Source organism: Psychrobacillus faecigallinarum, assembly GCF_014836595.1.
Taxonomy (GTDB): domain Bacteria; phylum Bacillota; class Bacilli; order Bacillales_A; family Planococcaceae; genus Psychrobacillus; species Psychrobacillus faecigallinarum.
The window spans coordinates 1-55,618 of record NZ_JACSQO010000015.1 but is presented as its reverse complement, the minus strand read 5'-3'; the positions used below and the strand labels follow the sequence as shown (position 1 = coordinate 55,618).

The 55,618-nt window shown below is 37.5% G+C and carries 59 protein-coding genes and 2 tRNA genes; 54 read left to right on the top strand and 7 right to left on the bottom strand.

Annotation, left to right across the window (positions count from 1 at the left end):
• Positions 1-518 precede the first annotated feature (518 nt).
• The 10 genes from H9650_RS19495 (at position 519) to rsmI (ending at position 7,702) form a co-directional block, all read left to right on the top strand.
• Positions 519-1,940 (top strand): aminotransferase class I/II-fold pyridoxal phosphate-dependent enzyme, encoded by a 1,422-nt coding sequence (locus H9650_RS19495; RefSeq protein ID WP_144541571.1) that lies wholly within the window; start codon positions 519-521, stop codon positions 1,938-1,940.
• 2 nt (positions 1,941-1,942) lie between these two features.
• The gene (gene tmk / locus H9650_RS19490; protein ID WP_151111874.1) at positions 1,943-2,584 is read left to right on the top strand and encodes a dTMP kinase; all 642 of its coding nucleotides are present in this window, start codon (positions 1,943-1,945) and stop codon (positions 2,582-2,584) included.
• 49 nt (positions 2,585-2,633) lie between these two features.
• A complete protein-coding gene (locus H9650_RS19485) occupies positions 2,634-2,963 on the top strand; it encodes a cyclic-di-AMP receptor (RefSeq protein ID WP_142643831.1) in 330 nt (109 codons plus the stop codon).
• A gap of 24 nt (positions 2,964-2,987) precedes the next feature.
• Complete coding sequence (locus H9650_RS19480) at positions 2,988-3,428, top strand: YaaR family protein (protein WP_144541567.1); 441 nt, start codon at positions 2,988-2,990, stop codon at positions 3,426-3,428.
• A gap of 139 nt (positions 3,429-3,567) precedes the next feature.
• Positions 3,568-4,578, top strand: a complete 1,011-nt coding sequence (gene holB, locus H9650_RS19475; RefSeq protein WP_144541583.1) for a DNA polymerase III subunit delta' — start codon at positions 3,568-3,570, stop codon at positions 4,576-4,578.
• Complete coding sequence (locus H9650_RS19470; RefSeq protein ID WP_144541565.1) at positions 4,571-5,401, top strand: PSP1 domain-containing protein; 831 nt, start codon at positions 4,571-4,573, stop codon at positions 5,399-5,401. Before holB ends, H9650_RS19470 begins: the two co-directional genes overlap by 8 nt.
• Positions 5,402-5,410: 9 nt before the next feature.
• Positions 5,411-5,767: a DNA replication initiation control protein YabA gene (gene yabA / locus H9650_RS19465; RefSeq protein ID WP_144541563.1), complete on the top strand. Its 357-nt coding sequence runs from the start codon at positions 5,411-5,413 to the stop codon at positions 5,765-5,767.
• 64 nt (positions 5,768-5,831) lie between these two features.
• A complete protein-coding gene (locus H9650_RS19460; RefSeq protein WP_144541561.1) occupies positions 5,832-6,578 on the top strand; it encodes a tRNA1(Val) (adenine(37)-N6)-methyltransferase in 747 nt (248 codons plus the stop codon).
• Positions 6,565-6,822 carry a GIY-YIG nuclease family protein gene (locus H9650_RS19455; RefSeq protein WP_144541559.1) on the top strand — a complete coding sequence of 86 codons (258 nt, stop codon included), beginning with the start codon at positions 6,565-6,567 and terminating at the stop codon, positions 6,820-6,822. The genes H9650_RS19460 and H9650_RS19455 overlap by 14 nt, the downstream gene beginning before the upstream one ends.
• Positions 6,823-6,826: 4 nt before the next feature.
• A complete protein-coding gene (rsmI, locus tag H9650_RS19450) occupies positions 6,827-7,702 on the top strand; it encodes a 16S rRNA (cytidine(1402)-2'-O)-methyltransferase (protein ID WP_144541557.1) in 876 nt (291 codons plus the stop codon).
• A gap of 45 nt (positions 7,703-7,747) precedes the next feature.
• On the opposite strand, the gene H9650_RS19445 is transcribed toward rsmI, so the two are convergent.
• Positions 7,748-8,023 (bottom strand): AbrB/MazE/SpoVT family DNA-binding domain-containing protein, encoded by a 276-nt coding sequence (locus tag H9650_RS19445; protein WP_144541581.1) that lies wholly within the window; start codon positions 8,021-8,023, stop codon positions 7,748-7,750.
• 333 nt (positions 8,024-8,356) lie between these two features.
• Between H9650_RS19445 and metG the strand changes: the two genes are divergently transcribed.
• Complete coding sequence (metG, locus tag H9650_RS19440; RefSeq protein ID WP_191697932.1) at positions 8,357-10,318, top strand: methionine--tRNA ligase; 1,962 nt, start codon at positions 8,357-8,359, stop codon at positions 10,316-10,318.
• Between the two features lie 409 nt (positions 10,319-10,727).
• Here the strand turns inward: metG and H9650_RS19435 are convergent, their stop codons facing one another.
• The 3 genes from H9650_RS19435 to H9650_RS19425 all read right to left on the bottom strand — a co-directional run bounded on the left by H9650_RS19435 (position 10,728) and on the right by H9650_RS19425 (position 12,136).
• Positions 10,728-10,943 carry a spore coat protein gene (locus tag H9650_RS19435; RefSeq protein ID WP_225216180.1) on the bottom strand — a complete coding sequence of 72 codons (216 nt, stop codon included), beginning with the start codon at positions 10,941-10,943 and terminating at the stop codon, positions 10,728-10,730.
• Positions 10,944-11,173: 230 nt separating this feature from the next.
• Positions 11,174-11,596, bottom strand: a complete 423-nt coding sequence (locus H9650_RS19430; protein ID WP_144541553.1) for a spore coat protein — start codon at positions 11,594-11,596, stop codon at positions 11,174-11,176.
• A 30-nt stretch (positions 11,597-11,626) separates the two neighbouring features.
• A complete protein-coding gene (locus H9650_RS19425; RefSeq protein ID WP_144541551.1) occupies positions 11,627-12,136 on the bottom strand; it encodes a spore coat protein in 510 nt (169 codons plus the stop codon).
• Between the two features lie 758 nt (positions 12,137-12,894).
• On the opposite strand from H9650_RS19425, the gene H9650_RS19420 reads away from it, so the two are divergent.
• The 26 genes from H9650_RS19420 (at position 12,895) to H9650_RS19295 (ending at position 35,476) form a co-directional block, all read left to right on the top strand.
• The gene (locus H9650_RS19420; protein ID WP_144541549.1) at positions 12,895-13,665 is read left to right on the top strand and encodes a TatD family hydrolase; all 771 of its coding nucleotides are present in this window, start codon (positions 12,895-12,897) and stop codon (positions 13,663-13,665) included.
• Positions 13,666-13,785: 120 nt separating this feature from the next.
• Complete coding sequence (locus tag H9650_RS19415) at positions 13,786-15,003, top strand: G5 and 3D domain-containing protein (protein ID WP_144541547.1); 1,218 nt, start codon at positions 13,786-13,788, stop codon at positions 15,001-15,003.
• A 173-nt stretch (positions 15,004-15,176) separates the two neighbouring features.
• Positions 15,177-15,743 carry a ribonuclease M5 gene (gene rnmV, locus H9650_RS19410; protein WP_154311967.1) on the top strand — a complete coding sequence of 189 codons (567 nt, stop codon included), beginning with the start codon at positions 15,177-15,179 and terminating at the stop codon, positions 15,741-15,743.
• Positions 15,740-16,621 carry a 16S rRNA (adenine(1518)-N(6)/adenine(1519)-N(6))-dimethyltransferase RsmA gene (rsmA, locus tag H9650_RS19405; RefSeq protein WP_154311966.1) on the top strand — a complete coding sequence of 294 codons (882 nt, stop codon included), beginning with the start codon at positions 15,740-15,742 and terminating at the stop codon, positions 16,619-16,621. Before rnmV ends, rsmA begins: the two co-directional genes overlap by 4 nt.
• A 154-nt stretch (positions 16,622-16,775) precedes the next feature.
• A complete protein-coding gene (gene veg / locus H9650_RS19400) occupies positions 16,776-17,039 on the top strand; it encodes a biofilm formation stimulator Veg (protein ID WP_144541541.1) in 264 nt (87 codons plus the stop codon).
• Between the two features lie 134 nt (positions 17,040-17,173).
• Entirely contained in the window at positions 17,174-17,350 is a 177-nt protein-coding gene (locus H9650_RS19395; RefSeq protein WP_144541539.1) for a small, acid-soluble spore protein, alpha/beta type, read from the top strand.
• Positions 17,351-17,502: 152 nt separating this feature from the next.
• Positions 17,503-18,369, top strand: a complete 867-nt coding sequence (gene ispE / locus H9650_RS19390) for a 4-(cytidine 5'-diphospho)-2-C-methyl-D-erythritol kinase (protein ID WP_154311965.1) — start codon at positions 17,503-17,505, stop codon at positions 18,367-18,369.
• A gap of 55 nt (positions 18,370-18,424) precedes the next feature.
• A complete protein-coding gene (purR, locus tag H9650_RS19385; RefSeq protein WP_144541536.1) occupies positions 18,425-19,255 on the top strand; it encodes a pur operon repressor in 831 nt (276 codons plus the stop codon).
• Entirely contained in the window at positions 19,255-19,626 is a 372-nt protein-coding gene (locus tag H9650_RS19380) for a RidA family protein (protein ID WP_144541577.1), read from the top strand. Before purR ends, H9650_RS19380 begins: the two co-directional genes overlap by 1 nt.
• A gap of 191 nt (positions 19,627-19,817) precedes the next feature.
• Positions 19,818-20,114 (top strand): septation regulator SpoVG, encoded by a 297-nt coding sequence (gene spoVG, locus H9650_RS19375; protein ID WP_144541534.1) that lies wholly within the window; start codon positions 19,818-19,820, stop codon positions 20,112-20,114.
• A gap of 422 nt (positions 20,115-20,536) precedes the next feature.
• On the top strand, positions 20,537-21,907 hold the full coding sequence (gene glmU, locus H9650_RS19370) for a bifunctional UDP-N-acetylglucosamine diphosphorylase/glucosamine-1-phosphate N-acetyltransferase GlmU (RefSeq protein ID WP_191697931.1): 1,371 nt from the start codon (positions 20,537-20,539) through the stop codon (positions 21,905-21,907).
• Between the two features lie 22 nt (positions 21,908-21,929).
• Positions 21,930-22,889 carry a ribose-phosphate diphosphokinase gene (locus H9650_RS19365; RefSeq protein WP_144541530.1) on the top strand — a complete coding sequence of 320 codons (960 nt, stop codon included), beginning with the start codon at positions 21,930-21,932 and terminating at the stop codon, positions 22,887-22,889.
• An 88-nt stretch (positions 22,890-22,977) separates the two neighbouring features.
• Positions 22,978-23,580, top strand: coding sequence for a 50S ribosomal protein L25/general stress protein Ctc (locus tag H9650_RS19360; protein WP_144541528.1), 603 nt, complete (start codon positions 22,978-22,980; stop codon positions 23,578-23,580).
• Between the two features lie 169 nt (positions 23,581-23,749).
• On the top strand, positions 23,750-24,313 hold the full coding sequence (gene pth, locus H9650_RS19355; RefSeq protein ID WP_144541526.1) for an aminoacyl-tRNA hydrolase: 564 nt from the start codon (positions 23,750-23,752) through the stop codon (positions 24,311-24,313).
• 46 nt (positions 24,314-24,359) lie between these two features.
• On the top strand, positions 24,360-24,590 hold the full coding sequence (locus tag H9650_RS19350; protein WP_144541524.1) for an anti-sigma-F factor Fin: 231 nt from the start codon (positions 24,360-24,362) through the stop codon (positions 24,588-24,590).
• Between the two features lie 93 nt (positions 24,591-24,683).
• On the top strand, positions 24,684-28,211 hold the full coding sequence (gene mfd / locus H9650_RS19345) for a transcription-repair coupling factor (protein ID WP_191697930.1): 3,528 nt from the start codon (positions 24,684-24,686) through the stop codon (positions 28,209-28,211).
• An 88-nt stretch (positions 28,212-28,299) separates the two neighbouring features.
• Positions 28,300-28,836 carry a stage V sporulation protein T gene (gene spoVT, locus H9650_RS19340; RefSeq protein ID WP_144541520.1) on the top strand — a complete coding sequence of 179 codons (537 nt, stop codon included), beginning with the start codon at positions 28,300-28,302 and terminating at the stop codon, positions 28,834-28,836.
• Positions 28,837-28,919: 83 nt separating this feature from the next.
• Positions 28,920-30,530, top strand: a complete 1,611-nt coding sequence (locus tag H9650_RS19335; protein WP_191697929.1) for a putative polysaccharide biosynthesis protein — start codon at positions 28,920-28,922, stop codon at positions 30,528-30,530.
• A 12-nt stretch (positions 30,531-30,542) separates the two neighbouring features.
• Complete coding sequence (locus H9650_RS19330) at positions 30,543-32,000, top strand: bifunctional methyltransferase/pyrophosphohydrolase YabN (protein WP_191697928.1); 1,458 nt, start codon at positions 30,543-30,545, stop codon at positions 31,998-32,000.
• A 7-nt stretch (positions 32,001-32,007) separates the two neighbouring features.
• On the top strand, positions 32,008-32,298 hold the full coding sequence (locus H9650_RS19325) for an RNA-binding S4 domain-containing protein (protein WP_144541514.1): 291 nt from the start codon (positions 32,008-32,010) through the stop codon (positions 32,296-32,298).
• A gap of 210 nt (positions 32,299-32,508) precedes the next feature.
• Positions 32,509-32,811 carry a sporulation protein YabP gene (gene yabP, locus H9650_RS19320; RefSeq protein ID WP_144541512.1) on the top strand — a complete coding sequence of 101 codons (303 nt, stop codon included), beginning with the start codon at positions 32,509-32,511 and terminating at the stop codon, positions 32,809-32,811.
• Positions 32,808-33,314, top strand: coding sequence for a spore cortex biosynthesis protein YabQ (gene yabQ / locus H9650_RS19315; protein ID WP_191697927.1), 507 nt, complete (start codon positions 32,808-32,810; stop codon positions 33,312-33,314). The genes yabP and yabQ overlap by 4 nt, the downstream gene beginning before the upstream one ends.
• Before the next feature lie 11 nt (positions 33,315-33,325).
• Positions 33,326-33,724, top strand: a complete 399-nt coding sequence (locus tag H9650_RS19310) for an FtsB family cell division protein (protein ID WP_229653979.1) — start codon at positions 33,326-33,328, stop codon at positions 33,722-33,724.
• A gap of 140 nt (positions 33,725-33,864) precedes the next feature.
• Positions 33,865-34,296 carry a S1 domain-containing RNA-binding protein gene (locus H9650_RS19305; RefSeq protein ID WP_144541508.1) on the top strand — a complete coding sequence of 144 codons (432 nt, stop codon included), beginning with the start codon at positions 33,865-33,867 and terminating at the stop codon, positions 34,294-34,296.
• 239 nt (positions 34,297-34,535) lie between these two features.
• Positions 34,536-34,994, top strand: a complete 459-nt coding sequence (locus tag H9650_RS19300) for a DinB family protein (protein WP_151111847.1) — start codon at positions 34,536-34,538, stop codon at positions 34,992-34,994.
• A 119-nt stretch (positions 34,995-35,113) separates the two neighbouring features.
• Positions 35,114-35,476 carry an NUDIX domain-containing protein gene (locus tag H9650_RS19295; RefSeq protein WP_154311958.1) on the top strand — a complete coding sequence of 121 codons (363 nt, stop codon included), beginning with the start codon at positions 35,114-35,116 and terminating at the stop codon, positions 35,474-35,476.
• A gap of 265 nt (positions 35,477-35,741) precedes the next feature.
• On the opposite strand, the gene H9650_RS19290 is transcribed toward H9650_RS19295, so the two are convergent.
• The 3 genes from H9650_RS19290 to H9650_RS19280 form a co-directional block, all read right to left on the bottom strand.
• On the bottom strand, positions 35,742-36,473 hold the full coding sequence (locus H9650_RS19290) for a nucleotidyltransferase domain-containing protein (RefSeq protein WP_154311957.1): 732 nt from the start codon (positions 36,471-36,473) through the stop codon (positions 35,742-35,744).
• Positions 36,474-36,539: 66 nt separating this feature from the next.
• Positions 36,540-36,611: transfer RNA gene (locus H9650_RS19285), tRNA-Glu, on the bottom strand.
• A 6-nt stretch (positions 36,612-36,617) separates the two neighbouring features.
• Positions 36,618-36,691 (bottom strand) — tRNA-Met (locus tag H9650_RS19280).
• 297 nt (positions 36,692-36,988) lie between these two features.
• Here H9650_RS19280 and H9650_RS19275 point away from each other — a divergent pair.
• The 17 genes from H9650_RS19275 to lysS all read left to right on the top strand — a co-directional run bounded on the left by H9650_RS19275 (position 36,989) and on the right by lysS (position 55,223).
• The gene (locus H9650_RS19275) at positions 36,989-39,361 is read left to right on the top strand and encodes a SpoIIE family protein phosphatase (protein WP_154311956.1); all 2,373 of its coding nucleotides are present in this window, start codon (positions 36,989-36,991) and stop codon (positions 39,359-39,361) included.
• 62 nt (positions 39,362-39,423) lie between these two features.
• Entirely contained in the window at positions 39,424-40,818 is a 1,395-nt protein-coding gene (gene tilS / locus H9650_RS19270) for a tRNA lysidine(34) synthetase TilS (protein ID WP_154311955.1), read from the top strand.
• 12 nt (positions 40,819-40,830) lie between these two features.
• Entirely contained in the window at positions 40,831-41,373 is a 543-nt protein-coding gene (gene hpt, locus H9650_RS19265; RefSeq protein ID WP_144541496.1) for a hypoxanthine phosphoribosyltransferase, read from the top strand.
• Between the two features lie 185 nt (positions 41,374-41,558).
• Positions 41,559-43,592, top strand: coding sequence for an ATP-dependent zinc metalloprotease FtsH (gene ftsH, locus H9650_RS19260; protein ID WP_191697926.1), 2,034 nt, complete (start codon positions 41,559-41,561; stop codon positions 43,590-43,592).
• A 113-nt stretch (positions 43,593-43,705) separates the two neighbouring features.
• The gene (locus H9650_RS19255; protein ID WP_144541491.1) at positions 43,706-44,488 is read left to right on the top strand and encodes a type III pantothenate kinase; all 783 of its coding nucleotides are present in this window, start codon (positions 43,706-43,708) and stop codon (positions 44,486-44,488) included.
• On the top strand, positions 44,489-45,370 hold the full coding sequence (gene hslO / locus H9650_RS19250) for an Hsp33 family molecular chaperone HslO (RefSeq protein WP_151111834.1): 882 nt from the start codon (positions 44,489-44,491) through the stop codon (positions 45,368-45,370).
• A complete protein-coding gene (locus H9650_RS19245) occupies positions 45,354-46,283 on the top strand; it encodes a peptidyl-prolyl cis-trans isomerase (protein WP_191697925.1) in 930 nt (309 codons plus the stop codon). The genes hslO and H9650_RS19245 overlap by 17 nt, the downstream gene beginning before the upstream one ends.
• A 440-nt stretch (positions 46,284-46,723) precedes the next feature.
• Complete coding sequence (cysK, locus tag H9650_RS19240; protein WP_144541485.1) at positions 46,724-47,647, top strand: cysteine synthase A; 924 nt, start codon at positions 46,724-46,726, stop codon at positions 47,645-47,647.
• A gap of 171 nt (positions 47,648-47,818) precedes the next feature.
• Positions 47,819-49,198, top strand: a complete 1,380-nt coding sequence (locus tag H9650_RS19235) for an anthranilate synthase component I family protein (RefSeq protein WP_191697933.1) — start codon at positions 47,819-47,821, stop codon at positions 49,196-49,198.
• Positions 49,195-49,782 (top strand): aminodeoxychorismate/anthranilate synthase component II, encoded by a 588-nt coding sequence (gene pabA / locus H9650_RS19230; protein WP_144541483.1) that lies wholly within the window; start codon positions 49,195-49,197, stop codon positions 49,780-49,782. Before H9650_RS19235 ends, pabA begins: the two co-directional genes overlap by 4 nt.
• The gene (gene pabC, locus H9650_RS19225) at positions 49,783-50,622 is read left to right on the top strand and encodes an aminodeoxychorismate lyase (protein WP_144541481.1); all 840 of its coding nucleotides are present in this window, start codon (positions 49,783-49,785) and stop codon (positions 50,620-50,622) included. It abuts the gene before it with no gap.
• 1 nt (position 50,623) lies between these two features.
• Positions 50,624-51,481 (top strand): dihydropteroate synthase, encoded by an 858-nt coding sequence (gene folP / locus H9650_RS19220; RefSeq protein WP_144541479.1) that lies wholly within the window; start codon positions 50,624-50,626, stop codon positions 51,479-51,481.
• A gap of 3 nt (positions 51,482-51,484) precedes the next feature.
• Positions 51,485-51,850 carry a dihydroneopterin aldolase gene (gene folB / locus H9650_RS19215; RefSeq protein WP_144541476.1) on the top strand — a complete coding sequence of 122 codons (366 nt, stop codon included), beginning with the start codon at positions 51,485-51,487 and terminating at the stop codon, positions 51,848-51,850.
• Positions 51,847-52,365, top strand: coding sequence for a 2-amino-4-hydroxy-6-hydroxymethyldihydropteridine diphosphokinase (gene folK, locus H9650_RS19210; protein ID WP_144541474.1), 519 nt, complete (start codon positions 51,847-51,849; stop codon positions 52,363-52,365). Before folB ends, folK begins: the two co-directional genes overlap by 4 nt.
• The gene (locus H9650_RS19205; protein WP_144541472.1) at positions 52,317-52,538 is read left to right on the top strand and encodes a helix-turn-helix domain-containing protein; all 222 of its coding nucleotides are present in this window, start codon (positions 52,317-52,319) and stop codon (positions 52,536-52,538) included. The genes folK and H9650_RS19205 overlap by 49 nt, the downstream gene beginning before the upstream one ends.
• On the top strand, positions 52,538-53,563 hold the full coding sequence (gene dusB / locus H9650_RS19200; protein ID WP_154311953.1) for a tRNA dihydrouridine synthase DusB: 1,026 nt from the start codon (positions 52,538-52,540) through the stop codon (positions 53,561-53,563). Before H9650_RS19205 ends, dusB begins: the two co-directional genes overlap by 1 nt.
• 169 nt (positions 53,564-53,732) lie before the next feature.
• Positions 53,733-55,223 carry a lysine--tRNA ligase gene (gene lysS / locus H9650_RS19195; protein ID WP_144541468.1) on the top strand — a complete coding sequence of 497 codons (1,491 nt, stop codon included), beginning with the start codon at positions 53,733-53,735 and terminating at the stop codon, positions 55,221-55,223.
• The last annotated feature ends 395 nt before the right edge of the window (positions 55,224-55,618 follow it).

Genomic DNA, 55,618 nt, shown 5'->3' with positions numbered 1-55,618 from the left:
CACTGGAAAAAGTCGTTACCGAGAAATCGGTGACGGCTTTTTTGTTTGTTCTATAAAGAAATTAGAAGTGCCGAAGGCACTAACCATTTTGGAATATATAATTAGAGTAAGTATCTTTAAATACAGCCAGATAGATAAAATAACCAATTCTTTATAGAGTAAATGACACCTTCCTTTTATCTCATATGCATTAGTTAAATCATAAGCATTTCTTACATATGAAGTGTTCTATTACTATTAAATAGAAAATAAGCAAGTAAGACATGAATAAAGAAACAAGGATTATCCTCAAGACTCTTGTGGTCAAAGAGAGGACTCTCGCTCAAAAAAATTCTACTATTATCTTATAATCAAAGATCATTAAAAGTCATTAAAAGAAAATGACACCCTTCAAAAAATTTCCCGGAAAATAAATATATATTATAATATCCATCTTTTTAGGCCAAAAATAGGTTCAAAACATCTACTCCTATTTCATGTATAATAGAAAGATAATAAAATTTCGCGGGGTAAAAAAAATGCATGAAAAACGTCCATTAGTAGAAGCATTAGAAAAATTTCATAATCAAAAAAATATATCCTTTCATGTTCCTGGTCATAAACATGGACTCTTATCTAACCTTCCAGCTCCTATTAAAGGTGCACTGTCCTACGACTTGACCGAATTAAATGGTTTAGATGACTATCATCATCCTGAAGAAGCTATTAAAGAAGCAGAAGAATTACTGGCATCTACTTATGGAGCAAAAAAAAGCTATTTTCTTGTGAATGGAACAACAGTTGGAAACTTAGCGATGCTATATGCTACCTGTCAGTATGGAGAACAAATAATTGTTCAAAGAAACGCCCATAAGTCAATTTTTCATGCAATTGAATTAGTAGGCGTTGAACCAATCTTTGTCTCACCGGAATGGGATGATCGTACAAAAACAGCAACTTATGTATCGGCAGAATCTATTCAGATTGCCATAGAAGAGTTTCCACAGGCAAAAGGTGTAATACTTACTTACCCAAGCTATTATGGAATGGCTTCGGAGGAGATTAAAAAAATTATAGACTACTGCCATGCAAGAAACCTTCCAGTATTAGTGGATGAAGCACATGGTGCCCATTTCCTAGTTTACAAAGGGCTACCACAATCCGCTCTTCAATATGGTGCAGACATAGTTGTTCAATCGGCTCATAAGACATTGCCGGCTATGACGATGGGATCTTTTTTGCATATAAACTCTTCAATTATTGAAGCGCCCCGAGTAAATAAGTATTTAAGGATGCTTCAATCAAGCAGCCCATCCTATCTACTGATGGCTTCACTAGACGATGCTAGGAGCTATGTGCAAAGATACAATGAAATGGATTTCAAGCAGCTACTATATAAAAGAGAGCTATTTAAACAGGCATTACAATCGATTAAACGAGTGGAGATTATAGAGGTAGATGATCCATTGAAACTGTTAATGCGCGTGGGAGATTATTCTGGATTTCAAGTTCAAAAAGCGTTACAAGATCAGCACATTTACATTGAGCTTGCTGATACATATCAGGTTTTAATAATATTACCATTATTGAAAAAAGAGCAAGATTATCCTTTTGCAGAAGTAAGAAAGCGTATAAAAATGGCAGTAGATGAGCTTCAAAAAGAGGAGCCGATAGTTCCTAAGGAAATATCAAAAAGTTCTTTGAAAACAGTATCTACGATTGAAATGAATATAGGTTTGTTAAACTGTAAGCAAGGAGAATGGATTCCCTATGCTCGGTCAATAGGTAGAATTGCAAAAGGAATCATCATTCCATACCCCCCTGGTATTCCATTAGTTATACCAGGGGAAAAAATTACGATCTCTATGTTAACAGAGCTAGAAGATTGGATTGATAAAGGTGCTTTCTTTCAAGGAGAGCATAGGCTTGCAGAAAAGCTAATATATGTAGTGGAGGATTAATAGTGCAGAAAAAAGGGTATTTTATATCAAGTGAAGGTCCTGAAGGTGCAGGGAAAACAACTGTTATGCAATTACTTGGGGAAAGATTAGTGAAAGAGGGCTACGATGTTGTCATGACAAGAGAGCCTGGAGGTATTAAAATCTCCGAGAAAATTCGTAGCATAATTTTAGATAACGAGCATACAATGATGGATAGCCGCACGGAAGCTTTGTTATATGCAGCGGCTAGAAGACAGCATCTAGTGGAAAAAATTCAACCTTCCCTAGAGGCAGGAAAAATTGTTATTTGTGATCGTTTTATCGATAGCTCACTTGCATATCAAGGCTATGCAAGAGGAATTGGAGTAGAGGAGATATTATCTATTAACCAATTTGCAATTGGACAAACGATGCCAGACAAGACGCTTCTATTTGATATTGAGCCGAGTCTTGGACTGAAGCGAATTAATGCTCACAGCACCAGAGAGAAAAATAGATTAGACGTGGAAAGTCTTTATTTCCATCAAAAAGTGAGAGAAGGGTACCTATCATTAGTGGAACAATATCCTGAGAGAATACAAGTGATAGATGCCTCTAAATCATTGGAAGAGGTGTTGGAAGAGGCTTATAAAATGGTAAAAATGGAATTAGGAATTTTTAGGTAATAAATGCTATAATAAAATAAACAGAAAATAAAAGTAGGAGTGAGTAGCGATGAAATTAATAGTAGCTGTAGTGCAGGACCAAGATAGTAATAGATTATCGAATGCGTTAACGAAAGCAAAGTTTCGAGCGACAAAACTTGCTAGTACAGGTGGATTTTTAAGATCTGGGAATACTACATTTTTAATCGGTACAGATGACTCCTTGGTATCTTCTGCGTTAGAACTAATAAGAGATAATTGTCGTGCCCGGGAGCAGATGGTTGCTCCGGTTTCTCCTATGGGAGGAAACGCAGACTCATATATACCGTATCCGGTTGAAGTAGAGGTCGGTGGAGCAACGGTATTCGTACTCCCAATTGAACAATTCCATCATTTTTAATAATGAAGGAAAGGACAGAAAACGTTGAAAATTAATCAAGATTTACGAGTAGGGATAGATAAAATACGTAAAGATTCTATACAGAATAATACGAATTCGGCAAAATTTGGGCAAATGGTAACGAAGCATGACCAAAGAATGCAAACTGAAGCTCTGACAAAACTGTTAGGTGATATTACAACAGCTGGTGATCGTCTAGCTCGGTCAAGAAACCTACGTGATATGGCAAAGTTTAAAATGTTAATTAAAAAGTTTTTGGAAGAAGCAGTAGATTTCGGTATGGGGCTAAAACAGTCTCATACGTGGAATAGATTTGGTGAAGGTAGAAAGCTAAAAATAGTAGAGACAATAGATGAGAAATTAGTAGAGCTAGCGGAAGAAATTCTAAGCCAAGAAAAGAGTTCCATTGAATTGTTGGATAAAATAGGTGAAATTAAAGGCTTACTTATTAATTTGTATACGTAGAAGCTCCCGTGTTTTCGCACAAAGCGAGACACGGGATTTTTTAGAAGATAAGATAGTATATGCTTTTTTGCAATTTATTTATTCGGTGTCTAGCTTCAGGAGCTTACGTTTTTATGAGAAAGGTGGAACAAAATTGAGCATGGTAGAGGAATGGTCAATACAAAACATAGAAAGAATGCAACCAGTAGCTATAAAACATATTCAATCTATTGTAGCTAAAAATCGTATTGGACATGCTTATATAATTGAAGGGGCCAAGGGTACAGGAAAAACAAAGGTCATGCAGTTTTTTGTACAGCTGATGTTTTGCGAGAATTCGACAGGAAATGTTCCATGTGAAACATGTCGAAGCTGTAAAAGGCTAAAATCGCATAATCATTTAAATCTAAGTCAGATAGAGCCAGATGGACAAAATATAAAAAGAAATCAAATAGATGATCTGATACATGAGATGAGTAAAACCTCTTTAGAAAGCGGAAGAAAAGTTTATGTGATACATGAAGCAGACCGATTAAACATTAGTTCCTCTAATACGCTGCTAAAATTTTTAGAGGAGCCACAAAGTGAGATTACAGCAATTTTATTGACAGATAAGATGCATGCATTGCTTCCAACTATACGTTCAAGATGTCAGCATATCGGCTTGGCTACTATGCCTCAATCGATATTAAAGCAGAAGTTAATAGAGGAAGGAATCACAGATTCTATGGCTTCCACTGTAAGTAGAATGACGAATGAGGTAGAAGAAGGTCTAAATTTAGCGAAAGACGAGCAATTTGGACTTGCAAGGAAATCAGTGTTAAAATTGGTGGAAGCAAGTGAAAAAAGTGTTCAAGATGCATTAATGTGTATTCAAGAAGATTTTGGCCCACTTCTAAAAGAAAAGGAACAAGCAGAACAAGTATTAGATTTACTACTATTTGCTTATCGTGATATAGTAGCTATAAAAGCAACTCCACTCGCAGTTTGTACTTATCCAGATATGATTTCTTTTTGGAAACAGGTAGCATTGTATAAGACATACGAGCAATTGTCTAAACAGTTAGAACTAATTTTAGATGCAAAACAGAATTTGCATAGGAATATGAACCGGACACTGATGATGGAGCAGCTAATGCTTAACCTGCAGGAGGGGTATAGTTTTGTATAAAGTTGTAGGAGTCCGCTTTAAAAAAGCGGGTAAAATATATTATTTTGATCCAGTGGATTATGCTTTAGAAAAGGATGATTATGTCATCGTAGAAACTGCTCGCGGGGTAGAGTACGGAAAAGTTGTGGTACCTATTAAGCAAGTAGGAGAAAATGATGTAGTTTTACCTTTAAAACAAGTAGTACGCCCTTCCACAGAAAAGGATCGAATCCAGGTGGAAGAAAATCGTTTAGAATCAGCTCAGGCATTAGCTCTGGGGACTGAAAAGATACTACAAAGAGAATTAGAGATGAAGCTTGTTGATGTTGAATATACATTCGATCGCAACAAAATAATCTTCTATTTTACAGCTGAAGGACGAGTAGATTTTCGTGATTTAGTAAAAGATCTTGCTTCAGTCTTCAGAACACGAATTGAACTTCGACAAATTGGAGTTCGAGATGAAGCTAAAATGTTAGGCGGCATAGGGCCTTGTGGAAGAATGCTCTGCTGTTCAACCTTTCTAGGAGATTTCGAACCAGTGTCTATTAAGATGGCAAAGGATCAAAATCTATCTCTAAATCCATCTAAAATTTCAGGTTTATGCGGCCGCTTAATGTGTTGCTTAAAGTATGAAAATGATGAATACGAGACGGCAAGAGAGCAAATGCCTGACATTGGTGATAGAATTGAGACACCAGATGGATATGGAAAAGTTGTCAGTATGAATATTTTAGAAAGAATTTTACGTATTGAGTTGGGCGATCCTTTACGTGTGTTAGATTATACGTTAGATGAGATTGTAAACTATGCTAAAAACCCAGTTCAGTGGACGGGGCAATGAGGTGAATAGGTGATGGACCGTAATTTTTTGGATACAATTATAGAATTTGAAAAACAATTAGAGTCCACGCAACTCCAGTTTCGCGCGTTGAAAGAGTTTGTAGCGATTATGATAGAAGAACGACAAGCGTTACAAGAAGAAAATAATCATTTAAGACAAAGGCTAGATGAGATACATGAAAAAGAAGCAATGGACGAAAAGATACGAGAAAATCGATTGAACAAAGCTGATATAGGAGAAGGCTATGATAACTTAGCTAGGCTATATCAGGAAGGGTACCATGTATGTCATGTTCACTTTGGAAGTCCTCGTAAGGAGGAAGATTGTTTATTTTGCTTATCTTTTTTAAATAAACAAAATGTCTAATCAATTGACTGATGCCACTCCATAAGGTGGATGTCAGTCTTTTGTTTTTATGGAGGTAGGATTTATGGAACAATGGCTCAAGGATGATGAAAGGCTAGATTATTTATTGGCAGAGGAATTACGAATCATACAAAGCCCTTCTGTTTTCTCCTTTTCCTTGGATGCAGTATTACTGGCTAGATTTACATACGTGCCGATTAAAAGGGGAAAAATAGTTGATTTGTGTACAGGGAATGGTGCAATCCCTCTATTCCTAAGTGCTCGGTCAAAGTCAGAAATAATAGGTATTGAGTTGCAAGAAAGGTTAGCTGATATGGCAACTAGAAGTACCAAATACAACCAACTAACCGATCAAATTCGTATTATACAGGATAATGTTATTGGTATCGCAGGAAAATTAGGTTCAGAGAAATACGATGTGGTTACCTGTAATCCCCCTTACTTTCCTGCTCATGAAGCAAGTGAAAAAAACCTAAAGGAACATTTGGCCATTGCTAGGCATGAAATTCATCTAACCTTGGAAGAGGCTGTGCAATCTGCGAGTGAGCTACTAAAGCAGGGCGGAAAAGCAGCATTTGTACATCGACCAGGTAGATTGTTGGACATTGTTACTGCAATGAGGGCCAATCGGTTAGAACCAAAACGTATTCGCTTTGTGTATCCAAAAAAGGGGAAGGAAGCAAATACATTATTAATAGAAGGAATAAAGGACGGTAAGCCTGATTTGAAGATTCTTCCTCCTCTATATGTGTACGAAGATGATGGAAAGTACACAGATGAAATAAAAGAGATGCTCTATGGAGACAAATAAAATTCATACCTTTTATGTATTACAATGTAGAGACGGTTCCTATTATGCCGGTTATACGAATGATTTAACGAAGCGGATTAAAACTCATAATGAGGGAAAAGGAGCCAAATACACACGAGCAAGAATTCCAGTTCAGTGCGTATATAAGGAAACCTTTGATACAAAGCAAGAGGCTATGCAGGCGGAGTATGCTTTTAAACAGTTAACTAGAAAGCAAAAAATAGCCTATATGAGAGGAGAGTAAGGAAATGAAATCACAAAAATCTACTGAGCACGAACAGAGTAGCTGTTTGTATTTAGTGGCAACGCCAATTGGCAATTTAGAAGATATGACTATGCGGGCTATTCGTATTTTGAAAGAGGTAGATTACATAGCAGCAGAGGACACAAGAAACTCAAAAAAACTGTGCAATTATTTTGAGATATCTACCCCTTTAATGAGTTATCATGACCATAACCAACAAGTTGGCGGAGAAAAAATATTAGAAATACTGAGAGAAGGAAAACAAGTAGCTTTAGTCAGTGATGCTGGTTTACCTTGTATCTCAGATCCAGGAGCAGATATAGCAGCAAAAGCTATAGATGAAGGATTTGCGGTCGTCCCGGTGCCAGGAGCTAACGCTGCATTGAGTGCACTAATAGCTTCAGGTATGTCAACTCAGCCATTCTTTTTTTATGGATTTCTTAGCAGAAATAAAAAGGAACGAAAAAAAGAAATTACATTGCTTCAAAAGAGACAAGAGACGATACTATTGTATGAAGCTCCACATCGCCTGAAGGATACATTAAAAGATATACAAGCGATCATGGAAGGATCACGTCGCATTGTGTTAGCTAGAGAACTTACCAAAAAGTTTGAGGAATTTTTAAGAGGAACAGTAGAGGAAGCATTAGAATGGGCAGAGTCTAATGAAATTCGTGGTGAATTTTGCATTGTGCTAGAAGGCAATGATACAGAAGAAGTACTAGAAGAAGAGGCATGGTGGATTAATTTAAGTATTGAGGAACACGTGGAACATTTAATGAATGAAAAACAATTAAAATCGAAAGAAGCTATTAAAGAGGTGGCTATTCAAAGAGGACTATCTAAAAGAGAAGTTTATCAAAGCTATCACGTAACATAATAAAACATCCGCCATAAGTTATGAACGGATGTTTTAATTAAGTAATTATTTTAAGCTGCTTTGAATTTCTTTGATTAACTGTTCTGCACCTTCTGGGCTAAGAATCAGTTTACCACCAACAAGACGAAGGTTTTCATCTGATACTTCACCAGTAACTGCACAAGTCATATTTGGCATATATTTTTTTAAGATGATTTTATCATCGTCAACATATATTTCAAGCGCATCTTTTTCAGCTATACCTAGTGTACGACGAAGTTCGATAGGAATAACTACGCGTCCTAATTCATCAACTTTACGAACAATACCTGTAGATTTCATTATTAAAGTTTCTCCTCTCAAGAGTGTATATTTTTCGCCAAAATTCGACATTAACCTCTTTTATGTACTTAATCATACCAAGTACTACCATATTGGTCAATAATTATTCTTCTGTTTTCATTAGATTTGATGATAAAAATATGACTACGCTTACATAATATTCCTCTAAAAAAGATGAATTATATCATTCTTAGGAATAATATTGATATTTTTGGAAATAATATGTGGAATAAATATAATTCGACAAAAATGCTTAGATGAATAGATTGAAACCCATAACCCATTTAGATAAAATGAATATTATAGAAGATTCAGCATTGGAGGCAGCAATCATTGAATGCACAAGACAAAACTTTTTATATAACGACACCAATTTACTATCCGAGTGGTAAATTCCATATTGGAACGGCTTATACAACTGTAGCTTCCGATGCAATGGCAAGATATAAACGCTTACGAGGTTATGATGTACGTTTCTTAACAGGTATGGACGAGCATGGACAGAAGATACAGGAAAAAGCCCAGGAAGCTGGAATGGAACCACAAGCTTACGTAGATGAAATTGCGGAAGCTTCTAAGAAAACATGGGCGACTATGAATATATCTTACGATGACTTTATTCAAACTACGGAAAAACGCCATACTCAAGCAGTAGAGAAAATTTTTAAAAAGTTCCTAGATAACGGAGATATTTATAAAGGTGAATATGAGGGTTTATATTGTACTCCTTGTGAATCTTTTTTCACAGAAACTCAATTAGTTGAAGGAAACTGTCCTGATTGTGGTAGACCTGTTCATAAAGTAAAGGAAGAATCCTATTTCTTTAATATGAAGAAGTATGCTGATCGCTTGCTAGATTACTACGAAAATAATGTGGAATTTATCGAGCCAGAGTCTAGAAAAAATGAAATGATTAATAATTTCATCAAGCCAGGCCTAGAGGACCTGTCAGTCTCCAGGACTTCCTTTGATTGGGGAATCCATGTTCCAGGGGATGCGAAGCATGTTATTTACGTATGGGTGGATGCTTTAACTAATTATATTACTTCACTAGGTTATATGTCAGATGATGATTCTCTATTCAAAAAGTACTGGCCTGCAGATGTACATGTAGTAGGGAAGGATATTGTACGTTTCCATACAATCTATTGGCCAATATTCTTAATGGCCTTAGACTTACCTCTACCTAAAAAGGTTTTCGCACATGGGTTTATCATGATGAAGGACGGTAAGATGTCTAAATCTAAAGGAAACGTTGTATACCCAGAGATGCTAGTAGAGAAATATGGCTTAGACGCTACTCGCTATTTCTTACTTCGTGAGCTTCCATTTGGTCAAGATGGTGTATTCTCTCCAGAATCCTTTGTAGAACGTACAAATTTTGACCTTGCAAACGACTTAGGGAATCTATTGAATAGAACAGTTTCTATGATTAATAAGTATTTTGGTGGTCAGATTCCTGTAAACCAAGGCGAACCTACTGAATTTGATAGTACATTACAACAATTTGCTAAAGAAGCAATTGAAAAATATGAATCAAATATGGAGAAAATGCAATTTAGTATTGTATTGGGAGAGCTTTGGTCTCTAGTATCTCGCACTAACAAATATATTGATGAGACACAACCATGGGTGCTTGCAAAGGATGAGGCTACTAAAGCGCAGCTAGCTAGTGTCATGACTAACCTAGCAGAAAGCCTTCGCCAAATAGCTACATTAATTCAACCATTTATGCCTAACAGCCCAAAAGAAATTATGGAGCAGCTGGGATTAACAGAAATGTATCTAGAATGGGATAAGTTAGGGAAATTTAATGTTATTCCTGAAGGTACACAAGTAATAAGTACAGGAGTACCGATTTTCCCTCGCTTAGACGTAGATGAGGAAGTTGCTTATATTCGTGAGAAAATGCGAGGTTCTGTTATGACTTCACAAGAAGAGGTGAAGGAAGAACCAGAAGAAGAGCAAACAGAGGAAATCTCAATTGACGATTTCTTTAAAGTTGATCTACGTGTAGCAACTGTTTTAGAATGTGAAGCAATCCCTAAAGCAGACAAGCTACTTAAATTACAATTAGATTTAGGTTATGAGAAGCGCCAAGTAGTATCTGGGATTGCAAAGCATTATAAGCCGGAGGAACTTATCGGTAAGAAGGTAATTGTAGTGGCTAATTTAAAACCAGTTAAACTTAGAGGAGAGCTATCTCAAGGTATGATTTTGGCTGGTGAAAAAGATGGATTTTTAACTCTAGCAACTGTAGATGAAAAATTAGAAAATGGTGCACAAGTAAAATAATTGATTATCCAAAAAACTGTCGCATGAGCGGCAGTTTTTTTGTACTAATAAAGAGAATTTTTACTTTGAAAGCTTCTCCTTGGTGAAAGGTGGAAAAGCTGTAGTGTCAATTGTGTAGCAGTATTCAAAAATAAAACGCCTTTGTTAAAGGCGCTTTAGTAAATATCTATTTGAGGTATTACCTTAAATATTAATTGTCAGTACAACTTGGACATTAATTGTTGAAACTGCAGGTGACGATTCCAGTGGGATGAGTGAGACAGAAAGCCTTCACAAACATGCGTGAGCTTGTAGTGATGGCTTATCCGCTCTCCCTACTTAAAAGCTTCCGCCTATAGCGGAAATCAAATATACGTTATTCTCTTCCATATTTCTTTAATATCGTTCTTCAGCGGAAATTGAATTTAATTCATTTAGCATCCTTTTTATGGGATGTTGGTTGATCAACAAATTGATCAACTTGCATGGTTAGTTCTTCCACAAGCTCTTTAAGTAACTGCTTTTGCTCTGTGGATAATTTTCCTTTAACATCATCTAGATTTACGCCATTTTTACGCAGTGTATCACTTACTATTAAATCAATGACCTTTTCAGGAATTGCATTTTTTTTAGGTAAATCGCTCACGTCCATCACTCCTTCTTGTAATATCATTTGTATTATTATATGCAACTATGAATTAAGAGGAGACGAGGGATGTTTTTCGTTTTCCAAACCTACTAATTTTTAGACTCATTAAAAATCTTAGCTGGAGGTTAAATAGAAAATATTTTAAACATATAATCGCTCGAATCCATTTTGAGCGTACTATAATTATATTTAAGTTTTTCTAGACTCTTCGATTTATTTCGAATTTATTATAGAATATCTAACCTAGCTACTAAAGCAAGAAGGATTTGAAGCATTGCCTGAATGTTCACTGCCAAGTCGGTATCAGTGGTTGTAACTGTTATATTTCTTGACCCCTCGACAATCGTTTTTTGAACGTTTCGTTGTTTAGTTTTTATAAATTGTTTCATATCTTGAGCAACTGCTCTAGCTTGATCTGTATCTCCTAGAGTAACGCTAATAACTGCTGCAATTGCAGCTTGAATTCCTAATTGTAACGACAAAGCTGCTTGGGTATCTGTTGTTTGAATTTCAACACCTTCTGAATCCCTTACAATAATCCATTCATATGATTGTTGCTTATTGGAAACGACTTGTTCTCCGTTTTGCTGAACATCCGCATTGTTATTTCTGGTGTCATTGCAATGATCTAATGCTCTCCATTTATTCATATTTTCACCTCTTTTCATTTTATATTAAATTTAAAGAACATCTAATCTAACTACTAATGAAACCAATACTTGTAGCATTGCCTGAATATTCACGGCCAAGTCTGTATCAGTAGTTACAATGTTAACGTCATTTGAGTTATCAATAATGATTTTTTGTCTATTGGTTTGTTCGTCATTAAATTGTTGAAAAATGTCATTTGCAACAGCTTGACCCTGATCAGAATCCCCAATTGCAATACTTACTACTAGAGCAATTGCAAGTTGTAAGCCTACTTGAAGGGATACCGATGCTTGAGTATCTGTTGTCTGAACAGTAATGTTGCATGAATCCTTAATCCAGATTAGTTCATCGGATTCTTGGTCTACAGATGAGACCTGATCAAAATCTTCTAAGACCGTTGCTTCACTAAAGTCATTATTATAATGCCAGTGATTCTTTTCCTGGGCGCTATCCTCAGAATTAAAGCCGTTACAACGTTGGCAGTTCCTTACTGGATAATTACTTTCGTAACTACAATGTTTACATTTCCAGTGACTCATATAAAATCTCCTTTCCTATTTACTAGCTTGGTTGTAAAAAATGCTTAATTTGCAACCTCACTTCTGTATCATATGAACAAGTTAATTACTGATATAGTTTTTTTGACTATCTAAAAAAACTATGTTTTTTTTAAAATGAATATCTATTTTTAGAAGAAATCTTAAAAGCACAGTAGGTGTGTTAAAAACCCAGATTTAATCTGACCTGAGGACTTCAATATACGGAGATAAACAGTTTGATTATGGTGGAAGGTATAAATGATTTAGGAATTTTGTGTATTAAAGTTGATCATGAAGGAATGCGTTATCAGGAGGAAATTAGATGAGAGATTGGACATTTTTATATCTATTAAATTAATGTCATTAATAAAGCAATATAAAATTATTCTCCAAAGAGTAGTTACCTATATAAAGCATAAAAACGAGTCATTATTAATGACAAATACCCTATTTATGGTATTGTTTTAAAGTTAATTAACACATTATTTAATCGAAATTTACCTAAAGAAAACCTTTCCTATTTAAAATTATTTAAGTCAATTTGGTTAATAATATTAAATCGATTAAGTTCCTAAAACATCTAAATAGTATTCGATAAATACTATTTTTAATTGAATATTTTTGGGAAACTTGTCATTTTATAAGGTAAAATTAATCAAAATAATTGAAAAAATGACTCATTTAATGTAAATGTAATAGTATTGTGATGATTGTAAACAAATAAAAAAGTAAAATGAAGCTCAGATAGGAGAATGAATATGCTAATAGATACACATGTCCATTTAAACGCAGACCAATATGACGAAGATCTTCAGGAAGTAATTCAAAGAGCCTTGGAGGCAAATGTGAACAAAATGGTCGTAATTGGTTTTGATCGTAAAACAATTGAACGTGCAATGGAGTTAGCAGAAAAATATCCGTTTATCTACGCAGTAATCGGCTGGCATCCCGTGGACGCAATCGATTGTACTGAGGATGATTTACAATGGATTGAAGAGTTATCTGCTCATAAAAAAGTAGTAGGTATTGGTGAAACAGGGCTAGATTATTATTGGGACAAGTCTCCAAAAGAAATTCAGCAGACTATCTTCCGCAAGCAAATACGTTTAGCACAAAAGGTAAACTTGCCAATCATCATACATAATCGCGAAGCAACAGAAGATGTAGTAAGAATTCTTAAGGAGGAGGAGGCTCATCTTACAGGTGGGATTATGCACTGCTTCGGTGGAAGTGTAGAAACAGCTAAACAATGTATTGATATGAACTTTATGATTTCACTTGGTGGGCCAGTAACATTTAAAAATGCCAAAAAGCCAAAAGAGGTGGCAACTGAAATTTCTTTAGATCATTTGTTAATCGAAACGGATGCTCCTTATTTGGCCCCACATCCACATAGAGGTAAAAGAAATGAACCGGCACTTGTTGCCCTAGTAGCGGAAGAAATTGCACGATTGAAGGGTATCTCGGTTGAAGAAGTAGCTGAAGCAACAACCCGTAATGCCAAGAGGTTTTTCCACATCGAAGACTAAAATTTATCTGCTTTTCAATTGGTATACGCACAGTTATGTAAAAATTGGTAAAAACCTAAAGTGTTGACAAGCTTAAAAGTACTCTATATAATCACACGAGTGAACAAGGAGGCGTTTTTCATGCAAGATAAAACCATGAAAAACCTGTTCTTTCATTCATTGAGGAGCAAGAAAACACTAGTAACGATAGCATCTTTACTATTGTTTTTTGCAGTAGTTTCGTTCGTTTTATACGAAGGAACAAAGAAAACTGTTGCTTTAACAGTTAACGGAGAACAACAAGAAATAACAACACATGCCAATACAGTTGGTGAGCTGCTAGATGAAAATAATCTAGTAATCACTAACGATGATTTTTTACATCCCTCAGTGAACACTTCAATCAAAAATAATTTAGAGATTGAGTGGGAGCAGGCAAGACAAATAGAAATTACGGTAGATGGTAAAATTCAAACTGTCCAGACTACTGATGATTTAGTTTCAGAAGTACTAGCAAAGGCAAATGTTCCATACACCGAACATGATGCGATTACCCCTGCTGCAGATGCAGAGGTGGGACCCGATAATCGAATTGCAATTGAGAAAGCATATGAAGTAACGCTTATAGATGGCAAGGAAGAGAAAAAATTATGGTCCACTTCGACTACGGTCGCTGACTTTTTAAAAAAACATAAGATTCCATTGAATGAATTGGACCGTGTAGAACAGAAAATGGATGAAATTATACTTCCTAATTCTGCAATACAAATAGTGAGAGTAGAAAAGGTCACCGATGTAGTTGAGGAAGAAACAAACTTTGCAGTAGTTACAAAGAAAGACGATTCTCTTCTAAAAGGAAAAGAAAAAGTAGTTGAAACAGGCGAAAAAGGATCTATTGCGCGCACTTATGAGGTTATTAAAGAAAACGGAGTGGAAGTTTCTCGTAACATAGTAAGTGAAAAGGTAACAAAAGAGCCTAAGAAAAAGGTTGTTTCTGTGGGAACTAAAGTGATGACTGCCAGTGCCAACGTATCGCGTGGTACTAATACCTCAGCAGCCCCATCTGGAGGAAGCGAGTTTTATGTTACAGCTACAGCATACACGGCTAGCTGTAATGGCTGTACAGGAGTAACTGCTACTGGTATTAACCTAAAAGCAAATCCAGACGTGAAAGTTGTGGCGGTAGATCCTAGTGTCATTCCACTTGGATCTAAGGTGTGGGTTGAAGGCTATGGTTATGCAATAGCTGGAGATACTGGTGGAGCTATAAAAGGAAACAAAATAGATCTATTTATGGCTTCCAAATCGCAAGCCTATGATTTTGGTCGCAAAAAAGTACGTGTAAAAGTTTTAAAATAATACAAATTGGAATGTAAGTGGTTAGCATAGTATGAATTATCGGGTGTACTATGTGCTAGCTTGCAATAACATATGTATATAAATTTTCCGTATAGCTTTCCCTCTCGTTGATAGGGAGAGCTTTTTTGCGTTATGATAGAGGCTAGCATAGAAGCAGAAAAGAGGGAAAATGCTTGCGTATAAAAGAAATTATTGTCGTAGAAGGAAAAGATGATACGACTGCTATAAAAAGAGCAGTAGATGCTGATACTATAGAAACCAATGGGTCAGCCATTTCTAAAGAGACACTAATGAAAATTCAGCATGCACAGGAAAAAAGAGGAGTCATAGTATTTACTGACCCAGATTATCCTGGAAGAAGAATTCGTGCAATTATAGAAGAGCAAATACCTGGTGTGAAGCACGCTTTTTTATCTAAGGAAAAAACGATAGCGAAAAACGGTAAGAGCCTGGGAATTGAACATGCCAAGGATGAAGATATTCAACAAGCTCTTAGTGATATTTATACCCCAAAAACTGACTCGGAAACTCATATTTCAATACCTTTAGAGGTGTTAATAGAAGGAAGGTTAATTGGGCACCCCAAAGCCAAGGAACGGAGAACAAGACTGGGTGAATTTTTAAAAATTGGCTATACCAATGGAAAGCAGCTACAAAAAAGGCTATCTATTTTTCAAATACACAGGGAGCAGCTTGAAGCAGCTATTCTGCAACTCGATTTGGAGGACAACAAAGAATGACACAAAAAGATATAGCGACCCCGGTTCGCACACAAGAGATACTTAAAAAATATGGATTTTCATTTAAGAAAAGCTTAGGGCAAAATTTCTTAATAGACCCTAATATTCTTAGAAATATTGTAAGTCATGCTAATTTAACGAAAGAATCAGCAGCTATTGAAATAGGACCTGGTATTGGTGCCTTAACAGAGCACTTGGCAAGAGAGGCAGGAAAAGTAGTTGCATTTGAGATAGACCAACGTCTTTTACCAGTCTTAGATGACACACTGTCACCATATAATAACGTAGAAATCATTCATGGGGATATTCTTGAAGCAAATGTGCTACAAATGTTTGAAGAGAGATTGTCTGATTATAAGGATGTCATGGTTGTAGCTAATTTGCCATACTATGTAACAACCCCTATTTTACTAAAGCTGTTAATGGATCGCTTACCTATTCGGGGAATGGTTGTGATGATGCAAAAGGAGGTGGCAGATCGAATTACCGCTTCACCGGGTACCAAAGCATACGGATCCTTATCAATTGCCATTCAATATTACATGAAAGCAGAAGTAGCGATGACTGTTCCAAAGGCAGTATTTATGCCACAGCCTAACGTTGATTCTGCGGTCATAAAGCTAACTCGCCATGAAACACCGCCAGTCCAAGTTATTGATGAGGACTTCTTGTTTAAAGTTTCAAGAGGCTCCTTTGTTCAACGCAGAAAAACGATTATTAATAACCTTCAATCTTCTCTGCCAAATGGCAAGGAAAAAAAGGAATTAATCGTGCAAGCGTTAGAAAAGGTGGGGGTTAACCCTACTCGCAGAGGAGAAACATTAAGTATTGAAGAATTTGGGCGATTGGCAGATGAACTATATCCTAATTTCCATTAAATTTACTTGTTACAATATTAGTAATGTTAATAAATAAAAGTATCCTAAACTAATAATAAAAACGTTGACAAGAGTATGCTTATGTTGATAAAATGTTTTGTTTGACAAAAAAATGGATATGTGTTAATATTGTAATCAGTGAGGTGTAAGCGGAATGCCAAAAACTTTAGCTGATATTAAAAAGTCATTAGATCATCATTTAGGGAAACGTTTGCAGTTAAAAGCAAACGGAGGACGTAAGAAGACAATCGAACGAGCAGGTGTACTAAGAGAAACATATCATGCTGTATTCGTAATCGATTTGGATCAAGATGAAAATTCTTTTGAACGTGTATCTTATAGTTATGCAGACATTTTGACAGAAGCAGTAGAAATCACTATTTATGACGAAGCAAATAATTCAATTGTAGTAAAATGATTGTTTAGAACTTTTATTTTTACATTTTTATATGACAAAAACTTCTTTCCTCATTCGATTGAATGGGAAGGGAGTTTTTTTCTTTATATCGGACATACTAATATTGCTAGTTGTTATTAGGAGGATTCACCAATATGGCTAGAAGAGGAATTATGTCTAAAGAATTAAAAGAAGAGATTGCAAAAGATCTTGGATTTTATGATGTAGTTAAAACTGAAGGCTGGGGTGGGATTAAATCCCGTGATGCAGGTAATATGGTGAAACGCGCAATTGAAATGGCTGAACAACAAATGAACAACCAAAGTAAATAAATCTTACCGAGCACGATATCCAAAAATAACGTACAACTAGCAAAGAAAAGGCGAATTATTAGCCTTTTCTTTTTGATTGTTCTCATTTTTTTCAAAAAGGTAGTACTATGGTAAAATAGGGAACAGCATAAGTAGGAAAAGGAGCAGATGGGATGTACTACGTAAAAGCACCTGCTAAGATAAATTTAACACTCGATGTATTACATAAACGCCCCGATGGTTTTCATGAAGTGGAAATGATTATGACCACGGTTGATTTGGCAGACCGAATTGGGCTTGAATTGAGAGACGATGGAATCATACATATTATTTCAGTAGACCGCTTTGTTCCAAATGATCATCGTAACCTTGCCTATCAAGCGGCAAAGGTACTGAAGGAAATGTATAAGGTGAAATCTGGTGTCTCTATTAAAATTGAAAAGAATATACCAGTAGCAGCTGGTCTGGCTGGTGGTAGCAGCGATGCAGCAGCTACCTTGAAGGGTTTAAATATACTTTGGGAGTTAAACCTTACATTGGACGAGCTAGCTCAAATCGGGACAAAAATAGGATCAGACGTAGCATTTTGTGTATACGGAGGAACTGCTTTGGCAACAGGCCGAGGAGAAAAAATTCAAGAGCTCCCAACGCCAGCTAACTGTTGGGTGATATTAGCTAAGCCGACACTAGGTGTATCAACAGCTGATGTATATGGAAACTTAAAAGTTGATCAGATTGTTCATCCGAAAACGACGCAGATGTTGAAGGCTATACAGGAAAAAGATTATGAATTAATGTGTAACTCCCTAGGTAATGTTTTAGAGGATGTCACCTTAAAGCTTTATCCTGAAGTGGCAAACCTAAAGGAGCAAATGCAACGTTTTGGCGCAGATGCAGTATTGATGAGTGGAAGCGGTCCAACCGTCTTTGGTCTTGTCAACCATGAATCTAGAGTTCAGAGAGTATATAACGGACTAAGAGGATTTTGCGACGAAGTTTATGCAGTAAGACTAATGGGAGATAGAGAATTTCTTGCTTAAACACGTATAATTGTGTTAAGTTTTCTATAAAACATTCGTGATTAGAGGTGATAAGATGAAATGGAAAAGAAGCGAACGACTAGTTGATATGACTCAATATTTAATGGAACATCCTCATAAATTAATCCCTTTGACTTTTTTTGCTTCCTTATACCAATCTGCCAAGTCTTCTATTAGCGAAGACTTGACGATAGTTAAAGAAACATTTGAGGAAAGAGGTAAAGGTTTGCTAGTTACCATACCCGGTGCAGCAGGTGGAGTAAAATTTATCCCTACGATGACCGAAGAAGATGTGAAAAAGGTTGCTCAAGAACTGATGGTTCAGTTGTCGAAAGCAGAGCGCCTTCTACCAGGCGGTTATTTATACATGACAGATTTATTAGGCGAACCTGCTCTTATGAATAAGATAGGAAAAGTCTTTGCATCTGCATTTGCGAACGAAAAAATCGATGCTATTATGACAGTCGCAACTAAAGGTATTCCTATCGCACATGCTATAGCTAGACACTTAAACGTACCTGTAGTCGTAGTTAGAAGAGATAGTAAGGTTACGGAAGGACCGACTGTCAGCATCAATTATGTTTCTGGTTCTGCTAGAAGGATTCAAACAATGGTTCTATCTAAGAGAAGCATGGAAAAAGGGCAACGCGTTCTTATTACCGATGACTTTATGAAAGTCGGTGGAACAATTAACGGAATGAAGAGCCTGTTAGAAGAATTTAATTGTGAGCTTGCAGGGATTGCCGTTCTAGTAGAGGCGGAGCATGAAGGAGATCAACTAGTTAAGGACTACTTGTCCTTAGTTAAATTGCATGAAGTAAATGAAAAAGACGGAACCATCGCTTTAACAGAGGGAAATTATTTTTTAGAGGGGAGACAACAATGATGAAAATAGTATCAACAAATAATGCACCGGCTGCAATTGGTCCATATGTACAAGGTATGGTAGTAAACGGGATGTTTTATAGTTCTGGACAAATTCCTTTAACACCTGAAGGAAAGGTAGTAGAGGGATCTATTACAGAACAGACCGAGCAAGTATTTGCTAATCTAGATGCTGTTTTAACAGAAGCTGGGTCCTCCTTGACTCAAGTAGTCAAAACCTTAGTATTTTTGAAGGATATGAATGACTTTGCAGAGTTTAACCTAGCTTATGAAAAACATTTTGGTGAACATAAACCAGCTCGCTCAGCAGTAGAAGTAGCACGTCTACCTAAGGATGTAAAAGTAGAAATTGAAGTAATAGCAGTTGTTTAATAGTAAAACGCATGTTTTCCTCGGAAACCATGTGTTTTTTTGTATGAATAAACAGAACTAGCTGTATTACATAAATATTATTATAATCTATAAAATATTAAAAATATTCCCAAACTAAGAAGGAAATTTTAAATTTTTGTGGAATAGTAAGTTAATATAGATATTTGCAACTAGGGGGAAGGAGAAATTACATGGAAGTCACAGATGTAAGATTACGCAAAGTATTAACGGATGGTCGTATGAGAGCGATCGCTTCCATCACACTGGACAATGAGTTTGTAGTCCATGACATTAGAGTTATTGAGGGAAATGCAGGACTGTTTGTAGCCATGCCAAGTAAGCGAACACCTGAAGGAGAATTTCGAGATATAGCTCATCCCATTAACGTGGGCACTCGATCTAAAATCCAGGATGCGGTGTTGTATGCCTATCATTTAAGCGATGATGCAGTTCCTGAAGTAGAAGAAGCAACGGCAGAAGCATTATGATAAGATGCTGAATCATTAAGGTGTTTGTCTCCTAAAGGAAGCTTATGACGTAAAATTATCTGTCGAAATTAGATAGGCAGCTTTTTAATATTGTTGAAAAGCTGCCAATATAATCCTCGTTATTATTTTTTAACTACAATAAAGCTCTTCTGCTGGCCTTCATCATTTAACCTATCAAAACAATTATCCCTTACCTATCATTATCTGATATTATTCCCCGATGTAAGATTCATTTCTTCATGTATTATACGCCTATTAATATCCAAAGCTGTGGAAAAAGTTGTGTAATTATTAATAGAATAGGATAAAAAATATATATATTACTTGTTTTGTCATGTATTTGTCAAGAGAATTCCTTGAAAAAAACCCTCATTTCCTATATAGTCAAAAGAGGAAATTAGCCCACTGGAGGGAAATATCAAATGACAAATACCTATGCGGTTGTTTTAGCAGCCGGTAAAGGCACTCGTATGAAGTCTAGTCTATATAAAGTATTACATCCTGTATGTGGTAAGCCAATGGTAGAGCATGTTATTGATAACATGGAAAAAGTAGGAGTAGAGAAGATTGTTACAATCGTAGGCCATGGTGCTGAAATTGTAAAAAGTGAGCTTGGCAATCGAAGTGAATACGCATTACAAGCTGAGCAATTAGGTACGGCTCACGCAGTTTTACAGGCAGAAGAATCACTTGCTAATCTTCAGGGAACTACAATCGTTGTTTGCGGGGATACTCCATTAATTACTGCAGAAACTATTAAGGCTTTGCTAAAGCATCATGAAGAATCCAAAGCAAAAGCAACCATTTTAACTGCTATAGCAGATGATCCTACTGGTTATGGAAGAATTATTCGTAACGAGGCGGGACACGTTAAATCTATAGTAGAACATAAAGATGCAACAGCAACGGAGCAGCTAGTAAAAGAAATTAACTCTGGTACTTACTGCTTTGATAATGAAGCACTATTTAAATCACTAAAGTTAGTAAAAAATGAAAATGTTCAGGGTGAATATTATTTACCTGATGTAATTGGTATACTACAGCAGGACGGAGAAATTGTTTCTGCTTACGCAGCAAAAGATTTTGACGAAACTCTTGGTATTAATGATCGTGTAGCACTTTCTCAAGCAGAACAAATTATGCACTCACGAATTGCTCATCATCATATGCGTGAAGGTGTAACAATCATAGACCCTCAAAGTACATATATAAGCAGTGAAGCAGTTATTGGCGCTGACACTGTACTACAGCCCGGAGTCATTATTGAGGGAAAAACAATAATTGGAGAAAAGTGTACAATTGGTCCTAACAGCCATATTGTATCTAGTGTTATTGGGGCAGAAACAACTGTCCACTCCTCGGTTGTATTATCTAGTGAAGTTGGAAATCATACAGCTATTGGCCCGTTCGCACATATCCGTCCACAATCGGAACTTGGAGATCAAGTTAAAATTGGTAACTTCGTTGAAGTGAAAAAGTCGGTTGTAGGTAATGGAAGTAAAATTTCTCATCTAAGTTATATGGGGGATGCAGCCATTGGTACAAATGTAAACATTGGTTGCGGAGCAATTACGGTTAATTATGATGGTAAAAACAAATTTATGACGACAATTGAAGACGATGCATTTGTTGGATGTAATTCTAATCTTATAGCACCGGTAACGATAGGTAAAAAAGGATATGTAGCAGCAGGATCTACAATAACCAAGAATGTTCCTGGTGAAGCACTGGCTATTGGCCGAGCAAGACAAGAGAATAAAGAAGGCTACGTAAAAAAACTCAAACTAAAATAACCAATTATTCAGGAGGATTATCATGACTCATCGATATGAAAATGCCAAACTAAAAATATTTACTCTTAATTCTAATAAAAAATTAGCTGAAGAAATTGCAAAAGAAGTTGGAGTTCCGCTAGGGAAAAGTACTGTTACAAGATTTAGCGATGGCGAGGTCCAAATCAATATCGAAGAGAGCATTCGTGGGTGTGATGTATTTATCGTTCAATCCACCTCGGGTCCTGTAAACGAACATATAATGGAACTATTAATAATGTTAGATGCAGTAAAACGTGCTTCTGCTCGTAGCGTAAGCGTGGTTTTACCTTATTACGGATATGCTCGTCAAGACAGAAAAGCTCGTGCACGTGAGCCAATTACAGCTAAGCTAGTAGCTAATCTACTGACTTCTGCAGGTGCAACTCGAGCAATCGTTCTAGATTTGCATGCACCACAAATTCAAGGTTTCTTCGATATTCCAATAGACCATTTAGTGGCTGTGCCTATTCTATCTGACTATTTCTTAACGAAAAACCTAGATCCTTCTGAGGTTGTTATAGTTTCACCTGACCACGGTGGAGTTACACGTGCTCGCAAAATGGCAGACCGTTTAAAAGCACCAATTGCTATTATCGATAAACGACGTCCACGCCCGAATGTTGCTGAAGTAATGAACATAGTTGGTAATGTAGAAGGTAAAACGGCTATTTTAATCGATGATATCATTGATACAGCAGGGACAATTTCTATTGCTGCTAATGCCTTAATGGAGAGTGGCGCTAAAGAGGTTTACGCATGCTGTACACATCCTGTGTTATCGGGTCCTGCGATTGAACGTATTGATAACTCTGTTATTAAAGAATTGGTTATTACAAATTCTATCCAATTACCAGAAGATAAGCATTCTCCAAAAATTAAAGAGCTATCTGTAGCCAAACTATTAGGAGATGCGATTGTTCGTGTATTTGAAGAAAAATCTGTAAGTACGCTGTTTGATTAATGCTTATTTAACTTAATATATGTTTGAATCATCCTTCCGAAGGGTATCTTATTTATAGTTACTTATACTTCGGGAGGATGATTTGATTATGGCTACTATTATAAAGGCACAAAAAAGATCACAAAAAGAAAATTCCAAACTAAGAAACAGTGGTTACATACCAGCAGTAGTTTATGGTTTTAAGGTCGATTCCCAACCAATTGCGGTGGATGAAAAGGATTTAACAAAAACACTACGTGAGGTTGGAAGAAATGGTGTAATGAAGCTAGATGTGGAAGGCAGTTCTGTTAATGTAGTATTGAATGATTATCAAATGAACATCCTAAAGGGACAAATGATTCATGCCGATTTCCTTGCGATTAATATGAAGGAAGAGTTAGAAGTAAGTGTAACGGTCAATACTACTGGAACTTCTATTGGTGTTTCAGAGGGTGGGTTACTGCAACAACCAAATAGAGAAGTAACTGTATTAGTAAAACCTTCTGATATCCCAGATTCCATTGAAGTAGATGTTACAGAAACTGCTATTGGTGATACTATAACAGTCGGAGATGTTAGGGAAAAGGTAAATTATACTATAGTAGAAGATGATGATTTCACTTTAGTAACAGTATCTGCACCAAGAGTAGAAACAGAGCCTGAAACAGAAACAGAAGCTGAAGACACAGAAGAAGCACCATCAGAGGAATAGGTAGAAGAGATTGTCATAGACAATCTCTTTTTTTCAGGTAAGTAAGAAGTTTGGACTTTCCCGATTTCATGCCGTGTATACACACCAAGACATTCCACTCGCTTTATAGATGTTTATATCCACTGTTATGTTAGAATAAAAGAAATAAGAGTTAAAGGAATGGAATGTAATGAAAATGATCGTTGGCCTTGGAAATCCAGGCAAGCAGTATGAAGCTACGAGACATAATATTGGTTTTCAAGTAATAGATGAGCTTTCAAAAAGGTTGAGTATCCCACTTAACCAATCGAAGTTTAATGGTATGTATGGGACAGGACATATTGGAACTGAGAAAGTGATGCTTTTAAAGCCATTAACTTACATGAATCTATCGGGAGAATGTATTGTTCCCCTGATGGATTATTTTGGGGTAGAGGATGAAGAATTAGTTGTAATTTACGATGACTTGGATCTTCAAGTAGGAAAACTAAGACTAAGACAAAAGGGAAGCGCTGGAGGGCATAACGGGATAAAGTCAATCATTCAACATCTGGGTACGCAGGAATTCAATCGTATTCGCATAGGGATAGACCGACCCAAAAACGGCATGAAGGTTCCAGACTATGTCCTCTCAGATTTTACGAAGGAAGAAAAAATTGAAATAGAAATAGCTACTCAAAAGAGTGCAGATGCATGTGAACAATGGTTTAATAAGAGCTTCTTAGAAGTCATGAATATTTTTAACGGTGCATAAAACAAGAAGTAAAAGCCTATACTTCCTAAAAAGGGGGTTAATGGCTATGCCGATTCGTTATAGATGTCGCCATTGTGAAACAGAAGTAGGCCAGCTACCATTGGATTCCATAGACGAGGCTTTTCTACAAAAAAATAATATTGAGCCAGAAGAACAACATATATATATTCAAACGGGAGCTGAGGGAGATTATACAATCCAGTGTATTTGCGAAGAGTGCCAAACCTCTTTGCAGAAATTTCCGAGTTACTACGCATTAAAAAAATGGATACAGTAAATGCTTTGGCACATTTTGTGCACAAAGCCTTTTTCTGTTTTTGCTGTTCCAAATAAATCGTTTTATTTGTTTATTAGATAAGGGTGGGTGGAAATGGAACTGCTAAGTAATTTATTGATCGAAGATACACAAATGCAAAAGCTAGTGAAAGATTTAGAGAGTGGTACTGATCAAACTTTAGTAACGGGCCTCTCAGGGAGTGCCAGGGCTGTCTTTACTAAAATGCTGCATAAAGCATTAGAAAAACCAATCCTTATTGTCACACCAAACCTGCTACATGCGCAGAAGCTTACTGAGGATTTAGTTAAGCTCCTAGGAGAAGAATTGGTGAGATTGTATCCTGCAGATGAATTGATAGCTGCAGATATATCCATTGCAAGCCCCGAGTTACGTGCGCAACGGTTAGAAGCACTAGACCATATGCTCAATGTTAAACGAGGAGTCTACATTGTCCCGGTGTCTGGCTTGAAAAAGCGTATGGGAAATGTAGGTGATTGGAAGAATAGCTCCATCGTCCTTGTAGAGGGAGAGGACCTTATATTAGACACCTTCCTGCAAAATCTAGTGGATATGGGTTATGTCCGTCAGCCGATGGTTACCGCACCTGGGGAGTTTGCGCTTCGTGGCGGCATAATTGATATTTATCCCTTGTATTTAGAGAATCCAATTCGTATTGAATTGTTTGATACTGAGATTGATTCAATCCGTACCTTCTCTGCGGAAGATCAGCGTTCCTTAAAGAAGTTAAAGGATATTCGTATACTACCAGCTACTGAATACGTACTGACTAAGGGGAAAAAGGTATTGCTTGCTCAAAAGCTAGAGGACGCATTAGCGGAGAGCCTGAAAAAGGTAAAGCTTCCTGACATGAAGGAGAAGTTTTATCAAAACATTCAACAGGATATAGAGTTATTAAAACAAGGCGAACAACCGAAAGAATTCATGAAGTATATTTCGTTAATAGAAGAAGATAGTTTCTTAGGAGATTATTTTGATCCGAGTGGAATTATTTTATTTGACGAGCTCGGACGTATTCAAGAAGTAACGGAAACGTTAGAAAAGGAAGAGAATGATTGGTATCTTTCATTGCTCGAAGAAGGAAAAACGGTCCACGATGTAAAACCATCGTATAACTTAAAAGAGATTATCCAAAAGCTTCCCAACTATAAAGTATATCTATCCTTATTCTCGCGCACGTTCTCTGGGGTAGTTATTAAGAAAGCGATGAATGTATCTTGTAAGCCAATGCAAAATTTCCATGGACAAATGCATTTGTTGAAGAACGAAACGGAGAGGTTTGCCCAAGGTAAATTTAGAGTAGTCATTTTGGCAGACGGTAAAGACCGTGTACAAAAAGTTCATACTGTACTAGAAGACTATGAAATAGTATCTAAGATTGGACCAACTGCAAAGGACTTTGACAAACCTGGTATTTTTATCGTTGAGGGTGATTTAGAGGCTGGCTTCGAATTGCCTCTGCAAAGAATTGCGGTCATTACAGATTCTGAATTGTTTAAACAAAAGCATAAGAAAAAAGCGAGAACACAAAAAGTAACAAACGCAGAACGTATTAAAAGCTACTCAGAGATAAAACCTGGAGACAACGTTGTACATATCCATCATGGGATAGGGAAGTATATAGGAATAGAAACATTACTTGTAAACGGAATCCATAAAGACTATTTGCATATCCGCTACCGTGGAGAAGATAAGTTATTTGTCCCTGTAGATCAAATTGACTTAATACAAAAATATGTTGCTTCCGGAGAAAAGGATCCAAAGCTTCATAAACTAGGTGGAGCAGACTGGAAGAAAACAAAATCTAAAGTATCTGCAGCAGTGCAGGATATTGCAGATGAGCTTATCAAGCTCTATGCAAAACGAGAGGCCGAGGTGGGATATGCATTCGAACCAGATGGGGAAATGCAACATACCTTTGAGGCAGCATTCCCATACGAGGAAACAGAAGACCAGCTTCGTACAATAGAAGAAGTTAAAAGAGATATGGAAAGACCGAGGCCGATGGATCGCTTAGTATGCGGGGATGTGGGTTATGGTAAGACAGAAGTTGCTATTCGTGCTGCGTTTAAAGCAGTCATGGAAGGTAAACAAGTAGCATTCCTATGTCCTACGACCATACTTGCACAGCAACATTACGAAACGATGATGGAGCGTTTTCAAGATTTTCCGATTCAAGTAGGTCTGTTAAGTCGCTTTAGAACTAAAAAGCAACAGGCGGAAACTATTAATGGTTTGAAAAAGGGCCTTATAGACATTGCTGTGGGTACGCACAGAATCTTGTCAAAAGACGTGGAGTATCAAGATCTTGGACTATTAGTCGTCGATGAGGAGCAGCGTTTTGGGGTGAAGCATAAAGAGAAGATTAAACAGCTAAAAACCAACGTAGATGTTATTACACTAACAGCTACGCCAATTCCTCGTACACTTCATATGTCGATGATAGGCGTACGTGATTTGTCCGTCATCGAAACTCCTCCTAAAAACCGTTTTCCAGTACAAACCTATGTAATGGAATATAACGGTGCGTTAGTAAGAGAGGCAATTGAAAGAGAGCTAGCAAGGGGAGGACAGGCATTTTTCCTCTACAATCGAGTAGAAGACATTACACGCAAAGTGGATGAGATTCAAATGCTTGTTCCAACTGCTAGAGTTGGATACGCACATGGGCAGATGTCTGAAACAGAGTTGGAATCCGTAATTATCAGTTTCTTAGAGGGTGAATATGATGTGCTTGTTACGACGACTATTATAGAAACTGGGATTGATATACCGAACGTTAATACATTAATTATTCATGATGCTGATAAGATGGGGCTATCCCAGCTGTACCAATTACGTGGTCGAGTGGGTCGTTCCAACCGTGTTGCCTATGCCTATTTAATGTATCAAAGAGATAAAGTATTGACTGACGTAGCGGAAAAAAGACTACAGGCAGTGAAGGAATTCACAGAGCTAGGTTCCGGGTTCAAGATAGCAATGCGAGATTTATCGATTCGTGGAGCTGGAAATCTACTTGGCTCCCAACAGCATGGGTTTATCGATTCAGTAGGTTTTGATCTATATACGCAAATGCTAGAAGACGCTATCCAAGAAAAACAAACCGGTATTAAAAAGGAAGAATTACAGGAAATCGAAATAGTATTAGGAACAGATGCTTACATTTCAGATGAATATATTCCTGACGGATATCAAAAAATTCAAATGTATAAGCGTGTTAAAGCAATGGAAAAAGAAGAAGAGTACCTCGATTTAGTAGATGAACTACAGGATCGTTTTGGAGATATTCCTTTAGAAGCTGAAAGATTGCTCCGTATTGCTAGGATGAAGGTTTGGGGCAAAGAGGCCGGTGTAGAATCTATCAAAGAATCCGATAAAGTTACTACTATCCGTTTAAGTGCAGAGGGTACCAAGACTATTGATGGAGCGAAGCTTCTGGAGGAATCGATGAAATATGGTCGTGCCATAGGCTTTAATGTAGACAAGACAAATCTAGTTTTAACGATCGATGAACGTAAAACTGGGAAGTATAATGCGTTTGATGTTTTAGAAGATATCATGAGTTTATTGCCTAAATCAAAAAAGATATTAGAAGTAAATTAACGTATTGCATATTATTAGGAGATGTGAGCCATACTATGGCAGAAATGAACTTTAATTTCCATTCTGTCGAAAGAGAGGCACACATTACATGAAAGCAACTGGCATAGTACGTCGTATCGATGATTTAGGTAGAGTTGTAATACCAAAAGAAATTCGTAGAACCCTTCGTATCAGAGAGGGAGATCCATTAGAAATCTTCACTGACCGTGAAGGGGAAATCATCTTAAAAAAATATTCTCCAATTAGTGAGCTTGGTGACTTTGCAAAAGAATACGCAGAAACACTATATGAAACATTGGGCACACCAGTGCTTATAAGTGACCGTGATGAAATGATCGCGGCAGCCGGGTTATCTAAAAAGGATTATTTAAAACGAAGATTGAGTCCAGATGTGGAAGACGTCGTCAACAATAGAACGATGGTTATTGAAAAACATGAAAATTCTGTGGAATGGGTTCCAGGAGTGGTAGAAACAGTTAAGTCTTACTGCATCGCTCCAATTATCGCATCTGGGGATCCAATAGGTGCTATATTCCTTTTCTCTAAAGTGCACTTTATTGGAGAAGCAGAAATGAAGGCTATTGAAACTGCAGCTAATTTCTTAGCAAAACAAATGGAAAATTAAACCGACCTTCCTCTTATACAAGAGGAAGGTTTCTTTATATTCATGTATAATAGTGCTATTGCTGGATGGAAGAAGGATTACAGATGAGCAACGAATGGAATATGAAAACTTATATGAAGGGTGCTGCCATGCTAACAGTCGCGGCTATTATCGTGAAACTGTTAAGTGCTATTTATCGGGTACCCTTTCAAAATCTAGTTGGGGATGAAGGCTTTTATATATATCAACAGGTTTACCCTTTCATTGCGATTATTACCACTTGGACATCTTTTGGCTTTGCTGTAGCCCTATCTAAAATTATGTCAGACTATCGAGCTTCTGGTAAATCCTTTGCAATTCCCCAAATAAGAAGGATTGCTTTTTACTATATAGCAATTATTTCGGTGGTATTCTTTTGCTTATTATTTTTTGGTGCCAATTTATTGGCTAATTTTATGGGAGATATCCAACTAGCTCAGCTTTTAAAAGTAGGTTCATATGTTATTCTGCTTATGCCAATGCTTGCTGTCTTAAAAGGAGAATTTCAAGCTGACGGGCGAATGGGATACGTTGCGTATGCTCAAGTAGTCGAGCAGGCAATTCGAGTTTCTGTTATCTTATTTGGAACTTGGGTGGTCCTCTTAAACAGCATGGATCTATACAAAGCAGGAAGTATGGCTATGTATGGTGCAGTTGCAGGAGAATTAGGTGGGGTATTCTTTTTAGGGATAATCTATTGGAAAATAACAAGAAAAACACATACTAAAGAAAACAAATTATTGGTGCCTATTTGGCCAATTGTAAAGGAATTGACGATGCTAAGTGTAAGTGCAAGTATTAGTGCATTGCTGTTCCTACTCCTTCAATTGGTGGATTCCTTTACGGTATTTCAAATACTAGTAGATAATGGAATGGCAAGACAGGAAGCGATGGAAAAAAAGGGTGTGTATGATAGGGGCCAACCATTAGTACAGCTAGGGATTGTCATTGCTTCCACTCTTTCACTTGCCATTGTACCTCTTGTTGCTCATCGTTTAAATAAAGAAAAAGGAAGAACAGCCCTACCTTTTATGCAGCTGACATTTAGAGTAGCATTTACATTTGGAGTCGCTGCAGCGTTAGGACTTATCGCAGTACTGCCTTATTTGAATGAGATGCTGTTTAAAACGCGTGCAGAATCTATTACTCTAATGGTATTTTCATTTCAGATTATTTGGATGTCTTTAATCTTAACGCTAATGGCTATGCTTCAGGGTGGCGGTAAAACTAGAATTCCAACTATTATCTTATTGCTTGGTGTGTGCGGTAAATGGATATTAAACAACATACTAGTACCTAGCTATGGTGTATTAGGTGCTGCTTTAGCGGGTAATATTAGTTTAGCTCTTATATGTTTCTTAATGCTTTTCTACTTTAAGAATCTCTGGAGAATCCGTTTTGCTACGTTAAAATTTTATAAAGGAGTTTCTCTAGCGGCATTTATGATGCTTCTTGCCGTGATTGCATACACTAAGCTGGCAGAGAATATCTTCTTAGCGACTCTCTCAAGCAGAATGCAGGCAATAGTAATTTCAATTAGTGCCGTATCATTGGGAGCCGGTGTCTTTATATTTATATTGACGAAGAAGAGAGTTATCGGGGAGAAAGAATGGTTTTTACTTCCCTTTGGAAGAAGAATGGCCAAACTTCAGCTTTGGTTGAATAAAGAAAAGTAAGGTTGTGAGAAGATGAACGAAATCACGATAATTGGACTTGGAGCCGGCGATATAGACCAGCTTCCTCTAGGAATTTACAAAAAGTTAAAAAATACAGCACACTTATATGTTCGGACGGAACAGCATCCAGTGCTTCAAGAGCTACAAAAAGAGGGAGTGTCGTGGACTAGCTTTGATGAAATTTATGAAAAAAATGATCAATTTGAGAATGTGTACAAAGAGATTGTAGAAAGTCTTTTACAGCAGGCAGAAAATTTCCCACTAGTCTATGCTGTTCCGGGACATCCACTAGTGGCAGAACAAACCGTACAGCTTTTAATAGAAGCGGAAGAGCAAGGTAAGATAAAGATTAAAATAGAAGGTGGACAGAGCTTTTTAGATCCTATCTTTGGTGCTCTTCGTATTGATCCTATTGAAGGATTTCAATTATTAGATGGAACGAGCTTTAAACGAGATGAAGTTCAGATGAATGCCCATGTGTTAATAGGACAAGTATATGATGCGTTTAGTGCTTCCGAGGTGAAGCTAACTTTAATGGAGAAGTATCCTGACGATTATGAGGTGACCATTGTTACGGCAGCTGGCTCCTCGGAGGAGATTTTAAAGAAGGTGCCTTTATTTGAGCTAGACCGAGAAATGGAATTAAATAATCTCACTACTCTATACGTTCCACCAATTCATGAAAAAGAAAATCGTATAAAGGAATGGCAGACCCTCAGAGAAGTGGTAGCCCAATTAAGAGGTCCTGATGGCTGTCCTTGGGATAAAGAACAAACTCATACAACCTTGAAAAAATATGCAGTAGAAGAAGTATATGAACTACTTCAGGCGATAGATGAGGAAGACGACGATCATATTGTTGAAGAGCTAGGAGATGTCTTGTTACAGGTGTTTTTACATGCCCAAATTGGGGAAGATAATGGATACTTTAGTTTAGAGGATGTTTTAGCTTCTGTAACTGAAAAAATGATTCGAAGACATCCACATGTTTTCGGGGATGCAGTAGCAAACAATACAGATGACGTTTTACGTAACTGGCAGACGATTAAAGCGCAAGAGGGTAAGGAGTCAACTAAATCTCTACTTGAGGATGGACTGCGAACAGATTCTTCCTTGCTAACATCTTTTAACTATCAAAAAAAAGCAGCCAAAGTAGGTTTTGATTGGCCGGAGGTTTCTGAAGCTTGGGAGAAATTTGAGGAAGAATTACAGGAGTGGAAGGTTGAGCTCCAGTCAAACGATAAAGAAGCTCAAACAGATGAGTTAGGAGATTTATTATTTACTGTAGTGAATTTAGCACGTTTCCATGGGCTATCTCCAGAGCTTGCTATGATGCAGGCCAATCAAAAATTTAAAAGAAGATTTGAATATATAGAAAAATGTGTCAACCAAGGTAGAAGAAGCTTTGAAGAATATAATTTAGAGGAGCTTGACCAATTTTGGAACGACGCAAAAAAATTAGAGAGGTAGTGAGTACATGAGATTAGATAAGTTTTTAAAGGTTTCAAGACTGATTAAACGAAGAACGTTAGCCAAAGAAGTAGCAGATCAAGGGCGTGTCACCATCAATGGGAAGGTGGCAAAGGCCAGTTCAGATGTAAAGGTTGGAGACGAATTATCTATTCGTTTTGGACAGAAGGTTGTCACTGCTTCAGTGGACGGGATTAAAGATTCTGCCAAAAAAGAGGATGCTGCCTCCATGTTTACGATTATTAAAGAGGAGAGATTAGAAAAGGTCGACTCTCAATTTATTGATGACGAAGATTAATGGTAGATTCTTAAAGAAGATAATAATTAACTGGTCAACTAGTTTAGATCAAGTGTAACAAGTTTCGTAGCAATACCTCTGCTAAAATGTAATCTCCTTATCCAACTAAATCTATCACGAATAAATTCTTTTAAAAAAAAGCGTGATAACAAGTCATGCATCTTTTCAATGCTGCATACAATAGATTAGGACAAGGAGAGGAGAGAGTATATGCAATATCAAGCAGAGAATCAAACTATCACAATTCCGTCGGGGGATCATTTAATTTCACTAAGAAATCGTAAAAGAATGGACTTAACATCTGTAAAAACAATCGAACGATTTGATCAGCAAGAGTTTTATGTACGTACATCTCAAGGAACCCTTCATATTAAAGGAGAGGACTTGAAGATTGTCCATCTAGATGTTGATAAAGGGCTTCTAACTTTGGAGGGCATTGTACGATCAATGGAGTATGATGAGGAACAAAGTTCAGACGGCGCTAGAGGATTACTTCATAAATTATTCGGATGACACTTTCTCTACAGTTTTATAGTTTATTATTAATGATTGCTAGTGGTATCTTAGTAGGTGCAATAATCGAAGGAACGCGATTTATAACGGAGCATACTCCGAGGCGTTCCTTTGTTTTTAAATACCGAGTAATTTTAGAAATAATAGTCTGGATTCTTATGGGACTAGCAACCTTTTATATTCTTTTCAATGTACGCGACGGGATATGGAGAATTTATGATCCACTTGCTCAAGTATTTGGAATTCTCCTGTATCAGTTATTTTTTCAGCCCGTCTTTCGACTAGCTGGAAGAATCTTTTTGCGTTTAGTAGTAATGCCGATTTGGTTTATAATTCGTATCATTTTGACGATTCTTAGAAAAATTATGCATTTAATACTATTCATTATTCGTTTTATCCTAATGCCGTTTCTTATTCTATATAAAAAAATAAAGCAATTGGCCCTACAGAAATTGCCAAAAATGAGTTATAATAAAAGATACAAGAAATCTAAGAAAAGATAGGAGAGAACGATGTGAGACAGAGGCAAATAAAAGAAGAACCATACGAAAAACAAGTGGCATCTATAAATACAGACTATTTACGCTCTGTTCAACGTCGCGATTCTCGTATTAAATCTAAAAAAGTTCGGTTGTTGAGACGCTTAGTAAGTTTCTTCATTGTTTCTATAGCAGTAATAGGATTTTTAGTTACCATCTTGGTTAACAGTCATCAAACCTTGGCTGAGAAAAAAGAACAGCAGGTGCAGGTAGAAGAAGAACTGGCAAAAGCGCAAGAAGACCAAGAAATGCTTAAAATTCAAATATCTAAGTTAAACGATGATGAATACATTGGGAAGCTATTAAGAAAAGAATTTTTCCTTTCAGAAGAAGGAGAAATTATCTTCTCCTTACCAGAAGAAAGTGACAAATAACATAAAAAATCTAACTTGAAGAGAGTGGTCTTGTTGACACTCTTTTTTTGTTAGCTATAATAAAAGATAGGGTCTGTATAAAAAATATACAAATTCATTTATAAAGAACCGCTTAAATTCTAAGGAGGAGCATTTTTTTTATGTCAATTGAAGTAGGCAGCAAGGTACAAGGTAAAGTAACAGGAATCACTAACTTCGGAGCGTTCGTTGAGCTTCCTGGGGGCTCAACAGGTCTAGTTCACATTAGTGAAGTTGCAGATAACTATGTGAAGGATATTAATGAGCATTTAAAAGTAGGCGATATGGTCGAAGTAAAAGTGATGAATGTTGAAGCGGATGGCAAAATCGGCTTATCTATTCGTAAAGCAAAGCCACAAGCAGAAAGACCAGAGAGACCAGAACGTCCTCAGCGTCCACGCAATAATAACCGCCCGAACGATCGTGATCGTCCGAGCAAAGAGAATTTTGAGCAAAAAATGGCAAGATTCTTAAAGGATAGTGAAGATCGTTTGTCTACGTTAAAACGCGCAACAGAGTCTAAACGCGGTGGTAGAGGCGCAAAACGAGGATAATATGCTGTCTGTTTTATCGGTAGAAAAAATGTTTAATAGATGTGGAAAGGTGTTAGCATTGCTAACGCCTTTTTTGTATGGTAAATATTTTCACTATTGGAACAAATGAGGTAAAATATATATGTAATTTAAAGTAGGTTTATCTCATGGGAAATGTGAATTGACTTAAATGAAAAATGATTAATTGTAGAGTGATTGGGTAGTTAAATATTACGAACTATCAGTTTAGGAGGCAAAGCATGACTAAAGATGAAATACTAAAAGCGCATCAGCAATATTTAGAGTGGTTGGATTCTCTTGAGAGCTTAAGTGAAGAAGAAGGGAACACTCCTTACCGTGAAGGAAAATGGACGCCAAATGAAATTATTATGCATATGGCGGAATGGGACAAGTTTACGTTACAGGAACGTCTACCTTTAATGAAAGAAGGAGAAAAACATCAAGCGTATCCAAATTTCGAAGACTTCAATGCAAAAGCTGCAGCCCTTGCTAATGAACAAACATTTAAAGAAACCATTGCTCATGCAAAAGAACAGCGCAAAGCCATCATGGGAGAGCTTAAGAAGATTGATGAAATAGAATGGGATAAATATTTTTATATTGGGGATCATTCCAGCACTATACGCAACTATTTCACTGACTTCCTGGAGCACGACCTACATCATCAAAAACAGATTTCACCAGGCTATAGTAGTTAAATTCATAGTTAAAATTGCAACCCGTAGACCAATTTGAAAGCAATATATGGTCTGCGGGTTTTTAATGTTTAGGAGATTAATAAAATTTTGGGAAAGAAGTATGCTAGGGGGATTAATGAATGATAAAGAGAAACTCAGCGAAGGCTATTATAATTGATGATAAGAGAATATTAGTTATCAAGCTCCATGAAAATAATGAAATCTACTATATTTTGCCGGGCGGAGGGCAAGAGCCGGGGGAAATTTTACATGAAGCCCTCAAAAGAGAGTGTAGGGAAGAGGCAGGAGCAGAGATTATCATTGGAGATATAATATTTGTGCGAGAATATATTGGGAAGAACCATGAATTAGCAGGGAGACACGGAGATTATCATCAGACGGAGTTTATGTTTTTATGTAAAGTCGAGCCGTTAAACTTCGTAAAAAGTACTTTACCTGATAGAGGACAAATCGGTTTAGAGTGGATACCTATTTCCAGCTAATGGAATATAATTTTTCTCCTAAAGGCTTGAGACAACATATAGTTACTTATTTTAAGGAAGGAAAAGCACAGGTCTATGTCGGAGACATTAATTAATAGATAGAGCTTTAGGGCTTTAAGAAGTGCAGAATACAGATTGTGAAGAAAATTTCTCATAGAGAAACTCCGACCTCTTTGAAAATGTATACAGTTTGAGCCCACTTTATAGTGGGCCTATATTTGGTTGGCTCAAAACAAAATAAGTACTTTTCTATGTCGGAAAACGGTTAGTGATCGTTACTGGTAGATTTACCTAATGAAAAACCTTCAAACAAGCGACCACCAAATGGTTCTAGTATTTCGTCGACAAGCTCGATAATTTTTACTTTATCCCGATGCTTGTAATAGGCGTCGAAGACTTCAATAAATTTATGAGCAAACGATTCGTCAAATTGCTTCAATGCGCGATATCCCCACTTAGAAGTACCAACCCACTGACGATTCACTCTTAACACAAACTCGCTAGCTAGCTCTAGGAGGGTATGGACAATAAAGATATCCTCTTCGGGGGTTGTACTTCCGATAAAATCGTCTAAAACATCTGTAAGAAAATAGCGCTTCAATGTAATGGTAGCTTTTGACCATTCCTTCGGTCCATTCGACAATAACAAGCGGGCTTCTCCTTGAATAGACGATAATAACCCATCATCCTTTAAAACCATTCCCTCGACTATCATCTTCGGAAGCGATGGCTTAGCCCTCTCGCAATCCAACTCAAAGTAATGTTTGTAGGAACTTAAATTATGGATAAATACTTCTACAGGCCACCCTTCTACATAAAAGGACTCTCTAAAAGCTGAAAGAATACTATTATCAAAAATTACAATATCCAAGTCAGATGTGGAAGTACCTTCTCCACGAACAATACTCCCAGCCAAAATGGCACCCTGACAGTGAGGATAATATTGCTGAATAAAGTGATTAGCCACTGCAATTGGATCGTTTTTTTCCTTAAACACTTTCTTGCCCCCTTTTATTAAAGGATAGCAAAAAAGAGGCTGCATTTGTGCAACCTCTTTTTAAGATGACCCCTACGGGATTCGAACCCGTGTTACCGCCGTGAAAGGGCGGTGTCTTAACCGCTTGACCAAGGGGCCGTATAATGGCGGCCGAGGGGATCGAACCCCCGACCTCACGGGTATGAACCGTACGCTCTAGCCAGCTGAGCTAGGCCGCCGTTTTAACGAACAAATATCATATTACAAGCGTTTGGACAAAGTGTCAATACTTTTTTGAAAAGATATTTTAAAAAATATATCTACAAAAAAAACTGACAATTTACGTGGCTGCAAAAGCACCTAAATTACTAGGTTTTTAAAGAAGTATGGACCTTAAGTGTAGGCCTCATATTTTAATATTCAAATCATGGTATATCAGGTCGAAAAGTTTTTGAGAGGAGTGTCAGGAAGAGACATACTTTTTGAAATGCAGTAGGTATACTTCGAACATGAGTTGAATAGGGAGGTATACAAATATGAAAACGATTTACGAACAAGAACAAAAAAGAAGCTTTGCGTGGAGAAGGGTAGTAGAAAATATTCAGGCAAGAAAGGTCACCATCTCTTTAATGGTCACATTCTTTGTTCTTTCTTTTTTCTTAGCCCAGGTTGTTCTATTCGAGGCATCGGTCCCATTTTTCTTACCTATATGGGCGTTGGTTAATTTAAGGTTTCAACGTTTTATACCTTGGACGTTTGCAGGAGCACTTTTGGGTAGTATGACGCTTGGGCTAGGACAATTACTAATCCATGTATTTCAAGCGGTATTTTTTACACTTCAAGGAAAAAGGTTTATAGAGAAAATCCCAATACCTTTATTTGTCCTGATAGATGTTGTCCTTATTCAATTGATTTGGCAATTTGTATCGTATGGCGGCGCCGTTCCAATGTCTATTTTGTTAGCTATAGGCTATGAGGGAATCTTAAGTTTGTTCATGACTATCTTTTTATTTCAGTTATTTCTTCCTTTACCTGAGTTCCTTCATAAGAGATGGACTATGGAAAGGATGGGATCAGCTTTATTGATAGGGGCATTAGTTTTGACTGGCATGTCTTCTTTTATAGTTGGTTACGTCTCTGTTCCGTTAATTATTGCGCATTTAGTAATTGCTGTAGCTGCCGCGGTAGGGGGTGTTCAGCTTTCTACTGTTGTAGCAGTCCTGGCAGGTACGATATTAAGTATCTCCACCTTAAGCTTCAGTGGAATGATTGCCGTTTATGCCTTGACTGGTTTTTTAGCAGGCTTGCACAAAAGATTTGGCCGGCTTTGGCAAGCATTTAGTATGCTAGGTGCAACTTTTTTCTTTATCTTATATGATCATACACTACCATTAGATTCCGTTTATATCGGTTCTCTAGTAGCGGCCTCACTAATCTTTTTTATGATTCCCTCGAAGTGGATTAAAGATGTGAAGGAGCAGCTATACCCAGATACGACTCATGTCCTTTTGAGAAGGCAAAAGTGGATGACAGAGAAGGTGAATCATCAGCTACAGGAATTTCAGCATTTTGTAGATTTTATCACACGTTTTATATCGGATCGTTTTGAACCTAAATCGGCAACCGAGGAAGTAGTGGAGCCATTAGCAGCTTGTCAGTCTTGCTTTCATTATGAAAAATGTTGGGGGGAGAAATCTAACGGAATACCGAGTCTTATACAACAATGGGAGGACCAACCAAGAAAAGCGAGAATTCAGCTGGAGAAGAAGATGCAATATAAATGCGTTAAACCACTTCAAATATTGCAAGAGTTAAAGGAAAGAGAGGCGAAAAGACAGCTAGCATATGAAATGCAGCACGGTAAGAAAATGTTCGCACTAAAGCTGAGAGATATGGGAAATCATATGAGTGAGCTTATGAACAACTTAGAAAATAATGTATCGTTATATACATCACATGAAGAGGAAGTGAAGCAAAAATTTCAACAATGTAATATTCCGTTTTATCAAATAGACATTTTAAATATTGATGTAGGACAGATGGAGGTAGTCTGCTGTTTGCCAGTAGAGTCGAGAGGCAAAATGATAGGCGAACGATTGATCATACCAATCCTCTATGAACTATGGAAGGAGCCTTTTGAGATAACCTCCATGAAAGAAGTGCATCAGCCGTATGAGCATATTCAAATGACATTTAAATCATCCGTTAGATTTAATATTTCCCACGATATATTTACTTCCTCAAGTAGAAATACAATCTATTCTGGGGATGCTCATGCTGTATTTCCTTTACATCCCGGATTACTTGCAGTTATTTTATCGGATGGAATGGGCAACAATGTAGAAGCACACCGTGAAAGCAGAAGGGTTATGCAATTTATGAGAGAATGCCTTAACAAAAAAATGGATCCTGAAACGACCATGCATACGTTGCATTATATGATGAGCCTACAGGATGACTCTGATAGCTACGCAACCGTTGATCTGGCACTAATTGATCTTCAGAAGGGGGAACTATGGTCTTGGAAAGCAGGCAGTATGTCTACTTATCTAATTCGAGGAAATGAGATGAGGAAAATAGAAAGTAAACACGTTCCATTCGGCTTCTTACCTACGTTCTCGATAGAGGCGAGAAAGGTCGATATTAAGGACGGCGATATATTATTAATGTTATCGGATGGGGTGTTTTCAGCAAATACAACTATAGAGAAGCAGGAGGCATATTATAAAAAAGTATTACAGGATCCTTCTATGAACGCAGAGAAATTCGTAAAAATATTAGAAGAAACTTACTCATTACCAGGAGATGATCGCACGGTTATTTTTATGCACGTAAAGCATACTGTTCCGGAATGGTCAATATTTTCACCTAGACAAGCATCTAAGTTCCATGAAAAAATGGTACACTAGACTAGTATAAATGCTTATATAGAAGAGAATTATGTAGATAGATTGAAGGGAGAGATGAGAAGATGCATTCATTCGTTCGGAAGGTGAAGCAATATATAGACCGATACCGATTGATTGAGAAAGAAGAGCGTCTTCTTATCGCTTGTTCTGGTGGAACAGACTCTGTTGCTATTGTACTTGCGATGAAGGAATTGGAAAGCTTTTATCATTGTGAGTTAGGCATTGTTCATACTGACCATCAGTTAAGAGGTAAGGAATCTGCAGAAGACATGGAATTCGTTAAAGAGTTGGCGAATCAGTTAAACCTTCCTTTCTATTCTGCAGCATTAGAGGTTATGCGAAGAGTGGAGGAAGAGGGGGGCAATGTCCAAGTAATTTGTAGAGAAGAACGGTATGCCTTCTTTAATCACGTTATGAATACCAATAGTTACGATAAGCTTTTACTAGGGCATCATGCTGACGATCAAATTGAAACTGTCTTAATGTCTCTAATCCGAGGTACTAATAGTTCCACTATTACCGGGATACCTAAAAAAAGGCCTTTTTCTAGGGGACAAATTATCCGTCCTTTTTTAGGAGTTACAAAGCAAGAAATTGAAGAATATCTTTTAGACAAAAATCAACTTCATAGACATGACCCAAGCAATGACAAACATACATATACAAGAAATCGAATCCGTCATCGATTAGTGCCTCTCTTGAAGGAAGAAAATCCAAATGTAAGCGATCGAATAATGAATTTCGTAGAAAAACAGCTTCAGGATGAAGAGTATCTTCAAGAGGTGGCTAATGAAAAGTATGAACAGCTTGTGACAGTTAATGAGGAAGGGGGATTTGTTATAGATTCTGTAAGCTTTTCTACAGTTCCCATTGCTTTACAAAGAAGAGTGATTCTACTACTATTAGAGTATCTATACAAAAACTCCGATATACTACTTAACGATCGAATGATTGAATCCATTCTTACAGCTTGCAATAATCATGATGGCAACACAGTATTAAACTTGCCAAATGCTGTTACTCTCACACGCCATTACAATCACATACAATTTACTCCGTATCATAAGGAACCTGTAGTTAGTCAGGAAATTGTAATGAAGGAAGATTGTTGGATTGATTGTGGTGCAGGTTTTTTCATCTACTTGACGAGAAATTTAACAGACCAAATTACCGGTGAAAAGTATTTTGTACAATTAGAGGGTGAATCTTTGCCGCTTACTATTAGACAAAAGACTCAGGGCGACCGGATCCATATCAAAGGAATGTCCTCCTCTAAAAAAGTTTCCCGTTTATTTATCGATGAGAAAATCTCTCCTGAGGCCCGTTTATCTTGGCCATTACTAGTAACAGCTAAAAATGATATAATTGCAGTAATTGGCTTACGCTATGGAGAACAATTTTCGAAGCAATACAACTCGCAAAATTATGTAATGTATTTAAAGCGTATTAATCATTAGGGGGACTAAAAAATGCTAGAGAAAGACATACTAGAGATTTTATTGACAGAAGAACAGATTCAAGAGAAAACAATTGAGCTTGGGGCACAACTGACTGCTGACTATGCGGACAAGTTTCCACTTGCAATAGGAATCTTGAAAGGTGCAATGCCATTTATGTCTGATTTGATGAAACGTGTAGATACATATATTGAAATGGACTATATGGATGTTTCTAGTTATGGAAATGCTACTGTTTCTTCCGGCGAAGTAAAAATTGTAAAAGACTTGAATACAAGTGTGGAAGGGCGCGATATTCTAATTATTGAGGATATCATTGATAGCGGTATGACGTTAAGCTATTTAGTGGACCTATTTAAGTACCGCAAAGCAAAATCAATTAAAATTGTCACACTGTTGGATAAGCCTACGGGTAGAAAAGTAGATTTAGAAGCAGATTATGTTGGTTTTAATGTCCCAGATGCATTTGTTGTTGGTTACGGATTAGATTATGCAGAAAAATACCGAAACTTACCATATGTTGGTGTGCTAAAAAAAGAAGTTTATTCTTTTTAAGCTAGGTTTTGTAAACGTCTAATTGCTCATTTCTAGCAAAATTAGAATTTTGAAAGAAAAACAGCAATAGAGGACATAGCCTTAAATTTAAGTTCCTTTTTAAGAAGGCTTTTCATTGTACGCCAAAAAAAACGTATGTTAAGATAATCATTAGTTTTTCTGTTTACCTTGTGAGGAGGCTAGGAATGAATCGAGCATTGCGCTACGCCATATTGTATTTATTGATATTTTTTGTGATTGTAGGTATTTTTGCTACGTTTAACACAAATAATACCCCTACTAAAAATATTCGCTATGATGAATTTATGACTTCACTTTCAAAAGGTGATGTTACCAACTTTTCAATGCAACCAGAACAAGGTGTTTACTTTGTAGAAGGTTCCATGAAAGGATATGAGGAAGGAGAAAAGTTTTTAACTAAACTTCCTTATAATAGTGAAAAATTGCTAGATAGAATAGATTCACTAGCAACAGCAAATTCAGTGAAAATTGATGTAATTGAAACTTCTAAAACAAGTGGCTGGGTACAATTCTTCACTGGCTTACTACCTTTCTTGATTATCATCATTTTATTCTTCTTCTTATTGAGCCAATCTCAGGGCGGTGGTAACCGTGTGATGAACTTCGGTAAGAGTAAGGCAAAACTGTATGATAACGACAAGAAAAAAGTTAAATTCCCAGATGTTGCAGGTGCAGATGAAGAAAAAGCAGAACTAGTAGAAGTTGTAGATTTCTTAAAAGATCCACGCAAATTCGTGGAAATTGGAGCACGTATACCGAAAGGGATTCTTTTGGTAGGTCCCCCAGGTACTGGTAAAACATTACTTGCTCGTGCTGTAGCTGGCGAAGCTGGAGTACCTTTCTTCTCAATCAGTGGTTCTGATTTTGTTGAAATGTTCGTCGGTGTCGGGGCATCACGAGTACGTGATTTGTTTGAGAATGCGAAGAAAAATGCGCCATGTATCATTTTCATCGATGAAATTGATGCAGTTGGTCGTCAACGTGGAGCAGGTCTTGGTGGAGGTCACGATGAGCGTGAGCAAACACTAAACCAATTGCTAGTTGAGATGGATGGTTTTGGAGCAAATGAAGGTATTATTATCATTGCGGCTACAAACAGACCAGATATTTTAGACCCAGCACTTCTTCGTCCTGGACGCTTTGACCGTCAGATTACTGTAGGTCGCCCGGACGTGAAGGGCCGTGAAGCAGTACTTCAAGTACATGCACGTAACAAGCCTTTAGATGACACAGTGGACTTGAAAGCGATTGCTCAACGCACACCAGGATTCTCAGGAGCAGATTTAGAAAACTTATTGAACGAGGCTGCACTTGTTGCTGCTAGAAGAAATAAGAAAAAAATCGATATGTCTGATATTGATGAAGCAACGGATCGCGTTATCGCTGGACCAGCTAAATCAGGTAAGGTTATATCGCCAAAAGAACGTAAAATTGTTGCCTTCCATGAGGCTGGGCACGTAGTTGTTGGGTTAACTCTAGATGACGCAGAGATCGTTCATAAGGTAACCATTGTCCCTCGTGGGCAAGCTGGAGGATATGCAGTAATGCTTCCAAAAGAAGACCGTTACTTCATGACTAAACCAGAACTTCTGGATAAAGTTTCAGGATTACTTGGTGGACGTGTTGCTGAGGATATCGTCTTTGGAGAGGTATCTACAGGTGCTCACAATGACTTCCAGCGTGCGACAGGTATAGTGAGAAAAATGGTCACTGAATATGGTATGAGTGACAAGTTAGGACCAATGCAATTTGGTCAAACTCAAGGAGGAAATGTATTCTTGGGCCGCGACTTTAACTCAGAGCAAAACTATTCGGATAAGATTGCTTATGAAATCGACCATGAAATGCAAACGATGATTAAAGAGCAATACGAACGAACTAAACAGATTTTAACAGAGAAACGCGATTTGTTAGATTTAATCGCAAATACGTTATTAGAGGTTGAAACGTTAGATGCTGCTCAAATCTTACATTTACAAGAGCATGGAACTCTTCCGGTTCGTGAATACGACCAAGATAACCAAGCTGTTGATTTAAGTAAAGATGAGAAATCTGATGCTACAGGTGCAGTTTCTGACCCTACTATTGGTGACTTACCAAAAGAGGATGGAGAAACTAGCGAGGCAGGTCCTATTCAAGAGGAACGTCCAGATGATACATCAGGTCCATTTCAAGAAAAACGACCTACAGATAAATAATAATATATAAAAGCTGAGTGATTTTCGTCATTAGACGAGTCACTCAGCTTTTTTATTCCGTGGGAAATATGGTATGATGTTTTGGAAATCTACGTAAAGTGAGGAAAAGCTTCATGATACTTGTGCTTGATACAGGAAATACGAACATTGTTTTAGGAGTTTATCAAGATGATCAGCTGATCCATCACTGGAGAATGGAAACAGACCGTCGTAAAACAGAGGACGAATTCGGGATGCAGGTCAAAGCACTTTTTTCCCATGTGAATATATCCTTTGAACAAATAGAAGGTATTATTATTTCCTCGGTGGTTCCACCAATCATGTTTTCATTAGAGGCAATGTGTAAAAAATATTTCGGTATAAAACCCTTAGTAGTAGGTCCCGGTATCAAGACGGGATTAAATATAAAATATGAAAACCCACGTGAGGTCGGTGCAGATCGTATTGTCAATGCAGTAGCGGCAATTCATGAATATGGTGCTCCTTTAATAATTGTTGATTTTGGAACAGCAACAACATACTGTTATGTCAACGAAAAAGGAGAGTATATGGGAGGAGCAATAGCGCCCGGCATCGGAATCTCCACAGAAGCATTGTTTGAAAAGGCTAGTAAACTTCCTAGGATTGAACTTACTACTCCCGAGCATGTTATAGGAAAAAACACAGTTTCTGCCATGCAGTCAGGGATTGTTTTTGGATATGTGGGGCAGGTTGAGGGCATCGTAAATAGGATGAAAAAAGTTTCTAAAAAGGCACCAAAAGTTATCTCCACAGGAGGGCTAGCTTCTTTAATAGGAAATGAGTCGACTGTCATGGATATCATTGATCCCTTCTTGACATTGAAAGGGTTATATTTAATTTATCAACGAAATTTAGAAGAAAGAGGTATAAAATAAATGAATGATTATTTAGTAAGAGCTCTGGCTTTTGAAGGCAGTGTACGAGCATTTGCAGTTCGCACAACAGATACAGTAGGAGAGGCGCAACGACGTCATCAAACGTGGCCAACTGCCTCTGCAGCACTTGGTAGATCAATGACAGCAGCCGTTATGATGGGGGCAATGTTAAAAGGTGAGGACAAGTTAACGGTTAAAGTGGAAGGCGACGGTCCTATTGGTCCAATGATCATTGATAGCAATGCAAAAGGTGAGGTTCGTGGATATGTAACCAATCCTCAAGTACATTTTGACTTGAATGCCGTTGGTAAGCTGGATGTTCGTCGTGCAGTAGGAACAGAAGGTACTTTGACTGTTGTGAAGGATTTAGGTATGCGTGATTTCTTTACAGGACAAGTACCAATTGTTTCTGGCGAAGTAGCAGAGGACTTCACGTACTATTATGCAGTATCTGAACAGGTTCCCTCCTCTGTAGGGTTAGGGGTTTTAGTAAATCCAGATAACTCTATTTTGGCGGCTGGAGGATTTATCATTCAGTTATTACCAGGAACAGATGATGAAACAATTACAATTATTGAAGAACATTTAAATAAAATGGAACCAGTGTCCAAATTAATCGAAAGAGGATTAACTCCCGAGCAACTATTGTTTGAAATTTTAGGGGAGGACAATGTACAAATATTAAATAATATGCCTGTGGCGTTTGAATGTAATTGCTCTAAAGATCGATTTGGCAGTGCTATTATTAGCTTAGGAGAAAGTGAAATCCGGGACATGATAGAAGAGGACGGAGGGGCAGAGGCTCATTGTCACTTCTGTATGGAAAAATATAATTACTCAGTAAATGAACTGGAGTCCTTTATCGATGAAATCAATTCATAATAATATTCCAACTCAACCTAAACGACATTTAAAAACTAAACCGGTACTTGTAGTACTTGGTATACTTTTACTTGGCAACCTACTTTGGTTTATAGCTTGGTTAATACCAAATGATCGACAAGCAAAAGCATCTGAAGAAGTCGCGTCAGTTGATGGAAAGGTTATTACGAAAGAGCAATGGATGGCTACAATGGAAATGGTGTACGGGAAAGAAGTACTATTGGACATGGTTAATGCAGAGGTAATGGAAGCTGCAGCTAAGAAAAACGATATTAAGGTAACTGATGATGAAATAAATTTAGAGCTGGCATTAATACGTTCTACAAGGGAAGGCACAGACACTTCCCTTCAAGCATATGACGAAGAGGTATTAAGGAAAAAAATTCGCGCTCGTTTAATTTTAGAAAAGGTATTGGCAAAAGATATAAACGTAGAGGCGAAAGAGATGAAAGATTTCTATGAAAATAACAAAAATCTCTATAATATCCCAACTTCCTATCGTACTAGTTTAATTTATGTTGCTACAGAAGAGGAAGGTAATGCTGTTTTAACAGAATTAAAGGATGGCTCTTCCTTTGATGGATTAGCAAGAGAGCGCTCCATAGATCCTAGCTCTGCGAGCTTAGGGGGAGATGTCGGCTACATTTCAAAAGGCACTGACTCGATAGATGAAGCTATAGTTGAAGCTTTAGCAAAGGTTAAAGAAGGAAAAACGAGTGGGGTAATTGCACTTAAGGATGGCAGGTACGCGATAGCACTTGTACAGAATATATTTGAAGGGCAAGCCTTCTCTTATGATGAAGTAGAAGGCCATATAAAGCGAGAGCTTGCGCTGAGCCAAATACCCCAATCCGTAACTCAAGAATCATTCTGGCAGGAATATAAAGCAGAGTGGATATACGGTGAACAATAAACAAAAATATTTTTTATGCGTCAGGCGATGGACAAAGAAAAGCGAGATTCTCAATTCTTGGTTTTCTTTGTCTTTTTATTTATCGTAAAGAAAATAAGTAGTTAGCAAACTACCGAAATGAGCTTGTAGTAACAATTATTTTTCAGACTCATTTTTATGTGAGTTTTTTTAAAACACTGACAGAGAAATGAACAGTAAAAAGGAACTATAGAAGAATATTTATTTTTGGAAACACTGTATTGATAGAGAGAATTATAGGTAGACTATTTTTGTTTGAAGTCGCATAAAATTAAGAGAGGCTCCAATAATTTAGTTGGTCTTACCTCGAAAAAATTTACTTTATTTGGCGAACTGTATTAATTGACAGTAGTTCTCTAAGATTGATATGATATAGGAAATAAAACCTATCAATCAAGTAGGGATTAGGAGTGAATCGTAGAATGGCAAAGTTAGCGAATAGTGTAGCGGATTTAATAGGTAAAACACCGATTGTCAAACTAAACAGAGTGACTAACCCAGAAGATGCTGAAGTTTACGTAAAATTAGAATACTTCAACCCAGGTAGCAGCGTAAAAGACCGTATTGCTCTAGCAATGATTGAAAATGCTGAAAAATCGGGTAAATTAACTGCTGACAGTACTATTATCGAACCGACTAGCGGAAACACAGGAATTGGACTTGCGATGATTGCCTCAGCTAAAGGGTATAAAGCGGTATTAGTAATGCCTGATACAATGAGCTTAGAGCGTAGAAACCTACTTCGTGCTTACGGTGCGGAATTAGTTTTAACTCCTGGAGCAGACGGTATGAAGGGAGCAATTGCGAAATCGCAAGAATTAGCGGACAAAAATGGCTGGTTCATGCCCCAACAATTTAATAATCCAGCTAACCCAGAGGTACATCGTTTAACAACTGGTCCTGAAATTGTTGAAGCGTTTGACCAATTAGATGGATTTGTTGCAGGAATAGGTACTGGTGGTACAATCACAGGTGCTGGTGGCGTGTTGAAGGAAAAATTCCCAAACATTCATATTGCTGCTGTTGAACCAAAAGATTCTAGTGTTCTTTCTGGTGGTAAACCAGGACCCCATAAAATCCAAGGAATTGGAGCAGGGTTTGTACCAGAAGTATTAGATACAGAGTTATACAATTCCATTATTCAAGTTTCTAACGAGGACGCTTATGCAACTTCTCGTGAAGTAGCTAAAAACGAAGGGATTTTAGGCGGAGTTTCTGCAGGAGCTGCTATATATGGAGCGCTTCAGCTGGCAAAACAGCTTGGCAAAGGTAAAAAAGTTCTTGCTGTTATCCCTGATAACGGTGAGCGTTACTTAAGCACACCTCTTTATCAATTCGAAGACTAATTAAGTGCTTGGGATGTTAATTTCATAATAGTTGATTTCATGAGAGGAAGTTTATTTACTTCCTCTCTTTTTTGTGGCAAAAAGCAACAGTTTCGCGTTAAGATGAAGTCAGATTGTTTTTTTAGGGGGATAAAAATAGTGGAATTATACCTTGATACACATTCTTTTCAAATGTCTAAAGAGGCATTTTTTTATGGATATAAAGAACTTACCAAAAATGAAACACATCATTTGTTCTTAGAGAGCGGGAGAGGTGGGCATCTTTCTGTTGCAGCATGGAATCCTTTAGCTACTGTTAAGTCTGATGAGAAGGGAATCCACATTGTTTGGAGAGAAGGAGAAAAAGAATTTAGAGCAGGTGAACCTTTAGAGGAGCTAGAGCGACTCATTGCTGACTATAAAATCCTTTACGATGAAAAGCTTCCCGATTTTCAAGGAGGGGCTGCTGGTTTTATTAGCTATGATTATGCTAGAAAGATAGAATCCCTACCAAATCTCTCAAAAGACGATTTGCAAATACCGGATATCTATTTTTACCTGCTAGACTGCTGGGCTGTTTTAGATGTAGAGACAGAAGTGGTAACACTGATGAAGCTCTCCAACAGTAAAGAGGATTTAGTTAAAATGGAGGAACAATACAGACAGGCAGCTGACCAAGGCATATCGTCCAGAATATTTCTACCGGGAGCTGCCACTGAATTTAATGAGGACTCAGCTCAGCTACATGTATCTGTTAGTGCAGAGGAATTTAAAGCGGCTACTCTAAAAATTCAAGATTATATTGCTCAAGGAGATGTATTCCAAGTTAATTTATCAGTTCGCCAATCAAAAGAGTTAAAGGCATCACCCATCGAGATGTATGAGGCATTACGTACTTTCAATCCTTCTCCTTATATGGCGTATATACATTCTCCGGACTTTGCTGTTGTATCGGGATCTCCAGAACTGTTAGTGAAGAAAAAGGGAATGGAACTTTCTACACGTCCTATTGCTGGTACAAGACCTAGAGGAAAAGACGAAGCAGAGGATATATTGTTGGCTAATGAGCTGATTGAAAATGAAAAAGAGCGTGCTGAGCATGTAATGCTTGTTGATTTGGAACGGAACGATTTAGGACGTGTTTCTGCCTATGGCACCGTTGAAGTGAATGAGTTCATGGCGATTGAGCGATATTCTCATGTCATGCATATCGTCTCCAATGTAAAAGGAGAGTTACGTCCTGGTGTCACAAACGCAGATATAGTACGGGCAATGTTCCCAGGTGGTACTATTACTGGCGCTCCTAAAATAAGAACGATGGAAATAATTGAAGAATTAGAGCCTGTGCGAAGAGGTTTGTATACAGGTTCTATAGGATGGCTTGGTTATTCAGGGGATATAGAGCTTAATATTGTTATCCGGACGGCGTTTATTCAAGATAGAATGGCACATATCCAAGCTGGAGCAGGTATTGTGATTGATTCGAAGCCTAGCGCAGAATATAAGGAGTCGATTAACAAAGCGAAGGCATTATGGCAGGCGAAGGCAATGGCAGAAGGGGGAAGCAAATGATATTAATGATTGATAACTACGATTCTTTTACCTACAACCTTGTGCAATACATCGGAGAGCAGGGTGTAGAGGTAAGGGTCGTCCGTAATGATGAGCTTTCTATAGAAGAGATTGAACGATTGTCACCTCAAATCATCGTTGTGTCTCCCGGTCCCTGCACTCCGAATGAGGCAGGCATTAGCTTAGATGTAATAACCTATTTCGCAGGAAAAATTCCTATACTAGGGGTTTGTTTAGGGCATCAATCAATTGGTCAAGCTTTTGGCGGTAAAGTAATTCGCGCAGAACGATTGATGCACGGGAAAACGTCTCTAGTCTTTCATGATGATAAGGGTGTAAATAAGGACATGCCTAACCCGTTCTATGCTACTCGCTATCATTCTTTAATAGTGGAAAGAAAATCCCTTCCAGACTGTCTCGAAGTTACATCGTGGACGGAAGAGGGAGAAATAATGGGGCTGCGTCACAAAGAGTTTGCGGTAGAAGGCGTACAATTCCATCCCGAATCTATTATGACGGAGGAAGGGAAAAAGCTAATCCAAAATTTTGTGAAAGATCACTGTTACGCTAAGGAGATGCTTTAAATGGAGGCATGGAAGGATGGACAGCTATTTAAAGCAAATGAACTGACAGTATCAGCCTATGATCATGGCTTTTTGTATGGTCTAGGCTTTTTCGAAACGTTTCGAACTTACAATGGCGAAGTTTTTTTGTGGGACGAGCATTGGTCAAGACTCTCGAAGGCGCTGTCAGACTTTCGAATTGCAATACCATATGAGAAGCAGTCTATTCTGAAGGCTGTGAATTTATTAACAGCAGCGAATAACGGGGAAGATGGATATTTTCGATTAAATGTCTCTGCAGGCATTCATGACATTGGTCTTCAGCCAAGCGATTATCCTCAACCAACTGTTATTATATTTCGAAAGCCTCTTCCTTCTACCGTACGAGGAAAAGAGAAGTCAGCAATTTGGTTAAAGACTGTCAGAAATTCTCCAGAAAGCTCCATACGTCATAAATCCCATCACTTTGCAAACAATGTTCAAGCTAGATTTGAAATAGATTCTTTGGCCACGCAGGAAGGAATTTTTGTAAATGCAGAAGGTTTTGTTGCAGAAGGCATTACTTCTAATGTCTTTTGGGTGAAGGACGGTAAAGTATATACTCCCTCAGTAGAGACTGGTATTTTAAATGGCACGACTAGGAAGTGGATTTTAAAAAACTGTACAATGGATATAGCGGAAGGTCTTTATACAAAGTCTCAACTAGAATTGGCGGATGAGGTATTTATAACAAACGCAGTTCAGGAAATAGTTCCGATTAAAAGTATTGGGGAGAAACAGTTTTTGGGTAACCAGGGCTCTGTTTATAAAGTGCTTCATAAACAATACGTAGAATGTATAGAGGGAGAAAGGAGGACATAGCATGAATTTACAATACAACTCGCATCCATTTGAAATGGGAGGAGTCACACTAGATTTTCGAAATGAAACAATCATAATGGGTATTCTAAACGTGACGCCAGATTCTTTTTCAGATGGAGGAAAGTTTAATGAGATAGAACAAGCTGTTGCTAGAGCAAAACAAATGGTGGCAGAAGGAGCAAAGATAATAGATGTAGGAGGAGAATCTACAAGACCGGGATACACACTCATCTCTGACGAAGAAGAAATTGCACGTGTGGTGCCTGTCATTAAGGCTATCAGTCAGCAGGTAAATGCTATTATTTCTATTGATACATATAAATCTACTGTTGCAAGAGCAGCTATAGAAGCTGGTGCTCACATTATTAATGATATTTGGGGAGCCAAAAGAGATACCAAGATTGCCGAGGTGGCAGCAGAATTGAATGTCCCTATTATTCTAATGCACAATCGAGATAATGAAGACTATGTAGATTTTTGGACAGAAGCGAAGCGGGATTTAGAAGAAAGCATTCAAATTGCAAGGTCAGCAGGTATTCCTTATGAAAATATTTGGTTAGACCCCGGTATTGGATTTGCGAAGTCTCACGAACAAAATATTTTAATGATGCAGCATTTAGCTGACCTAGTGGATATGGGCTACCCAGTATTGCTTGCTACGTCCCGTAAGCGCATGATTGGCAATGTGTTAAATTTACCTGTGGACGAGCGAATGGAGGGCACAGGAGCCACTGTTTGCTATGGTGTCCAGCTTGGCTGTCATATAGTAAGAGTGCATGATGTCATGGAGATTGCAAGAATGACAAAAATGATGGATGCTTTAATGGGCAAAGGCACCGATATGAAAGTGGAGGGTTAACGAATGGATTATATTCATTTAAACGATTTAGAATTTTACGGCTTTCATGGAGCGCTTCCAGAGGAAACAAAGCTTGGTCAAATTTTTAAAGTAACGGTGACGCTTGCTTGCGACTTAAAAAAAGCTGGAGAAACAGATAATTTAAACGAAACGGTTAACTATGCTGAGGTATTTGAGCTTTGTAAGCAAATAGTGGAGGGAAGACCTTATTTGTTAATAGAAGCTGTGGCTGAGAAAATTGCTTCTCGAATACTGGAGGAGTATAAAGAAAAGGTAAGTGGATGTCGAATACATTTAGTGAAACCAAATCCTCCGATTATTGGGCACTACACTTCGGTTGCTGTCGATATAACGAGAGGTACAATATGAATTTAGCATATATTTCTCTAGGTTCTAATATTGGAAATCGTTTAGAGTTTTTACAAGAGGCAGTCGGTTTATTGAAAGAGACAAAACAGATAGAGGTAAAAAGGATGTCATCGGTCTATGAGACAGATCCAGTGGGATACGTGGACCAAGCCGCTTTTTTAAATATAGTCGTAGAGCTTGAAACTTTATATACTCCTCATGAATTATTAAAAAAATGCAACGAAATAGAGGACTTGCTCGGAAGAAAGAGATTAGTTCGCTGGGGTCCGAGAACTGTAGACCTTGACATTTTGTTGTATAATGAAGAAAATATGAAAACGGAAGACCTAATCATTCCTCATCCTAGGATGACAGAAAGAGGGTTCGTGCTTGTTCCGCTTGTGGAAATAAACTCTGAATTAGTCCATCCAAGTACAAAACAAGCTTTTTCGAATATAGTGCATGATCAGAAAGAGGGCGTCCATTTATGGAAATCGTTCGATGGGGTCGACGCATTCGTGCATTTCGAAGGTTAAAGATGATTAAGCAAGTAGAACTTGCAAAAGAAATGGATATGTCTGTGTCTATACTTGGCAAAATAGAACAAGGTAAGCGTGTTCCAACCGAAAAACAGTTGGAAAAAATAGCTGCTATACTTGATATAAAGCTAGAAGAACTAAAAGGAGTAGCAGAAGAAGGTGAAGAATAATGACTAACACATCAACTAAACCATTTCAAATTGGTAAGCACGTAATGGATAACCGAGTAGTTTTAGCTCCTATGGCTGGTATCTGTAATTCAGCATTCCGCCTAACAGTAAAAGAATTTGGAGCAGGACTAGTCTACGCTGAAATGATCAGTGATAAAGGGATCGTGTTTAAGAACGAAAAGACTTTGAGCATGCTTTATATTGATGAGCGAGAAAATCCACTATCACTTCAGATTTTTGGTGGTGAGAAGGAAACGCTTGTAGCAGCTGCTAAGTATGTAGATGAACATACTTCTGCAGACATTATAGATATTAACATGGGGTGCCCAGTTAACAAGATTATAAAATGTGAAGCTGGTGCAAGATGGCTTCTAGACCCTAACAAGATATATGAAATGGTTTCTGCAGTTGTAGATAACGTAAAAAAACCGGTAAGTGTTAAAATGCGCACTGGCTGGGATGAAGAGCATTTATACATGGTTGAAAATGCTCAAGCTGTGGAACGAGCTGGTGGAGCAGCAGTTGCCGTTCATGGACGTACTCGTGTGCAAATGTATGAAGGTCATGCAAATTGGGATTTAATCCGCCAAGTAAAGGAAGCAGTAAATATACCTGTCATCGGTAACGGTGATGTAAATACACCGCAAGATGCGAAGCGTATGTTAGAGGAAACAGGTGTCGACGCAGTAATGATTGGACGCGCTGCTTTAGGGGATCCATGGATGATTTATCGTACAGTGGAATACCTAGAAACAGGAGAATTGAAACCAGAGCCGACAGTCCAAGAGAAAATAGATGTATGTTTATTACATTTTGATCGTTTAACAGCTTTAAAGGGAGAAGGCATTGCCGTTCGTGAAATGCGTAAGCATGCATCTTGGTACCTTAAAGGCATTCGAGGGAATGGTACAGCAAGAAATATGATAAACCAAACAGAAACTGCTCAAGAGCTTAAGGACTACTTACGATTCTTTGCAGAAGAATCCTCAAAGGAATATAATGAGGCTAGTACAATTCTTGCTTAATTAGTGGGCTGTCACGACAAGTGGCGGCTCTTTCCGTTTTTATCATACGTCAGAAAAATGAAAAATCTTCGATTGTGAAATAAAAGATGAAGAGAACCCTGAAATTGTGTACAATAAATGCAACGTAAATGATACTTGCGAATAATAGATTGCAAAAGGAGTGAAGGAAATGTCTAACATGGAAGAATTAAATGATCAACTTTTGGTGAGACGCCAGAAGATGACTACCATACAAGAAAAAGGATTAGATCCTTTTGGTGGTAAATATGAAAGAACTCATTTAAGTAATCAAGTTATTGCTGAATTTGATGAGTTCACAAAAGAACAGTTAGAAGAAACATCTCACGAAGTAGTGGTTGCAGGTCGAATTATGACCAAGCGTGGAAAAGGGAAAGCTGGCTTTGCGCATATCCAAGACTTGGGTGGGCAAATTCAGATATATGTACGAAAAGATGCAATCGGTGAAGATGCCTATGAACTATTTACAACAGCTGACTTAGGAGACATTGTAGGAGTTCGCGGAAATGTATTTAGAACTCAGGTAGGTGAATTGTCAGTAAAAGCAACAGAATTTACCTTCTTAACAAAGTCATTACGTCCAATGCCGGAAAAATTTCATGGCTTAAAAGATGTGGAACAACGCTATCGCCAACGCTATTTAGATTTAATGACTAGCGAGGAAAGCAAAAATACATTTATCACTAGAAGTCGAATCATTCAATCGATGCGTCGTTACTTAGATAGCCAGGGCTACTTAGAAGTAGAAACACCATTGTTACATACTGTAGCAGGAGGGGCAGCAGCTCGTCCGTTTATTACGCATCATAATGCGTTAGATATGGAGCTTTACTTACGTATTGCAATCGAATTACATTTAAAACGCCTAATTGTAGGTGGACTGGAAAAGGTATATGAAATAGGTCGTGTGTTCCGTAACGAAGGTGTATCTACTCGACATAACCCAGAGTTTACAATGATTGAGTTATATGAGGCGTATGCTGATTATAAAGATATTATGAACCTGACAGAGAACATGGTAGCGCATGTAGCGCAGGAAGTTCTAGGTTCTTCTACCGTTAAATATGGAGACGATGAGATTAATTTAGCGCCTGGCTGGAGACGTTGGCATATGGCTGATGCGGTTAAAGAGACAACTGGAGTTGATTTCTGGAAAGAGATGACGAAAGAGGATGCTCATGCATTGGCTAAAGAACATGGTGTAGATGTGAAACCTTCTATGGAAGTAGGACATGTGTTAAATGAATTCTTTGAGCAAAAAGTAGAAGAGACTTTAGTTCAACCAACATTTATCTATGGTCATCCAGTAGAGGTTTCTCCGCTTGCGAAGAAAAATTCAGAAGATGGACGCTTTACTGATCGTTTTGAGTTGTTTATAGTTCGTCGTGAGCATGCTAATGCATTCACGGAGTTGAACGATCCTATCGATCAACGTCAACGCTTTGAAGCACAATTAGAAGAAAAAGCTGCTGGAAATGATGAAGCACATGAAATGGATGAGGATTTCTTAGAAGCTTTAGAATATGGAATGCCACCTACAGGAGGACTAGGAATCGGGATAGATCGTTTGGTAATGTTATTAACAAATTCTCCGTCTATTCGCGATGTCCTATTATTCCCTACAATGCGTCATAGAGATTAAAGGGAACAAGGAAAGAGATACTACCATTGGTAGTATCTCTTTTAATTTACATCACTATATATAGTGCGCCGAAAGTTTTATTTATTTTTTTGTATAAAACCCTTGTAAAAGGTGCACACATGGTGGTATAGTAATCAAGTTCTCATTTTTACTTCGAATTTCACGAAAAACAATTTAAAAAAAGTTGTTGACATTGAAAAGTAGATTTGGTATGATATTAAAGTCGCCAAAACGAAACGGCGCAATGAACATTGAAAACTGAACATGCAAAACGTTAAGAAATATAGCTTGATAGACTAGTTCTTCAAGCAAAAGAAATGACATCATTTAATGATGATGCCAGCAAAACAAAATGAGCTTTTTAAGTTCTCTATTATGGAGAGTTTGATCCTGGC

Excerpts from the sequence above, each read along its gene's own strand:
- H9650_RS19495 (WP_144541571.1), top strand. The coding sequence starts at position 519 with ATGCATGAAAAACGTCCATTAGTAGAAGCATTAGAAAAATTTCATAAT.
- H9650_RS19485 (WP_142643831.1), top strand. The coding sequence starts at position 2,634 with ATGAAATTAATAGTAGCTGTAGTGCAGGACCAAGATAGTAATAGATTA.
- holB (WP_144541583.1), top strand. The coding sequence starts at position 3,568 with ATGGTAGAGGAATGGTCAATACAAAACATAGAAAGAATGCAACCAGTA.
- H9650_RS19460 (WP_144541561.1), top strand. The coding sequence starts at position 5,832 with ATGGAACAATGGCTCAAGGATGATGAAAGGCTAGATTATTTATTGGCA.
- H9650_RS19455 (WP_144541559.1), top strand. The coding sequence starts at position 6,565 with ATGGAGACAAATAAAATTCATACCTTTTATGTATTACAATGTAGAGAC.
- rsmI (WP_144541557.1), top strand. The coding sequence starts at position 6,827 with ATGAAATCACAAAAATCTACTGAGCACGAACAGAGTAGCTGTTTGTAT.
- H9650_RS19445 (WP_144541581.1), bottom strand. The coding sequence starts at position 8,023 with ATGAAATCTACAGGTATTGTTCGTAAAGTTGATGAATTAGGACGCGTA.
- H9650_RS19430 (WP_144541553.1), bottom strand. The coding sequence starts at position 11,596 with ATGAATAAATGGAGAGCATTAGATCATTGCAATGACACCAGAAATAAC.
- H9650_RS19425 (WP_144541551.1), bottom strand. The coding sequence starts at position 12,136 with ATGAGTCACTGGAAATGTAAACATTGTAGTTACGAAAGTAATTATCCA.
- H9650_RS19420 (WP_144541549.1), top strand. The coding sequence starts at position 12,895 with ATGCTAATAGATACACATGTCCATTTAAACGCAGACCAATATGACGAA.
- H9650_RS19415 (WP_144541547.1), top strand. The coding sequence starts at position 13,786 with ATGCAAGATAAAACCATGAAAAACCTGTTCTTTCATTCATTGAGGAGC.
- rsmA (WP_154311966.1), top strand. The coding sequence starts at position 15,740 with ATGACACAAAAAGATATAGCGACCCCGGTTCGCACACAAGAGATACTT.
- veg (WP_144541541.1), top strand. The coding sequence starts at position 16,776 with ATGCCAAAAACTTTAGCTGATATTAAAAAGTCATTAGATCATCATTTA.
- H9650_RS19395 (WP_144541539.1), top strand. The coding sequence starts at position 17,174 with ATGGCTAGAAGAGGAATTATGTCTAAAGAATTAAAAGAAGAGATTGCA.
- ispE (WP_154311965.1), top strand. The coding sequence starts at position 17,503 with ATGTACTACGTAAAAGCACCTGCTAAGATAAATTTAACACTCGATGTA.
- purR (WP_144541536.1), top strand. The coding sequence starts at position 18,425 with ATGAAATGGAAAAGAAGCGAACGACTAGTTGATATGACTCAATATTTA.
- H9650_RS19380 (WP_144541577.1), top strand. The coding sequence starts at position 19,255 with ATGAAAATAGTATCAACAAATAATGCACCGGCTGCAATTGGTCCATAT.
- spoVG (WP_144541534.1), top strand. The coding sequence starts at position 19,818 with ATGGAAGTCACAGATGTAAGATTACGCAAAGTATTAACGGATGGTCGT.
- glmU (WP_191697931.1), top strand. The coding sequence starts at position 20,537 with ATGACAAATACCTATGCGGTTGTTTTAGCAGCCGGTAAAGGCACTCGT.
- H9650_RS19365 (WP_144541530.1), top strand. The coding sequence starts at position 21,930 with ATGACTCATCGATATGAAAATGCCAAACTAAAAATATTTACTCTTAAT.
- H9650_RS19360 (WP_144541528.1), top strand. The coding sequence starts at position 22,978 with ATGGCTACTATTATAAAGGCACAAAAAAGATCACAAAAAGAAAATTCC.
- pth (WP_144541526.1), top strand. The coding sequence starts at position 23,750 with ATGAAAATGATCGTTGGCCTTGGAAATCCAGGCAAGCAGTATGAAGCT.
- H9650_RS19350 (WP_144541524.1), top strand. The coding sequence starts at position 24,360 with ATGCCGATTCGTTATAGATGTCGCCATTGTGAAACAGAAGTAGGCCAG.
- mfd (WP_191697930.1), top strand. The coding sequence starts at position 24,684 with ATGGAACTGCTAAGTAATTTATTGATCGAAGATACACAAATGCAAAAG.
- spoVT (WP_144541520.1), top strand. The coding sequence starts at position 28,300 with ATGAAAGCAACTGGCATAGTACGTCGTATCGATGATTTAGGTAGAGTT.
- H9650_RS19335 (WP_191697929.1), top strand. The coding sequence starts at position 28,920 with ATGAGCAACGAATGGAATATGAAAACTTATATGAAGGGTGCTGCCATG.
- H9650_RS19330 (WP_191697928.1), top strand. The coding sequence starts at position 30,543 with ATGAACGAAATCACGATAATTGGACTTGGAGCCGGCGATATAGACCAG.
- H9650_RS19325 (WP_144541514.1), top strand. The coding sequence starts at position 32,008 with ATGAGATTAGATAAGTTTTTAAAGGTTTCAAGACTGATTAAACGAAGA.
- yabP (WP_144541512.1), top strand. The coding sequence starts at position 32,509 with ATGCAATATCAAGCAGAGAATCAAACTATCACAATTCCGTCGGGGGAT.
- yabQ (WP_191697927.1), top strand. The coding sequence starts at position 32,808 with ATGACACTTTCTCTACAGTTTTATAGTTTATTATTAATGATTGCTAGT.
- H9650_RS19305 (WP_144541508.1), top strand. The coding sequence starts at position 33,865 with ATGTCAATTGAAGTAGGCAGCAAGGTACAAGGTAAAGTAACAGGAATC.
- H9650_RS19300 (WP_151111847.1), top strand. The coding sequence starts at position 34,536 with ATGACTAAAGATGAAATACTAAAAGCGCATCAGCAATATTTAGAGTGG.
- H9650_RS19295 (WP_154311958.1), top strand. The coding sequence starts at position 35,114 with ATGATAAAGAGAAACTCAGCGAAGGCTATTATAATTGATGATAAGAGA.
- H9650_RS19275 (WP_154311956.1), top strand. The coding sequence starts at position 36,989 with ATGAAAACGATTTACGAACAAGAACAAAAAAGAAGCTTTGCGTGGAGA.
- tilS (WP_154311955.1), top strand. The coding sequence starts at position 39,424 with ATGCATTCATTCGTTCGGAAGGTGAAGCAATATATAGACCGATACCGA.
- hpt (WP_144541496.1), top strand. The coding sequence starts at position 40,831 with ATGCTAGAGAAAGACATACTAGAGATTTTATTGACAGAAGAACAGATT.
- ftsH (WP_191697926.1), top strand. The coding sequence starts at position 41,559 with ATGAATCGAGCATTGCGCTACGCCATATTGTATTTATTGATATTTTTT.
- H9650_RS19255 (WP_144541491.1), top strand. The coding sequence starts at position 43,706 with ATGATACTTGTGCTTGATACAGGAAATACGAACATTGTTTTAGGAGTT.
- hslO (WP_151111834.1), top strand. The coding sequence starts at position 44,489 with ATGAATGATTATTTAGTAAGAGCTCTGGCTTTTGAAGGCAGTGTACGA.
- H9650_RS19245 (WP_191697925.1), top strand. The coding sequence starts at position 45,354 with ATGAAATCAATTCATAATAATATTCCAACTCAACCTAAACGACATTTA.
- cysK (WP_144541485.1), top strand. The coding sequence starts at position 46,724 with ATGGCAAAGTTAGCGAATAGTGTAGCGGATTTAATAGGTAAAACACCG.
- H9650_RS19235 (WP_191697933.1), top strand. The coding sequence starts at position 47,819 with ATGTCTAAAGAGGCATTTTTTTATGGATATAAAGAACTTACCAAAAAT.
- pabA (WP_144541483.1), top strand. The coding sequence starts at position 49,195 with ATGATATTAATGATTGATAACTACGATTCTTTTACCTACAACCTTGTG.
- pabC (WP_144541481.1), top strand. The coding sequence starts at position 49,783 with ATGGAGGCATGGAAGGATGGACAGCTATTTAAAGCAAATGAACTGACA.
- folP (WP_144541479.1), top strand. The coding sequence starts at position 50,624 with ATGAATTTACAATACAACTCGCATCCATTTGAAATGGGAGGAGTCACA.
- folB (WP_144541476.1), top strand. The coding sequence starts at position 51,485 with ATGGATTATATTCATTTAAACGATTTAGAATTTTACGGCTTTCATGGA.
- folK (WP_144541474.1), top strand. The coding sequence starts at position 51,847 with ATGAATTTAGCATATATTTCTCTAGGTTCTAATATTGGAAATCGTTTA.
- H9650_RS19205 (WP_144541472.1), top strand. The coding sequence starts at position 52,317 with ATGGAAATCGTTCGATGGGGTCGACGCATTCGTGCATTTCGAAGGTTA.
- dusB (WP_154311953.1), top strand. The coding sequence starts at position 52,538 with ATGACTAACACATCAACTAAACCATTTCAAATTGGTAAGCACGTAATG.
- lysS (WP_144541468.1), top strand. The coding sequence starts at position 53,733 with ATGTCTAACATGGAAGAATTAAATGATCAACTTTTGGTGAGACGCCAG.